Here is a 57,671-nt window from a genome sequence, read left to right as displayed (position 1 = left end):
CCGCGAGCCGCACGGTATAGTTTTCGCCTGCCGTGCCGGCGTTCTTCATCGACGCCGGGTCGAAGAGCACCGCAGAAACGGGCGCTTCTGATTCGGAGGATATTCCGGCGGCCGTGCGGGCCGTTCCGGGCGCCGTCGGTCTCTCGTCGCTTCCGTCGCCCTTGAGGTAGTAGCAGTTTTCGGCCTTAGCGCCGATCATGCCGGAACAAATGCCGGTTTTTGCCTTTTCCGCGAGTCCGACGCAGTTAAGGAACGTGGACGTAGCCGCCTGCGACGCATAGCCTACGAACCCGCCTGAGTAGCTCCAGCCGGTTTCCGCGGTGTAGCGTCCGTACGACACGCAGTTGCTGATGACTCCGCCGTCGGCGACGCCGGATATTCCGCCTGCGTAAGAACGCGCCGGGCTGGTCGAACCCTCCGCCGTGACGTCTCCGGAGACGACGCAGTTGTCGATCGTCCCGGTGTTCCATGTGACGAGGACGGCGGCGCCCTGTGCCTTGTTGCCTTTTACGACGCCCTCCGCATAAAGGTTTCTGACGCTTCCGTCAGGCGCGAGATAACCGAAGAGCGCCGGGCATTCGGACTGCATATCGCTTTCACCGCCGGCATTTGACACCTTAGTTACAAGAAGTCCCTTGACGCTGTGTCCCCTGCCGTCGAAATCTCCGGCGAAGCCGTAGTTGTTCGCGTTGCTCATAAACCAGCCGATCGGGAGCCATTCCCTGTTCTGCAGGTCTATATCCGCGTCAAGGACGAAGAATTTGCCCTCAAATGTGGACTCCCTGTCTTTTACAAGCTTCGCGAGCCCTGCCAGATGTTCCGCGGTCTCAATCACATACGGGTCGTCTTGGGTTCCGGACGCCGCATCTTCGCCGTCATACCACGACGTGTCGGCAAAATTCGCCCATCGCGGTTCCTTTGTGATTGCGGCGAAAGCGCTTATGATTCCGCCGAGCGAGTCCTGATTGTACTGCTTCCATGTGCCGCCGTCGTAACGCCAGAGGTCGTAGCCGATGCCGCACCAAAGGGCTTTTGTCTCGGCGTCGTAGAGCAGAGACGATTTCCACCCCGTATCCCCCGTAAACTCCTTGACGACCTTGCCTAAATTTCCTGAGGCGAGAGCGCTCTCGGTAGTCTCGTAAATACGGACGCTGTACCCGGGTTTATACGCATCCTCCGACGACCATCTCGCAGCCTGTACGTACACCTTGTCGCCGGCGACTACGACGGCCTTAAACATATGCTTGAAAGTGGAATCCTTATCGTTCATCGCCTGGGCGGTCACCGGCCGGGTTACCGACATATCGTCGAGGTTCACGATTTCTATGCTTGATTCGGGATTCCAGTTCGTATCAAACTGCTGCACGCCGCCGAGCGTCGCTACGTACAGCTTATTGCCGGAAAGCGTATACGCGCCTTCCGAGCCGCCGTCGAGATTTTTGCCGTGCATCTCGACCGTTTGTTCGGCGTTGAGCTCAGAGTCGAACCTGACGAGCTTATTTGCCGAATAAGCGCCGCCGGCCCATACGTTGCCTGACGATACTGAGAAAATCGCGTACAGCTTGCCGTTATAAGCGACGAGGGCTTCGCCGTGAGTGTCTTTTCCAGATTCCGTATATTTGTATGTCTTGTCCTCCTTATAGCCGCCGTCCGCAGCGGATATCCTGTTCACGGAATAATTGTCGTAGGCTATGCCGTAAAGATAATTCCCCAAAGAAACGATCCTGCGGATATTTGCAAGCGACGTGGTCACTTCCGTAGGAGATGACCATGCGGATGAGCTGCCCCAATTTGCGTCATCCGGGCTGTATATATCGACGACGTCGCCCGCTCCTCCCATCGTATACAGAGAAACCGCTATCTTGGATTCTCCGCTTCCGTTCACAAACTGGTATATGCCCTGTCCGGCGTTTCCGCCCATATTGCTTACCAGCGGACTGACAGGCGAGCCGTCTCCCTGTATTATCCCGAGCGCCGTGTTTGAGTAGCTCTGATCCTGTCTCGTATAAAGCAGATCCGCCGACGCGGCGGAAACAAGGCAGAACGCCGTGAGCAGCGTAAATATAAATGCCGTGTAAATCCTGCGCTTCATCTTTCATCATCCTTTCCTAACATGGCAAATAGTCCGGCTGTTTACAAAAAACCTCGCGTTGACGGCAAAAAAAACATTACGCCCGACGACCACCACCCTGCAAAACCGTGGTGAAACGGTTAGAACGTCCAGATCAGAGTCGCGTAGAAGGTGCGCCCCTGAATCGGATACCAGAGCGTCCTCTCCGGGCCGTTTCCGGTCGCGAAAAGCAGCACGTCCGACCCTGCGTCGAACAGATCGTCGACTCCGGCTACAAGCTTTAGAGTATCGGTTATCTGATATTTGAAACCGAGGCCGAATGTAGTCAGGTCGTCCCACCCGACTTCGCCCCGCATGTCGTAATAATTCTCTCCTATATGCCGCAGCTCGGCGAATATCGTTCCTCTGTCTTCTTTCAGTATCTTTCTGCCGACGCGCAGAAGCGCCTCCCACTTCGGACGGTTCGGCAGAGGCGAGTCATACATGTAGCCAGGGGTTTTGTTCTTCGCCTCCATGTATGTCGCCGACAAATAAGCGTCCCATCTGCCGTGCTTCACCGTCGCTTCCAGCTCGAGGCCGGAGACTTCCGCTTCGCCGATGTTCCTGTACTGCGCGTAGCGCGGATTGGTCATGATGTAGTCGATAAGATTTTCGGACTTCCTGTAAAAATAGGTCAGTTCGGCCGTGACGTCGGCCTCGGCGACATTGCCCTTCCACGCGACTGATACGTCGTACTGACGGCCCTCTTCCCACTCAAGACTTTCGCTGGCGACGACGAACGCCCCGTCGCCATAGAGTTCGTACATATTGGGAGCCCTGTTGTACGTCCCGCCGGTCAGCTTGACCGTCCAGCCGTTCGGAAGCCGCTTCGTCAGAGCGGCCCCCCACGAAAATTTGCTTTCTCCCTCGGCGGAATTCCATCTGACGATAGGAGTGAGCCAGAAGTCGCCGCTTTTATTAAGGCTGACGGTATCCTGCAGCTGTCCGTTCCATGTATCGCGCGTATGGCGTTCTCTTCCGCCGAGAGCGACGACGTCGCCTTTCGTATGAAGCTCTTCGTTATAATAATTCCAGAGGAATTCAAGCATATGGCGCTCGCCGAGCGGAAGCGCCCCGTCAAAAGCCGCGCCGAAGCGGCGCGTCTCATATTTATTGTGCTGGTCGCCCCAGCCGCCGAGCATGTTTTCCGGGTCGTCGTATTCTTTGGTTTGATACAGGTATTCGAAACGTACTCCATAGCTGAGATCGCCGAGCTCGCCTCTCCTTGAAACGACGGCGTTCCACTGGTCTACGACCTGACGCGCGCCTGGCGGGCTGTTCGGCTTATCCGCCCCGGGCGCGGCGTACGGCAGCTCTCTGTCGCTGCGTTTCCATCCGCCTTCCACAGTCCAGTCGTCGTCGCTCCACTTGACCAGAACGTCTGAATTCTTATACCCGTTATTCCGCCTATCGGCTTTGTAATCGTCGGTCGGCGTATACGGCGTATTGTTGTCGTTCCAATAGTCGAAATCGCCGTCGCTGCGCTCATAATTCGCTGAGGCCAGCATGGCGCCGCCTCCAAGCGGCATATTGTAAGTGAAGCCGCCGCGGAAGCGCCCGTATGAACCTATCCCTGCGCTGAGAGATCCGCCCGCTTCTTCAGGCTTCAAAGTAACGATATTGATGACGCCGCCCATCGAAGCGCCGCCGAACCTCGCGGGGATATATCCTCTGTAGACCTCTATTTTCTCTACGTTTTCTACAGGTATGGCGGAAAGGTCTACGGCTGCTTCGCTGCCTAAATTCATCAGCACGCCGTCAACGTACACGGAAACCTGAGACGATGTACTCCCGCGGACCGAAGCGGTGGTATAAGCCCCGCGTCCTTTCAGTTCTATCACATGAAGCCCGGGAACCTGCTTAAGCAATTCGGGAAGATTTTTTTGTTCGCCCTTCATTTCCTGAGGACGTATAACGGTAACCGACCCGGGCGACAGCATAAGCTTATCGTCCTCGACGGCGCTTCCGCTGATTTCTTCTTTCGGCAGATCGATAGTCTTTTCGGACGCGTGCGCTTTAATTACAAAAAGTTTATATTCTAATGGGGGAGATGCTGTCAGCAACATCATCATTGTGGTTACTAACAGAATATGCGAAACCTTCAACTTCAAAACGGCGACCTCCTGTACCGTAAATTTTAAGCGGGAGAACGCAAGGCGCTTCCCGCTCGTCAATTCACGCAAAGCCGCCGTTATGCGCCCTCTGCGCATTGAAGCCTCAAACGCTCCGCGGCAGGTCTCCCGGCTCTCGTTCATCCTACTCCCGCGCCTTCTCGCAAAAAACGCAATGGCGAATGCGGTTTCGTCCCGATTACGGTGGCAGGGGCCGCTTCGGCTTTTTACCGAATTCCCTACTCCGCGGACGCTATATAAAATTCCTATCTCCAAAGGAAACAGGCACGCAACGCTGCAAACTGGCATTTGACAGCAGCCGCGCCGGCTCTCAGTCTATCGCCTTTTTATCTTTTGTCAAGTAAGCGGGCAGGCCCCGCAGGGCGACAGCATTTACTCTTCTCCCTGCTTTAATTCAATACGTAAATCCAGTCATACTGAGTTTGATAGGATGCTTAGATACTTTAATCGTGGCAAACGACCGTATTTAATGACACCTAATTACCGCGTCGGAGCGCGACATAATTAACTAGCAGTTCCCTTACATTTCTTTGGCAAGTTAACAGCATGTTATAAAAGTTAAAAAAAAGTAAATGCTGTCGCCCTGCGCGTAAAGCACGCAGGGCAAAAATATCCGCTCTTTTACCGATAAAGAGCGGAATGATAAATTGGTAAATTACCCAGTTACTTCAGTTTCCCGTAGACTTCGTCGGATACCGGCTCGAGCCATGTCGCGGGACCAAGCTCGGGGTGTACTTCTATCGCAATGTGCGAAAACCACGAATCGGGGGCCGCGCCGTGCCAGTGCTTGACTTCGGCGGGGATTTCAACCACGTCGCCGGGTTTCAGCTCGCGCGCTTCGCCGTCCCATTCCTGGTAGTAGCCGCGCCCCGCGGTGACGAGCAGTATCTGCCCGCCGCGGTGGGTGTGCCAGTTGTTGCGGCAGCCGGGCGCGAAGGTCACGTTCGCTATCGGGCACGCGCCTTCGGTCAGCATTTTGAGCCAGACCTCGCCGCTGAAGTTTTTGTTGTCGAATCTCTCCCCCGCAGGGAATATAAGGCTTTCTTTGAAATCAGCCATTGCCATGCGCCTCTTATCTGTAGGATTTTTTGTATATCTCCGCGCAGTCTTCTATCGGGAGTTCCACGCGGCCGCCGACGAAGAGCCAGCACATGGAATCCATCGCGTTCTTCGCCATTTTCTCAAATTCGTAGGGAGCGGTGACGCAGCCGGACATTTTGAGGCCGTCCGCTCCGCATTCGCGCTGAAGGTCCGCGAGCGCCGTGATGAAGTCTTCGGGCTTAGAGGCCTCTTCCGCGCCCATCGCCTTCGCCGCCGTCCATTTATAAAACTCTCTCCTTTCGGGCCGATAAGTCTCGTAAACCTTTCGCTGTATTAAAAGATAGCACTTGAAGCCGGCTCTAAGTCAATCTCGCCGGAAGACAAGGCAAATCCCCGCGCGAGGCGGGGATCAGCGGATTTACGCGGAAGGGATGTCGCCGCACAGCACCAGCACGGCCTCCGATTCTCCTTCGTTTTCCCATCGGTGCGGCACGAATCCGTCGAAATAGAGCGAATCGCCCGCGCCCATCTCGCAGCTCTCGCAGTCGCCGTAATAAAAACTGACGCGCCCCGTCACGACGTAGAAGAAGGTGTCGCCAGGCGCGAGCTGCTTAGGACAGAGCTTAGAGCCGCGCGGCATGACGGCCTCGACCGGCTGCATCCTGGCGCTGCGCCGCATCGTGAGGAACCGCAGCGTAACGTCTCCGCCCTCGCCCGTCATAACGACGAAGCCGCCGCCGCTGCGCACGGGTGAAAGAGGCTCGCGCCCCTCGGAGCTCGTCAAAGCGGAGACCGCGACGCCGTAGACTGCGGCGAGCCTGCGCAGGCTGTCGATGCTCGGCTCCGACTTCCCGGTCTCCAGCTTCGAGAGCTGGGCGACGGACAAATCGACGCGCTTCGACAACGCTTCAAGCGTCCATCCGCGTTCCTTCCGGTATCGTCTTATAGTTTCCGAGAAACTCATGGCGTCGCCCCGCTTTCGTCATGAAATGTGAAAAATATAAGCCTGTTCTATGCGTGTAAATTACCTACCGCAAGTATAGCCTCGCCGCTAGTGTCAGTCAATAACAAGCGTTTTTTTATGATTACGATATTAAAAAATATAATTTTATATTTAATACATAAACAGGAATACGCCGCGAAAGCCGAACGGGACGGCGCGAAACGAAAGCGCGGAGGGGCGCGCTACGCGGCGAACCCAGCGCCGAGGGCAAAGCCGGACGAATCGCCGCGGCTTCGCGCGCGTCCGGCATCAGGCAAAAGAGGCTGCCGATTATGGTCAATATACATCAAAACATAAACACTCTTTTTAACGCCTCAACACGCCGGAATAGGGACGGGACGAGGGCTTTTGCAGCGCGTTAAGCCTCATATATAAATTTACGCCGCCCCTCAGACCTCATGTGCCAGGACAAAGCGCCGCGGCTGACGGCTTATGCGCGGCCTCCGTCATGCGCCGCGCCTATGCCGCTTCGGTACGCCTCGGCCTCGGCGTTCGGGACGGAGTGGGGGCGACGTTCCACAAGGCTCAGGATGCTTGCGTTATCGGCGGATTTTTTTGAAAAGTAAAAACGCTGCGCGGCGGCGCACCGGAGGCCGCGCATAAAAAAACGCGCCCCGGCCCCCCGGGACGCGTCCGCCTCACTCGTCACGCCGCTAATCGTTCGGCTCTGCCCGCGCGCCGCAACGCCGCGCGCCGCCGGCTCAGCTCCGCTTACGCGATGCAGCCGGAAATCGTGACGTAGTGGCAGAGCGAGCCGCCCATCACGAAAAGATGGAACAGCTCGTGAGGGCCGAACCATCGAAATTTCAGGCGCGGGCGTTCGAGCGCGAAGATCACGGCACCCGCCGTGTAGAGCAGGCCGCCAGCGACGAGCCACGCCATTTCGGCGGCGGACATCGCGCGCCACAGCGGAACGATGAAAAAGGCCGCAAGCCACCCCATGGCGAGATAGACGGCGCATGAGACCCACACCGGCGCGCGCATCCAGAAAATCTTGATGACGAACCCGGCGGCCGCCGCGCCCCAGACCAGAGCAAGCATCACGCACCCCGCCGGCCGGCCCAGCCGCAGCACGCAGACAGGCGTATAAGTCCCGGCGATGAGCAGGAATATCGCCATGTGGTCGAGCCTCTGCATAAAAGAGGCGGCGCGCGCGTGGACGGCGCAGCACCAATGGTAGAGCGAGCTCGTGCAGTAAAGCAGGACCATGCTCGCGCCGAAGACGAGCACCGATACGAAGGCCGCAGTCCCTTCCTCCCGGCTCCACGCGACGTACGCGAGCCTCGCCAGTCCCGCCGCGGCGAGCAGTGCGCCCGCGAGGTGCGTAGCCGAACTTGTTATTTCACGTTTATCTTTTGGCATTTCCGAAGCAAAACCTTACCTTTCATATTAAATACCCCTATTATACCCCGATGCGAACCGCGAAAACCGAAAAACGCAAAAAATCGGCAAAACCGCACAGCGGCGGCAAAGCTCAAAGCGCAGCCAACGCCGCCGCTCTTGACGCAGGGGCTGGCGAATTGGGGCGCGTGAAGCAGAAGCCGCTGGATTCCACGTCGGAGCGCGGAATGACGGGATAAGCGGCGGCTCCTCTGCTGATTATTATGAGGTGATCCTGTTGGCGGTGCCGCGGGGGCGCTTATGTTTTACTGCGCTGCGTCGGTTTTTCGCAGTTAAATGGCGATAACGGCGCGAATGTGGTATCATTCAACGTAAATTTTATGTAACGATTTGGAAGGACGGTGGGAATGGATGACGTGATCATGCGGCGGCAAAATGCACGGGATGCATTGCGCGGGCGCCGGCGTCGTCTTTTCGCGCCGTCCATCTTTTCTTTAGGGCGCGCTCCGCTTCAATAACCTTTCCCATGCCATAGTCACGCCGCGCGCGCGGTCTGCCGCGCGCCGTTTACGTTTGCCGCGCTGCGGCTTTTCGCCGCGCGAAATATATATCTTAAAAGGAGTGCTGTTGTTATGAGAATGAAGAGGTTTCTTCTCGGGGCGCTGATATGCCTGTTCGCCGCCTCGGCCTGCGCCGCGGCTCCGCTCGACGCTTTCAAGGGTCAGAAGGGGAAGATCGACATCGCCGGAGGCACGGCGCACATCCCCGTGATGCAGGAGGCGGCCAAGCGCATCATGTCCGTCAATCCCGACATCCGCATCACCGTCGCGGGCGGCGGCTCCGGCGTCGGCGTGAAGCAGGTCGGCGAGGGGCTCGTCGAGATAGGCAACACCGGACGCCCGCTTAAGGCCGAAGAGGTGGAGAAGTACGGGCTTAAGACGTTCCCGTTCGCCATCGACGGAGTAGCGGTCGTCGTGCATCCGTCGAACAAGGTCGAAGAGCTGACTTTCGCGCAGGTCGCGGACATCTACGCCGGCAAGATAACGAACTGGAAAGAGGTCGGCGGCGAGGACGCGCAGATCAATCTCTATATCCGCGAGGACGGCAGCGGCACGCGCGAGGTCTTCACCGATAAGGCCATCAAGGGCGGCGACGTGGCTGCTTCGGCCAACGTCGTCAATTCCAACGGCGCTATGAAGACCGCCGTCGCGAAGGACAAGAACGCCATCGGCTACGTCGGCATCGGCCACATAGACGAGTCCGTGAAGGCCCCGAAGCTCGAGGGCATGACGGCGACGCAGGAGAACGCAGCGAACGGAAGCTACACCGTCGTCCGCGACCTCTTCATGAACACGAAGGGCGACCCGCAGGGGCTGACCGCGCTCTTCATCGACTACATCTATTCGCCTGAGGGCGCGGAGATAATCAGCGCCGCGGGCTATATCCCCATTCCGAGGAAGTAACGAAATTTCAGCGGGGCGCCGGTTTTCCGGCGCTTCGCGCTTTTCGCGCGCCATGACTGCAGATAGAAAAGCTCCTTTTTTGCTCCGCGCTTCCGCGGCTTATGTGACGGCGCTTCTGGCGTCGGTCTTCGTCTTTATTATTTTCTGTGCCGCCGAGGGCTTCTATATGAGCGGCGGCGAGCTGTTCAGCTCCGTCTGGAAGCCCGAGGCGCATCGTTTCGGCATTCTGCCTATGATCGCGGCGACGGCTGCGCTTTCGCTTTCGGCGCTCGCGCTGGGCTGGCTGGTGTCGTTCGGCTGCGTCTGCTATATCCACGGCTTCGGCGGAAAACGCAGCGGGGCGCTGCTTTTATCGCTGCTCCGCATGATGACCGCCGTACCCACCGTCGTCTACGGCTTCGCATCGGTGTTCCTGCTAGTCCCGTTCATCCGCGACGGTTTCGGCGGCTCGGGTCTCTCGTGGATGACGGCCACTTTTATCTTAGCTCTGCTGATTACGCCCACTATGGTGCTGACCATGGACGGCGCGGTGGAGCAGGCCGCGCGCGAAAGCAGGCTGGCGGCGGCCTCGCTCGGACTTTCGCGCGCGGAGCATCTGGCCTTCGTCGTGCTGCCGTCGTGCCGCGAGTGGCTTTGGGGCGCGGCGCTGCTCGGCTTCGGGCGCGCGGCGGGGGATACGATGATCCCGACGATGCTCGCCGGCAACGCCGTGCAGTATCCCGTCTCGCCGCTCGCGGCTATACGCACGCTGACGGCGCACATCGGCCTGGTGCTTTCGTCGGACGTCGGCGGCACGGCCTATTATTCGCTTTTCGCAGCGGGGGGCATCCTGCTCGCGCTCAGCACAGGCGCGAACCTTATATTCCGCACGCTGCGCGGGAGGAAGCGCCGTGAAGGCTAAGCTCACGCTTCTCCGCGTCCTCGCGTTCTTCGGGGCGGCCTACGTCGCCGGATGCTGCGGGGCGCTGATATTTTTCATCGCGGAGAAGGGCTTCCCCGTGCTCGGACCGCAGCTTTTCTTCGGCGACACGAAGCCGCTCGACGCTATTCTCGGCCTGCGTCCCGTCTGGGATGGCATCTGGCCCGCTTTCGCAGGGACGCTCTGCCTCGTCGCGCTGACTATGCTGATGGCGGCGCTGCCCGGGATATGCTTCGGCCTTTACCTCGCGCGGTTCGCGCGCGGTAAGCTTAAAGAGCGGCTGTCGCTAGCGGTGGATATGCTCGCGAGCGTGCCGTCGATAGTGATGGGGCTTTTCGGCTTCGTGCTCATACTGGTTCTGCGGCATACCTTCGCGCCCGGGGCGACGACCTGCATATTCCTCGCCGCCTTCTGCATGGCGCTGCTGGTCATGCCGTCGCTGGTCGTGACTACGCGCTCGTCGGTCGAGAGCCTGCCGCCTAATCTTTATTTTACCGGCGCCTCGCTGGGTTTGTCCGAGGGACAGATACTGCGCCGCCTGCTCGTTCCCGCCGCAGCACGCGGCATTTTGGGCGGCGTGATGCTCGCGATGGGGCGCGCGGCGGAGGACACGGCGGTCATCATGCTGACCGGCGTCGTGGTCAATTCAGGAATGCCGGCGGGGCTCGGCGCGAAGTTCGAGGCCCTGCCTTTTCTCATATACTACACGGCGGCGCAGTACATGGACGAGAACGAGCTGCTTTGCGGCTTCGGCGCGGCGCTCGTGCTGCTCCTGCTCTCCGCGCTGCTGATGGGCGCGGCGTGGCTCTGTCAGAGGGGCATGGAACGCCGCTGGAGGGGTGTCAAATAAATGAACGCTGCTAAAAACTGCGCCGAAGTGGAAGGGCTGCGCGTCTCATTCAACGGATCCGAAGTGCTCCACGGCATAACGGCGAAATTTCCGCGCCGCGGGATAACGGTGCTGATGGGCCGCTCCGGCTCCGGCAAGACGACGCTGCTGCGCTCGCTGAACAGGCTCAACGAATGCTTCGACGGCTACGAAGGAAGCGGAAGCGCGAAACTGCTCATAAACGGCGAAATGACCGACATATACGGGGACGGCTCGCCCGAGCCCTCGCAGATACGCCGGCGCGCCGGCATGGTCTTCCAGATTCCGAACCCGCTGCCGCTCTCGCTCAAAAAAAATATAACGCTGCCGCTCGAGCTGACGCTCGGCCTCGGAAAGCGCGAGGCGGCGGAGCGCATGGAACGCAGCCTGCGCCGCGCCGGGCTCTGGGACGAGGTGAAAGACCGCCTCAACGACGCCGCGTCGAGCTTCTCCGGCGGCCAGCAGCAAAGAATGTGCCTCGCGCGCACGCTCGCGCTCGAGCCGGACATCCTTCTGCTCGACGAGCCGACGGCCTCGCTCGACCGCCGCTCCGCCGAAACGATAGAAACGCTGCTGCAAGAGCTTGAAAAAACCATCCCGATAATAATGGTCTCCCACAGCCTCGCGCAGGCCGCGAAGCTGGCCGCGCGCTTCGTCATAATGAGCGACGGGCAGATAACGAAAACCCTGACGCACGAAGAACTGCCGGAAAACGAAAGCCCGGAAACGTTCCTGGAAGGGCTGCTGTAAAAGCGAAAAAATCACAGCAAAGGGAAGGGCGCGCCCCTTACCTTTGTTTTTTGTCCGCGCCGCGCAAACGGCAAAATTTTGTAATAACAATATAAAAATTAAAAATTTTTGCCGTCTGCATATATAATAGCCATAAAGGACGAAAAGGGGGGCGCGCGGCGTGAAATATATGACGGCCGCCGAAGCTGCGGCGAAATGGGGAATCTCCGAACGCAGCGTGCGCAATTACTGCTCGCTCGGGCGCGTCGCTGGGGCCGTCCGCTGCGGCGCGGCGTGGAAACTGCCGGAGGACGCTGAAAAGCCTCAGCGCGCGAACGGAAGCGCCGCGCGGCAAATCGGCCTGCTTGAAACGCTGAAACGCGAGAAGAAAGCCGGGATCTCCGGCGGCATATATCACAAGGTGCAGATAGAGCTGACCTACAGCTCCAACCACATCGAAGGCGGAAGTTTGTCGCACGAGCAGACGCGGTACATCTTCGAGACGAACACGCTCGAGACGGATGGCGGCCCGGTGCGCGCAGACGACGTGATAGAGACGGCGAACCACTTCCGCTGCATCGACGCGGTAATCGAGCAGGCGCGCCGTCCGCTCAGCGAGGCGCTGATAAAACGGCTCCACCTCATACTGAAAAGCGGAACCTCGGAGAGCCGCCGCGGCCTATTCGCCGCCGGCGAATACAAGAAGCTGCCGAACGACGCAGGCGGCGTGGAGACGGCCCCGCCGGAGGAGACTGCGGAGCGCGTGAAGCGGCTGCTCGCCGGGTACGAAGGCGCGCGCGGCGCTAAGACGCTCGACTGCCTGCTCGACTTCCACTATCGTTTTGAACGTATCCACCCGTTTCAGGACGGGAACGGCAGAGTCGGGAGGCTGATACTCTTCAAGGAATGTCTGCGCCACGGCGCCGTCCCATTCATCATCGACGACGGCCTGCGGATGTACTACTACCGCGGCTTAAGCAAATGGGAACATGAGCGCGGCCGGCTTCGCGACACCTGCCTGACCGCGCAGGACAGATTCAAAACCTACTTGGATTATTTCAGGATACCGTATTAAAGACAAAAGGCGCGGATTTCAGCGCCGCGCCTTCAGATTTGTGGTTTTTCACTGCCTCGCGGACTTTTTCAGCAGCCGCGTCAGCGCTATGCCGCGCAGCTCTTTTTTGAAACGGCGCAGGACTTCGAGCGAGAGCAGAGCCGCGAGCAGCGCCGTGCCGGCGAAGTTGAGCCAGAGGCCGGTGAGGCCGAGCGGGCGGAGCAGGAATATCAGCAGCACTGGGAATATGAACGCGGTCGAGAGCGATATCGCGGTCGCCCCGGCGGGGCGTTCGACGGCGAGCATATAACTCTGTGTCGCAAAGGAGAACCAACGCAGGAGATACGTCGCGCTGAACAGCCGCATAGCCCAGACAGCCATTTCCATAAATGCGGGGCTCGCGTCTGCGATGAAGATAGACGCTATCCGCGCCGGGAACAGGAATATGATCGCGGCCGACGCGAGAGAGACCGCCGCGCTCGAGCCGAAGCAGTATTTTTCAATCGACTTCACGCGCCCGTAGCGCCCCGCACCCCAGTTGTAGCCGACTGCGGGCTGCAGCGCGTCGCAGAGGCCGTAGCAGAGCGCGAGCACGAGATACTCTATCGTCATAAGAATGCCGTAGACGGACACCGCGTCCGGCCCGCCGAGACGTATCAGCAGCATATTCATCATTATCGACGTTACTCGCCCGGCGATGTTGTTGAGGAAGTTCGGCGCGCCTGCGGCGATTATGCGCCGCGTCATCGAGAGGCTGAAGCGCGGGCGGCGGAAGCGGAGCTGCGCCCTGCCGAAGAAGAAAGGAGTGAATGCTATCAGCGCGCTTATCATCATACCGAGGCAGGTCGCAAGAGACGCGCCCCATATCCCGAAGCCGAAGACGCCTAAGAACAGGAACTCCAGCGCGCAGCTCAGCGCCGACATGAAGATATTCAGCGCCATGCTGCCGCGCACATAGCCGCAGACCCGCAGATAGTTGTCAACCGCAAAGATTATCGTCGTAAGCGGCGAACAGATCGCGTAAACGCGCAGGTATTCCACCGCGAGGCGCGCCAGCTCGCCCTCGGCGCCCATAAGCTCCGCTATGAGCGGGGCTGCGAAAAAAAGCGCCGCGCCGACGGCGGCCCCCGCGGCGACTATCATCGCGCAGGCGCATGAAAAAATGTTGTTCGCCTGCTCGTCGTCGCCGCGCCCGAGGCTTATCGATATAGGCACGGCGGAGCCGACGCCTATGAGGTCGGCGAGCGCGAAATTTATCACCACAAACGAAAATATAAAGCTCTGCGCCGCGAAGGCCGTAGAGCCGAGGAAACGCCCGACGAGCACTCCGTCGACGCAGGCGTACAGAGACGAGGCGAGCATACTGACGGCGCCAGGCAGCGCGACCGCGAGAAACAGCCGCGACGGCCGCGTCTTGGTGAAGAAATTATGTATATCCGTCCTCACCGCGGCCTCTCCTTTCCGGAGCGCTCCGCCAGACGCTCCACCTCCGCGCCGTAGCAGTCCGCGAAATATTCCAGCGCGGAGATAAACTCCGCGGAAAAGCGTTCGACCGTCTTAGCGAGCGCCGCCTCTTCCGCCATGTGGACGCCGCGCATGACTTCGTCCGCGAAGCGGCGGCCCTCGTCAGTGAGCCGTATCGTCTTTTCGCGCCCCTCCGCGGGAAGCAGCTCCGCGCGTCCCGAGGCGACGAGCTCCCTGACGTTCGTGTTCACAGTGGTCTTAGGTATCAGCCAGTCGCCGCAGACCTGCTTCTGCGTGTGCGGTGCGCCGTCGTCGAGCGCGTAGAGAAGGTCGAGCATATTTTCGTTTATGCCGAGCTTCTTCGCGCACTTGTAATAAGCTCCGTCCATTTTGACGGCCGCCATTCCAAGCCGGCGCACCAAATCGTATCCGTCAGCCATAACGTCATCCTCCTTAGTACGAATTCGTACCTCGCGCAGAACTATAGTACGGATTCGTACCACAGTCAAGGGGCCGGCAAAAAGTTCTGCAAAAACACGGAGAGCAGGAGAAGCGGCGGCTTGCAGTAAAAATATTCAGCCTTCCGCCGCGCCCGCCGCTCGGCGCATTGGATACGGGCGGCGGTAAACGGCGGCAATATACTAACTGAAACAAAATTTAAGCGCCGGCGAAAAACGGCCCTCGGGACGGCGCGCCGCCGGCTTGCAGCCTAAGAAGCAACTTAACGGAATACGCGGCGCCGCCCGCGACTTCGCGCATGAAACCGGCTCGCGGCCCGTCCCCCGCCGCGCGGTGTTGATACCGCCGCCTTTTCACAATATAATTCATAGCGGCGCTTTCTATCGGAAGCGCATGCAAAGAACATGAAGCACGGCCCGCGCGGACGGACGCTGCGGGCGGAATAAATCGTTAAAAGGAGCATACGATGAAACAGATAATATTGACCGGCGACCGTCCTACGGGCCGCCTCCACGTGGGACATTATGTAGGCTCGCTCAAAGGACGCGTGGCGCTCCAGAACTCCGGCAGATTCGACGAGATATACATAATGATAGCGGACGCGCAGGCGCTCACCGACAACGCCGAGCATCCCGAAAAAGTGCGCAGCAACATCCTCCAGGTCGCGCTCGACTACCTTGCCTGCGGTATAGACCCGGCGAAATCCACGATATTCATACAGTCGATGATTCCGCAGCTCACGGAGCTGACCTTCTACTACATGAACCTCGTCACGGTCTCGCGCGTGCAGCGCAACCCGACGGTCAAGGCCGAGATACAGATGCGCAACTTCGAAGCCAGCATCCCCGTCGGCTTCTTCTGCTACCCGATAAGCCAAGCGGCTGACATCACGGCCTTCCGCGCGACCATCGTCCCGGTCGGCGAGGACCAGGCCCCGATGCTCGAGCAGTGCCGCGAGATAGTCCACAAATTCAACGCCGTCTACGGCGAGACGCTGACAGAGCCGGAGATAATGCTCCCCGACAACCGGGCCTGCCTGCGCCTGCCTGGCACCGACGGCAAGGCTAAGATGAGCAAGTCGCTCGGCAACTGCATCTATCTTTCGGAAGAGCCGGAGGAGATACGCCAGAAGGTCATGTCGATGTACACCGACCCGCTGCACATCCGCGCGCAGGACCCGGGGCACATCGAGGACAACCCCGTGTTCATCTACCTGGACGCCTTCTGCCGCCCTGAATATTTCGAGCAGTTCCTGCCCGAGTACGCGAACCTCGACGAGCTCAAGGCGCATTACCAGCGCGGCGGCCTCGGCGACGTGAAGGTGAAGAAGTTCCTCAACAACGTCATGCAGGAAGAGCTGCGCCCGATACGCGAGCGCCGCAAAGAGTGGGAAAAGCGTCTGCCCGAGGTCTGCGAGATACTGCGCAAGGGAAGCGAGGTCGCGGAGCGCAAAGCCGCCGAGACTATGGCCGACGTGCGCCGCGCGATGAAGATAGACTACTTCGAGGACGGGAACCTGCTGAAGTAAGACGCGCGGAAAATCCCGCGAGGCGCTGAAAAAACACGATACACAAGAAACAGAGACACCCATAATAAAAGGAGTCTTTGTTTCTTGTGTGCAAAATTGTATTTATAATATTTATTTCAAGCTATTTCCCAATTTCATAATTGTTAATGCCAACCTGGCTGCACATGGTACCATAGAATCGATTTCTAGGTACTCCTCCGGAGAACACATCATACCACCACATGGCCCAAGCCCGTCAATTGTTGGTGTTCCAATGGCCGAAACAAAATTTCCATCACTTACACCTCCGGGCTGAACTTGCAAAAACGGAATATTTAATTCTGTACTAGCTTCTTTAACTATCTGTAATAATCTCTCTGAACCTGGCACACGTGTTAATGGCGGCCTGTTAAATGTTAGTTGATATTCAACGGAAACTCCATCTATTTCAGAGAATGAAAGTCTCTCTTTTATTGTATCATTTATTCTTTGCCATTCTTCTATTGTATAAAATCTAATATCAGCGTGTGCTTCTGCATAATCTGGAACGACAATACGGTTTTCTCCTCCAGAAATTGTCGTTACTGTAACAGTTGTACCCTTTTCAAAATCATTTAAACTTTGAAGCGTAACTATTTTATTAGCAAGTTCCACAATGGCATTGCGCCCAACCTGTGGTTCATTACCTGCATGCGCGGCGCGGCCACGTGTAACTATCTTAAGATAAGCATTTCCCTTACGCTGGGTTACAACCGCTTTGCCAGGCCTAGATCCTTCTGTAACAAGCGCCCAATCTGCGATCCTCCCTTCTCGTTCAATAATTGGTATAACAGCCTCACTGCCTTTTTCTTCATCTCCGCTTAGGAATACGGTAATAGTTGGCAGATTAGATATTCTAAGTTCTTTTAAAGCTTTTAACGCATATATGCAACCCACCAAACATGCTTTCATATCTAGCACGCCATTGCCTTTTGCTATATTTCCGTTAATGGTAAAAGGCTTGATATAGTCCGTACCCTCAGGGAATACGGAATCAATATGGCATATTAACAATACTTTTATATTATTACCTGTTTTTCTTGCTATAACGCTATTGCCGACTTTTACATTACGTAATATCTCAATATTAAACCCAATCTTCTCAAATTCCTGTGCTAAAAAATTACCAGCTTCGTCTACCCCAGGTTTATAGTCTGAACTAGTATTTCTATTTACTAAATTAGCCAACATATCTAACATTTCTGGTAATTTATTTTGGAGGTATGTTTCAATTTTATCTGCATACATATTTTATTTCCTCCGTTTGTTCTGCAGTGCTTTTTCCTGATCTAACGTCATGACGCCAAAGCCAGTCATTGCACAGATAAATGCCATTGTTACTGATGCAAAGCCAAAGAAGCAATATGGAAGATAATCTAAAGTCGCTACACCTAAGACCCCTGAACAATATGCTCCAGCTGCAGACCAAGGAATAAGAGCAACAACGCATGTACCGCAATCTTCTAATGTTCTTGACAGATTACGCGCGGCAAACCCCATTTTTTTGTATGTATCAGCGAATAATTCACCTGGGATCATGATAGTAAGAAAATCACTGCCTGTCGCAATTGCCATTAGTATTGTCGAAGCCATTGTCGACGTGATGAGACCTCGCCGCCCTTTAACAAATTCCTGCAGTTTCGTCAGTATAACGTCTAAGCACCCAGCTTTAGAAATTATTCCTGCAAATGAAAAAGCACATAATACTAACAGAATTGTTTCCATCATTGACATCATACCGCCACGATTTATAAGCCCTTGTACCTCAGGAACTAATATCCCTACATCTATACCTTTATCTACTATCATATCACTTGTGAATCCACCAACGATTCCGGAAAAAACATGAACCAAAGAAAAACCTTGGTAAAAATAAGCAAGTAGACAAGCTACAAAACTTGAAAGCATCATAACAGGAATCGTTGGCTTCTGTGTGACAGATCCCGCTATTATGATAACAACAGGAAGTAATACAAAAATATTAAAGTTAAAAATCATATCTAAATTATTTTTCATTGCTGTGATCGTCGCACTTGTCGTTTGCTGATCTACAGTGATTCCTAGCCCCATAAAATAATACACAACTAATGCGAACAATGTCGCAGGTACGGTCGTATAGAACATATGTCTAATATGATCAAACAGTTGCGCACCTGCTGCTAATGGAGCAAGATTCGTTGTATCAGAGAGAGGCGACATCTTATCCCCAAAATATGACCCACCAACTATAGAAGCGGCTGCAACTGGGAGCGGGATCTGAAGACTTTCTGCTATAACAATCAGAACAACTCCAATTGTTGCGACAGAACCCCATGAAGTACCTGTTGAGGTAGAAAGAATCATACATGCGATAAAAGCTGTAACATAAAAATACCTAGGCGAAACAATTTCAATTCCATAATATATTAACATTGGAATAGTCCCTGATAACATCCAAGAACCTACGACAGCTCCAACTACAACTAATATTAGTATTGCAGGCAACGCTTTCGCTATTTTTTCGGACACGCCATTTATCATATCATCCCAATTCAGACCAACTTTATAGGCTATAACAGAAGCGACTGCTGCCGAAATTAATAACAACGGATTTATATCTAATCCATATATTCCCCGCCCTACTAATAACAAAACAAACATTACCAACAATGGTGTGATGGCTTCAGATAAAGTCGGCCTACGCAATTTCTTTGACGCTTTTACCGCATTGTTCTCCATTACGTATTCCCCTTTCTAAAATTGTGTGTATCTCAATGCTATAATATTACACATTAGGCTTCAAGAAAAAATTATTAACACTGTGCTATTACAGTTATTGAGAAGGTGTAACATATATTGAAAAAGCATGAATGTATTTCGGCACATATTTTGGAAAACATACAAAGCGGCAATATGTTGCCTAATGAAAAATTGCCGTCGTTACGGGAAATGGCGAACATATTTCAAGTAAGTATTGGAACAGTGCAGTCTGCATACGATTCTCTAGAGCACGATAACTTTATTTATTCAATTCCCAAAAAAGGATATTTTGTGCTCGGCGTCAATGAAAGATTTAAAGCGGTTTCGCCGCTTATCGATTTCTTTTCTGGCTCACTTGATACACGTAATATTCCTATACATGATATTCAGCAATGTATGTTGAAGGCAATAAATCTGTACACCACGCAAGCATATAGATACACCGCTCCGCAAGGACATAAAGACTTATTAAAGATAATGAAAACACATCTTGAAGGGTACCAAGTTTATACTGATACGGACAACATTGTGATGGTTTCCGGGTCACAACAAGCGCTTGATATTTTATGCCGCATGCCATTTCCTAACGGTAAAGATAAGGTCCTTGTTGAACAGCCTACATACTATGGGGTACTAAAAAGTCTTGAAGTCAATAACACTCCTAGAGAGGGTATCAAACGTGGTTTTGAAGGTTTATCGCTGCAGGAATTAGACAGAATCTTTCATTATGATAATATTAAATTTTTTTATACCATTCCAAGATTCCATAACCCCACAGGCCAATCTTATACAATTGAAGAAAAACAAGCAATAGTAAAGTTGGCAAAAAAATATAACGTATACATTGTTGAAGATGATATTGCTGCTGATTTTGACACGTCTAATAAACGATGCCCTTTGCACTATTATGATATACATGATCACGTAATTTATATAAAAAGTTTTTCAAAAATTGTGCAACCCGGACTGCGAATAGCTGCTATTGTACTTCCCCAACTTTTGTTGAATACATTTATAGATTTTCATAGATGGACAGACACACAATGTGCAACTCTTTCACAAAGTACTTTAGCAATCTATCTAAGCAGCGGAATGTTTAAAAAGAACACTAAAATGATAAGGGATATATATGTTAAACGCATGGCAAAATTGCAAGAAATTGCTGATACATTAAATGATAATGATATAGAATGGAGTATACCAGATTCTGGATTTTACGCCTGTATGAAAATAAATAAAGAAATTCAGTTCGATCAAATTCAGCTAGAATTATTGAAAAATAGAATTTGTCTAATGGACACACGAATGTTTTTCTTAAACGAATTTAAGAACAATAATTACTTACGTATTAGCATAAGCAAAGCAAATGAAGATGAGATAGCACTAGGAATTAATAAACTCGTAAAAATCATTAAAAATCATCTTTTTGATGAATCAATAGACGCTCCAAAATATAAAGAGCACTTCGATTTAGACTGGATTTATTAATGCCGACCACCACAAGCGACATAAGCAAGCAACAGGAACTTTCAATGAAGCAGATCACAGGACGGAAGTCATGTGTTCATCCACAGTGACTAAAAGAAGCTTAGAGAACGATTGATGGATGTTTAAACGAGCAAACACATATAAATCAAAAAATGGCTCCCATTAGGAATACAGGAGCCATTTCGATCTATGGCCATTTAGAGTTTACGGTAACGCCGAGCATTTGTAGATATTAACTTAGCATAAAGTACTGGTCAGCTCATATCTCGATATGCAAAAAAACATTCGCGCGCGGCTACTTCGCCTTCTTCACGAGATTGTTCAGCGCTTTGACGAGGCCCTGGATCTTTTTGTTGTTCGCGGGCTTTTTCAGCGCCGCCTGCGCGGACATGTCGCGCCCCCAGTAGGCTTTGTTCGCGTCGCGGTTCTGGTTTATCACGCAGCCGTCTATAGAGACTCCGGCGAAGAGGCCCTTCGACATCGAGTAGCTGTATATAGAGGCCTGCGCGCGGCCGTCTGTCGCCGCCGATGTGTCGCGGCCGACGGGGCCGGCGGCTATCGCGACGTCGGCTCCGAGCTTGAAGCTGTTGCCGCCGGTGAACGCGTGGAGGCCGTCGTTGTTCGTAATGACGAGCACGAGGCCCACCGACTGTACGCCGATCTGGAATCCTATCGAAGCGCCGTTGATGCCCATGAACGCCGGGCCGCTCCACGTGCCGTTTTTATTGCGCAGCAGTACGAGCCCTTCGCCCGTCTGCCCGCCGAGGCCGAGGCCCGCTTTCGTCACTTTCGGGAATATCGCGACGCCCTTGCCGGACTTTATGACATTCGCCAGCGCATCCGCGTCCTCTTCTATCGCCATCTTGTTGATAAGGTCGGTCGCGAGCCGTATGCGCCGTTCGTGCGCCGCCTCCTTCGCGGAAGCCGCGCCGCAGGCGAAGAGCGCGAGCGCGACGGCGGCGAGAACCACGGCGAGCCTTCTGTTTATCTTCATTGCTATTCCCCCTCAATGTCATGATTTTGACGTATATACATTTTATATCATCGCGCGCATAAAAACCAATAAAAGCAATATAATGTAGAGGATAATTTTTACAAGGAGATGGCGTTATGGAAAAGATTTTCGCGCCGTGGCGCGCGGACTATATTCTCTCAAATTCAGACGAAGAAAAGATAGAAGGCTGCATTTTCTGCGAGTTCCCGAAGCGGAACGAGGACGAGAAGCGCATGATAATCGAGCGCGGCGCTCACTGCTTCGTGATTATGAACGCCTACCCGTACAACCCCGGGCATCTGATGGTCGTGCCTTACCGCCACACATGCGATGTGACTTCGCTTTCGGCGGAGGAACTCGCGGAGATGACGGCGCTCATGCAGAAGTGCGTGCGCGCCCTGACAAAGCTGATGAATCCGCACGGCTTCAACATCGGCATGAATCTCGGCAAGGTCGCCGGCGCGGGCATCGACCAGCACCTGCACATGCACATAGTGCCGCGCTGGAACGGCGACACGAATTTCATGCCGGTCATAGGCGAGGTGCGCGTGCTCTCCGAGTCGCTCGCCTCGACCTACAAGCGGCTCAAGGCGATATGGCCGGAGATAAAGTAACCACGTTCCGCGCGCCGCGCACGGACTGCGACGCGGAGTTCACGGAGAAGCGCTCGCGCTTCATCGGCTCCGTGCGCACAGTGCTCTCGGCGGAAGAGGCGGCTGAGATTATAAAAAAATTCCCCGAGCTCTACCCGAAGGCCAACCATCACTGCTGGGCCTACAGGATAGGGACGGGGACGCCGCTCGAGCACTGCTCCGACGCGGGCGAGCCCTCCGGCACGGCGGGCCGCCCGATACTCGGCGTGATAAAGCGCTGCGAGCTGACGAACACGCTCATAGTCGTGACGCGCTACTTCGGCGGCATAAAGCTCGGCGTGCGCGGCCTCATCGACGCGTACAAGGCCGCCGCGGAGCTCGCCGTCGAACAGGCCGGAGCCGTCGAGATGGAGTTCCATAACGCGCTGCTGCTGCGCTGCGGCTATGATTATTCAAAAACTCTCGACACGACGCTGCGCAAGTGGGGCTTCACGGAAGACCGCATAAAGACCGAATACGGCGAGGACGTAGCCGTGCGTCTCGAAGTCCCGGCCTCCATGCGCGAGACGATGGAGGCTCCGCTCGAGGAGATGCGCGCGCGTTCATTCCTGACGGCGCTCGAATGGGACGATACGCCGCTCGTGCGCGAGAAATGGAGATAGGCCGGGCGGCGCGGTGAACGGACCGCCGCGCCGCGGAATTTTGCAAGATTTCACATAAAAGCTGAAAATTTCAGCGCCTCGCGGGTTTTACATGATTTTCACAAAACGCCCGCGGGGCGCTGTATCATGCGTAAAAGCGAACGCGGCGCGGCTTCGGCGGCGGACTTTTCAAAAGCCGCCGGACGTTCCGCGCAGGGTACGGCGCTCCGCGCCGGCATATTCCGCGCGCGGAAGCCCGATGTTTCGCACGCGCCGTCCGCGCGCAAAGCCGCCGGCGAGAATCCGAATTTTTCAGCGCCTCGCTGAATCTACGCCGCTTTCCGTCCTTCGCCGGCGCGCGCCTTATATCGCGCCGCGCCGCGGATTTCCGCGACTTTTTGCAGATTTTCATACGCGTCTCCGCGCTCTGGATTTTCCGAAATTTCCCGACATGCCCCCGAGGCATGAAGATATGTTCAATAATAAGCATTGGCTCTTTTCGCTCCGAGGAATTATATTGTTTTATGAAAAAAGTCAGAGGCTTAAGCCCTCGCGAAATTTTACTGATATTGCGATAAACGGAGGCAAAAGACATGCTTGGAAATTTCACCTACTGCAACCCGACAAAGCTCTATTTCGGAGAGGACGCCCTCAAGGGGCTGAACGAGGAACTGCCTAAGTACGGCAAAAACGTACAGCTCGTCTACGGCGGCGGCTCGATCAAGAAAAACGGAATCTACGACGAAGTCACGGCGATCCTCAAAGCCAACGGCAAGAACATAATCGAGGACGGCGGCGTCATGCCGAACCCGACCGTCGAAAAGCTGTACGAGGGCGTGAAGATAGCGCGCGATAACAAGACCGACCTCATCCTCGCCGTCGGAGGCGGCTCGTGCTGCGACTACGCGAAGGCCGTCGCGGTCTCCGTCAACTGCGGCGAAGACCCGTGGGAGAAATATTACATCCGCTTCGAAGAACCGAGCTGCGAAGTCCTGCCCGTCGCCTGCGTGCTGACGATGGCGGGGACCGGCTCGGAGATGAACGGCGGCTCTGTCATCACGAACCACGAGAAAAAGCTCAAGATAGGCCACGTCTTCGGCGAGAACGTGATGCCGAAGTTCTCGATACTGAATCCGCGCTTCACACTCAGCCTGCCGAAACGTCAGATGGTCTCCGGCATATACGACATTTTCAACCACATCTGCGAGCAGTACTTCTCCGGCGACGACGACAACACGAGCGACTACATCAGCGAAGGGCTGATGAGGTCGCTGATACACAGCTCGCGCAAGGCGAACGCGAACCCCGGGGACTACGAGGCGCGCTCCAACATCATGTGGACGGCGACGTGGGCGCTGAATACGCTCGTCGCGAAGGGCAAGACGACCGACTGGATGGTACACATGCTCGGACAGGCGGTCGGCGCGTACACGGACGCGACGCACGGCATGACGCTCGCCGCGGTCTCGCTGCCTTACTACCGCCACATCATGCCTTACGGACTGGCGAAGTTCAAGCGTTTCGCGATCGAAGTATGGGGCGTGGACGCGGCCGGAAAGACGGACGAGCAGACCGCGCTCGAAGGACTCGCGGCTATGGAGTCGTGGATGAAGGAGCTCGGCCTCGCGATGAACATTTCCGAGCTCGGCGCGACGCCCGACATGGTCGAAGGTCTCGCCGACTCGACGCTCGTGCTCAAGGGCGGCTACAAGGTCCTGGAGCGCGACGAAATAGTCGAGATATTCAAAGAGAGCCTGTAAGCGCGCAAATTCCCGCGGCGGCGCGCGGAAGCAACGACGCTCCGCCGCGCCGGCGTTTCGGGTATAATTATGTAAAAGAACGAGAAGGCGCGGGCCGCGCCGCAAATTCGGGCGAAAGGGGAGCCGCCGCATGATGAAGACTGTTTTAAGGATGATTCCCGTCATTATAGCGGCGGCCTTTATTTTTTCGGCGCCTCGCTGCGTTTTCGCCGCCGGCGGAAGCGAATGGCCGCTTGAGATCGTCAACGAAAGCGGATACGAAATAACGTCGCTGCGCATATCGCAGACCGGCATGGAAAAATGGTCCGGCAACTTCGCAGCGCCGCCGGTCGCCGCGGGCGGCTCCGCATCTTTCGACATAGGGCGCGGCTCGATACTCGGCCTCTGCGACGTGAAGATAACGGCGGGAGGACGCGAGACCGTCTGGCGCAGGCTCCCGATCCTCGAAATATTTTCTATCACAGTTGACCAAAAACTGGAACCGCACTACGAACGCATAAAGCTCGGCGCATGATAGCGCCCTTCCGGCGCGGCGCGCCGGAACGTACAGGATACACGGGAGGCGCAACGCATGAAACAGCGCGGCTGCGTAAGCCGCGCGCTGTTGGCTCGTGCCGCCCTTCGGCAAATTTCAATAAAGACAAAACGTGGGGTAAAAAAAATCTGCCGTTAAGGAGGAAGACGACGCGATGAAGTACAGGACTTTCGGAAAAACGGGCGAAAAGGTTTCCGTACTCGGCTACGGGACGATGAGGCTTCCCATAATAGGGGACGACTACGGGAAGGTGGACGAGGCTGAGGCGATGAAGCTCGTGCGCCGCGCGGTGGACGGCGGCGTGAATTACATCGACACGAGCTGGCCATATCACGGCCTCGACCAGAACAAGGGCGGAGCGAGCGAGCCGTTCGTCGGCAAGGCGCTGAAAGAGATAGGACGCGACAAGGTCTTCGTCGCGACGAAGCTCCCGATATGGGCGGTAGAGAAGACCGAAGACATGGATATGTTCCTCGACAGGCAGCTCGAGCGCCTCGGGACGGACTACGTGGACTTCTATCTCGTCCACAACATCATGAAATGCACGTGGGGCAACGTCGTCAATCTCGGCCTACACGATTTCCTCGACAGGATATTGAAGAGCGGCAAGGTGCGCTACGTCGGCTTTTCGTTCCACGATACTCCGGAACTTTTCCGCGAGGTGCTGGATTTTTACGATTTCTCGTTCTGCCAGCACATCTGCAACTATCACGACATAAACTTCCAGGCCGGAATGGCCGGCATCCGCGCGGCGGCGAACCGCGGCATGGGCTTCGTCGCGATGGAGCCGCTCATGGGCGGAATGCTCGCGAACCAGCTTCCGCGCGAGACCATGGACATCCTCGACGCGACGGGCGTCCGCCGCAGCGCCGCGGCATGGGCGCTGCGCTGGGTCTGGGACCAGCCCGAGGTGAGCCTGCTGCTCTCCGGCATGAACTCGATGGAGCAGGTGGAGGAGAACCTGCGTCTCGCCGACGAATCGGACGAGCCGCTTTCTGCGGAAGAGCTCGAGGCTTTGGACAAAGTGCGCGCCCTGCTCAAATCGAAGGGCGGGATACCGTGCACGGAGTGCGGCAAGTGTTCGTGCCCGAAGGGCGTGTTCATCCCGGCCTGCTTCTCGCTGTACAACGGCAACCACGCGTTCGACGTCATCCACATCAGCATGATGAACTACGGCATGGCGCTGAAAGGCATGGGCAACGAGGCGGCGCTCTGCGACGGCTGCGGCGCGTGCGCTGGACAGTGCCCGCAGGGGCTCGACATCCCGGCGCAGCTGCGCAAGGTGGCGCGCTACTTCGAGCACGTTCAGGGCGGATGGTAAGACGGCGGGACGCCCGCGCCGTCTGATTACGGTGAATTAACTAAAACGGCGGGCATTTATATCGTTCCGGCAATCTTACCCCGGAAACGTCCTGTCCGGGAGATTCCCCGTCCCTGACGCCGAGGCTGAATGAAGCGGTACGGCCGCGACGGATGCCGTCTGGTAAGGAACGGGGCCCCGCAGGACATGCCCCGGCTGCGGGCGCAGAAAATCCGCGGGGCGGCGTATATTTGTATGAAGGTCAATCGGGTATAAAACTCCGGCGCTCCGTCATCCGTCCCCGGTTTCCCTGGCGCGCACATAAGAACTCCGCCCGCCGGGCGCTTTAAGGCCGCGCGGGCTTCCGAAGTATGGGCGGCCTCGCGCGGCTGCTTTCGTTTTTTCAGCGCCTCGCTGCGTTTCCCGCATCAGTCTCTTTGAAAATGTAAGACCGCCGCTACGCGCCGCAGCCCGTGCAGCCGCCGCATTTTTCGGTACGCACGCCGGGACAGGCCGCCGGCTTCGGCGCGGGCTTCGCGTGGCGGCAGCCGCCGCCTTCGGTCATCATTTCGTAGACCGGGACGTATATTTTCAATAAGGCCCCGACGTTCTCGCGGCAGCCGCAGGCGGATATGTTCCGCCCGGCGCACTCGCCGCCGCAGAGCGGTACGCTTTTTTCCACATCTTCGACGCTGCGCGCGCCTTCCGTTATCGCGTTCAGCACCATGTTCTTCGTCGCGCCCGTGACGGCGCAGACGGGAGCGTCCGCTTTCGCGTCGCGCCAGAGCCCTTCGAGGTCTATCATCAGCTTTCTCCCCTTTTCGTTCTTCGTGTTCCGCGACATATTTTATCCCAAACCGGCGCCCACGCGGAAGCCTCGGCGAGCGCTCCGCCACGGCCTGAAAAAACCGACGCGGCTGCCTCCGTACGGAGGCGCCGCGCCGGTTCCGCGCCTAGCATAGGTAGATGGATCAGTTGCAGCACTCAGAGTATACGGCCGCAGGCGCGCGGCGCTACGCGCTTTCCGGCCCGAGGTAGTCTTCCGTTATCGCGACGAAGACGGCGCTTCCCTTCCAGAGAACGTCTTCGTCTATCATAAATTTCGGATTGTGGTGCGGCGTGTCGCTGTGCTTCGCCGGGTCGGCCGAGCTCAGGAACATGAAGGCGCCCGGCTTTTCCGCGAGATAGTACGCGAAGTCTTCGCCGCCCATGTTCGGCGCGTCCTGCGTCGTGACGACGTGTTCCGCGCCGAGCACTTTCGCCGCGGCCTCAGCCGCGAGCGCCGCCATCACAGGGTCGTTGACGACCGGCGGCGCGCCCCAGTCCATGAGGAAGTCCACGCTTCCGCGGAAAGCGGCGGCTATGCCTTTGGATATTTCTTCGATGCGCTTCGCGAGCTGCCGGCGCACCGGCTCTTCGACGGCGCGGATAGTCCCCTCTATCTTTACCTCGGAGGGTATGATGTTATAGGCGAAGCCGCCGTTTATCATTCCCACCGTGAGGACGGCGGGCTTCGTTCCCGCTATCTCGCGCGTTGTTATCTCCTGGAGCGACAGGACTATATTGCAGGCGATGCTGATGGGGTCCACGCCTTTTTCGGGAGTCGAACCGTGGCAGCCGTTTCCCTTGACGGTTATCGCGAAGCGGTCGAAGGAAGCCATGCAGCAGCCGGGCACGACGGAGAGAGTCCCCGACGGCAGCGACGGGCCGAGTATCGAGCCGATGTGCAGCCCGAACACCGCGTCCACTCCGTCCATGACGCCCTCTTTTATCGCTATCTGGGAACCTTTCGAGATTTCTTCCGCCGTCTGGAATACGAACCTCACGTTCCCGCGCAGCTCGTCCTTGTGCTCGTTCAGCACCTTCAGCGCGCCGATGAGCATGGCCGCGTGCGAGTCGTGGCCGCAGGCGTGCATCTTCCCGTCGTGCTTCGAGGCGAAGGGCAGCCCCGTATCCTCTTTTACCGGCAGGGCGTCTATGTCCGCGCGCAGCAGTATGGTCTTCCCCGGCGCGCCGCCTTTTATCTCCCCGATAATCCCCGAGTCGCCTTCGTTCTTTTTATACGTCAGGCCGAGTTTGTCGAGCTCCGCGCATATGAATGCCCGCGTCTCCGGCAGGTCGAAGCCGGTCTCCGGTATCTCGTGCAGCCCTCTTCTTATCCTGACTATGTAATCCTGTAATTTTTCGCATTCACGCCACATCGTAACGGCCTCCTTAATTTTTTCCGCTTTACGTTTACGCGGCCTTTTGTTCGCGCGTGTAGAAGAATCTCGCCACGCCCAGGCTTCCGAATACGGACAGCACTATGAGCAGCCACGCGGGCGCTCCCACGGTGAGCCGTACCGCGAGCGGCAGGCCGAGCGCGAACACCGCCACTTTCGGGTATTTTATGGCGAAGTTGCCGAAGGTGCCGCCGAATATCGCCGCGGCGGCGTATTTCGTCAGCGCGTCCACGATGAATTCAGGCAGAGCCGCGACGACCGCCGCGCCTACGACCGCCGCCATCGTCGTGAAGGCGAGGTTCGTTATTATCGAGCCGCATATCGCCATCGTGGAAGAGACCTCGGCCTGTATCGTGCCGGGCCTGCTGCCGGTCGTCTCGAGCGCGAGGGCCGCGACCGGCACGCGCATATTGCCTATGTTGCCGGAGAGGAAGCTCAGATAAGTCCCCGACATCCCGAGCGCCGCGTAGTAAGAGACCGGCTCGACGAAGTACATCGGCGCGAAGGAAAGCGCGACCATGCTCCAAGCCAGCAGCACCACGTCGAGCGCGGGCCAGCAGTCGTAGGTGAAGCAGAGCCACAGCACGGGGATGAAGGCCGTCGCAGCCGCGAGCAGGTTGGTCGGCGCGCCTATCCTGACGCAGTTCCTTTTCCATTCGTTCATAATATTTTCCATAACGCGGCGCTCCCTTCTACTTTCCAGCCATCGTGTCGAAGAACACGGCGCAGGCCATTCCCGCGATCATCGCTATGCCGAGCGAGTATTCCATCAGCCTCGGGCACTTCGGCACGACGCACCTGACGAGGAACACCATGCTGAGCGCGCCGCATATCGAGGCCACGGCGCTGCCGCCGCCTTTGATTATCTCGTTGTTGTTGAGATAGCCGAATATTCCGAGAGAGCAGGCCCCGGAGAGGACTATCAGCCATTTCGTGTCTCCGCCGCTCATCTTGTCGCGCAGCTTCTCGAGGCTCGGCGTAAAGAGCCCCGTGAAGACGAGCCACCCCGCGCCGTTCAAAGCCATCGCGAACCACGAGACCGCCATAGCCGTCAGGCCGTAGCCGGGGCCGCCGAGCTCGACGCCCGAGGCCTGCGCTCCGTAGGTGGCGGCGGTCAGCTCCGTCGGGGCCGCGCCGATTATCGAAAGGCGCAGCCACGCCATCGGCCCGCCTATCGCCGCCATAAGGCCGACCATCACTATAAATACGCCCATCGCGGGCCCAATCGCCGATATGAGGCCGATTCTGAACGACGTCTTCGCGACGCTCGGATCGAGCTTCGCCTCAGCCGCGGTCTTTTTCGCCATCCTCATGTAGAGGACCGCCTGAAGAACCGTAATAATTATCGTCACCGAACACAATATCCACGCCATGCCGGAGTTGGCTATCTTGAGATAATCCTGCATAACCACACAACACGTCCTTCCGCTGATGTAGCGCGGCGGCCCGGGGCGCCCTTCCCGCCGGACGGGTTAAATTATAGGGGCGGGCCCGGCTCGTGAAATTATCGGGCGCGGACATCGCTGCGCGCATGTTTTTGTACCGCGCGTACAGAGCGCGGCGGGCCGGAGGCGGCGGCGGGCCGCGAAGCCGCGCATTCGTCGCTTTAGTACAAACGGCGGGCGGAATTTATGTACCCGGAGGACAAATCGCAAAGGCCGCAGCTTTCCGCAGCCCCGCAAAGCAGCGCATGGTATAATAAAAAGCCTGACGGATTTGTACCGCGGAGACAAACATACGGCGCCTGCGGCGGCGGACTGGGAGAGATGCCTGTGAGCGAAAATTTCGTGACTGTCGAAGATATGCTGGGAATGCCCTCATTGTCGGGCGTGAGGATGATCGCGGGCAAAAGCGGCGCGCGGCGCAGGGTCTCGTCCGTGACGGTGTTAGACACGCCTGACGGAGCCGCGTGGCTGCGCGGCGAGGAGTTCGTGCTCACGACGGCCTACGGCGTGAAGGACGACGAGCGTAAGATGACGGAGCTTATATACCAGCTTCACAAGAAAAACGCCGCGGGGCTCGGCGTGAAGTCCGGGCGCTTCATCGGCGAGCTGCCGAAGGAGGCGGTCGCGGCCGCGGACCTTCTCGGCTTCCCGATACTCTCAGTCCCTGAGAAATTCGCCTTCCGCGACATAATAAACCCGGTGATCGCGGCGATAGTGGACAGGCAGTCCGCCAGGCTCATCTACTCCGACAAGATACACAACGAATTCCTGCGCCTCGCGGTCAACGGCAACGACGCGGGCGACGTGCTCTCCGCGCTGCGGTCGCTCATAGGGCGCAGCGCCGTGTTCGTGGACATGTACTTCCGCCGGGTCTGCTGCTCCGACGGCTCCGGGGACATCTGCGCGCGCTTCGCCGGGATGGACTTCGACCGCATCACGCCGGAACTGCTCTCCCACTACCTATGCCACAAGGTCTCCAACAGCGTCGAAAACTTCGGCTACATCGTGCTCGACAGGGACGGCGAGGGCTGCCGCGACGACGGCGTGGTGCGCACGGCGCTCGAATACGCGGCGATGGTGCTGACTCTGCGTATGATGGACCGCATATCAAGCCAGCGCATCGAGGACAAATACCGCGACGTATTCCTCGAAGACCTGCTGACCAACAACGTCAAAACCGAAAGCGAGATACACAACCGCGCGCGCCTTTACGGCTGGGACCTGCGCAACGGCGGCTTCGTCGCCGTCGTCGATATCAACAACATAAAAAAATGCTACGTCACGGGCTACGACCTCGAACGCGACGGCGAACTTCAGGAGGCGTCGCGCAGCATCTTCGACGTATCGGTAAGCCGTATGCTCGCCGTCTTTCCCAACGCGAAGTGCTACAGACAGAGCGACCTCGCGGTATTCATCATATCGCCCGACAAATACGACCAGAGCAGGACTTACGCGCAGCTCGAAGGCGTCTTCGGCGAAATACGCCGCGCGATAGCGGGAAAGATGATCTTCACCGTGACTATGGGCGTCGGAGAATATTTCCCGAACATCCGCGACATACACAAAAGCTACACTCAGGCGCGCACGTCGATAAACCTCGGCTACCAGACGGAGCAGTTCGACTGCATCCTCTTCTACAGCCGCATGGGGATATACAGGCTCCTCTCCGCCATATCGGGGACGAAGGAGGCCGGCGAGTTCATCGCGCGTTACGTGAAGCCGCTCGCCGACTACGACGCGAAATACAACGCCGCCCTGACGGAGACGCTCGAAGCCGTGATAAAAAGCGGCTGGAACCTCAAAAAGGCGAGCGGGCTGCTGTTCATACACTATAACTCCGTCAAATACCGCTTCGCGAAGATATGCGAGCTGCTCGACGCCGACCTCCACAACAACGAAGAGCGGCTCGCCGTCGATATAGCGCTCAAGCTCCACATGATGAACGCCAACAGCTGGCAGTAAAACGGCTGGAAAAGCCGCGAGGCGCCGGGAAAACAGCCCTCCGGCAATCAGCGCGGAGGCCTGGCGTCACACACGCGGCGCTGACGGCAAGGCGGGCCGCGTCGAACGGCGCGCGGGGGGAAATTTCCCATACGCCGTGACGGGCAGGGAGAAAAATATAGTGAATTAACTAAAACAGCAAACCTTTGCGTCATTCCGGCAGTCTTCCGCCCGGCCCGCCCCTGAGATGTTCCGTCCGGGCCCACGACGCCGAGGCGAAGCGGCGCAGCCGCGATGGATGCCGCTGAGTATGGGGCGGCGGCCCCACCGGGCGCAGAAGATTTGCGTAGCGGCACATATTTGTATGAACAGTTAATCGAGTATAAAACGTCGGGGCCCTGCGCCCGGGGGAGGACTTTTTCATGATAAGGATAGAAACGGAGCGGCTCGTGATGCGCGAGCTGACGGAAGACGATTTCGCGGAGGCGCGCCGGATTCTCGGCGACGCGGAAGTAATGTACGCCTGGGAACACGGCTTCTCGGACGAAGAGACGCGCGCGTGGATAGCCGAAAACATAGCGAGGTACCGGCGCGACGGCATGAGCTTCCTCGCCGCCGTGGAGAAGAAAAGCGGCAGGCTCGCGGGCTTCGTCGGCCCGCTCGTCGAAAACGTGGAAGGCGAGCCGCGCCCGGGCGTCGCCTACATACTCGGCAAGGAGTTCTGGAAAAAAGGCTACGCGGCGGAAGGGGCCGCGGCCGCGATAGACTATATTTTCGCGCGCACGGACGCCGGCGAGGCCATAGCCGAGATACGCCCGGAAAACAACGCCTCGCGGCGCGTGGCTGAGAGGCTTGGCATGAAGGAACGCGGCCGTTTGGTGAAAATATACAAAGGGAAGGAAATGCCGCACCTAATATACTCGATAACGAGAGAAGAACACGAAGCGGAGAAAGAAAAATAAGAAACCCCGCCGGCGCGCATGACAGGCGGCATCTCGCAGAGGCGCGGCGCGAACACAGCCCGGAAAGCTCCGCCCGGCGTCCTGCGGCACGCTCCGGCGCGGCGCAATATCCCGAAGCGGCGTCTGCGCGCCGGGCGGCGGCGCAGTCCGAACGAAAGCGCGCCGTTCCGCGCGCTGAGCAGGGCGGGGAGCGCGACCGTCTAGTCCGTCCGTTCCGCGCTCAGGAAGGCCCGGTAGTCTTCCGCAAGGTCTTCCAGCGTGACGCTTTCGAGGCTCCGGCGAAGGTCGTCCCTTATCCTTCCGTACGAACGTTCGAGAACGGAGCGGATATTCCTGCCGACGGGGCAGCGGCGCGACGGAGACGGGTGGACGCCTATGAGCTTCTCGAGGAAATCCGGCTCGACCGCGCGCCAGACGCGGTACAGCGTCACGGCACGCGGCGGCAGAAGCAGCGCCGCCCCGCCGGTTCCCGCCTTCACCGATATCACGCCGTCCTTTTTCAGCGCGCCGAGTATATTCCTGACGGTGACGGCGCTGACGCCGGAGGAGCGCGACAGGAGCGAGCTGGTGACCTTGTGGCTCCCGCCGTATTCGCAGATGAAGACGAGGCAGTGGAGCGCTATAGAACATTTTGTGCTTATGTACATATCATACGCCTTTCTTTCCCACACGCGCAGATTGGTTAAATTATAATGTCGCAGTGTTCGAATGTAAACGTTGACATCGCGGCAAGGCGCAATATAATTAAGCTGTAAAATTAAATTTTACAACGTGTGGAGGGAAATAAAAATGAGAGTCGTAAGTATAGTTTTCAGCCCGACGGGAGGAACGCGGCGCGGCGCGGACATTTTGACGAAGGCGCTCGGCGGCGCGGCGGAGGAGATAGACCTTACCAAGGCCGGCGCGGATTATTTTGCGGCGGGGCTGGGCACGGACGACGTGGCCGTTATAGCCGTCCCGTCGTTCGGCGGACGCGTCCCCGCGGTCGCGGCGGAGCGCCTCGGCGAGATAAAGGGCGGCGGCGCGCGCTGCGTTCTGGTATGCGTCTACGGCAACAGGGCCTACGAGGACACGCTCGCCGAGATGCAGGACATAGCCGAAAAAAGCGGATTCCGCGTAATCGCCGCAGCGGCCGCGATAGCCGAGCATTCGATAGCGCGCCAGTACGGCGCGGGAAGGCCGGACGCGGAGGACAAAAAAGAGCTCGAAGGCTTCGTGCGCAGAATAGCGGAGAAGATAGAAAAAGGCTGCGAATCGGCTCCCGCCGTGCCCGGCAGCCGCCCGTACAAGCCTCTTCCGGCGGCGAAGCTCGTCCCGCAGGCCGGCGAAAAATGCGTGAAATGCGGCCTCTGCGCGCGGAACTGCCCGGTCGGCGCGATAGACTTAAAAGACCCGGCGAACGTAGACGGCGAAAAGTGCATCGGCTGTATGCGCTGCGTCTCGATATGCCCGAAAAAAGCCCGCGACATAGCCCCCGCCATGAGGGAGGCCGTCGCGAACATGCTCAAAGAGCCGTGCGCGTCGAGGAAGGAAAACGAGCTGTTCATCTAGCCCGCGGTTTCCTCCGACGGCGCTCCGCCTGAATCACAAAGCCCCGCGCGTTTCCGTGCGCGGGGTCTTGCGTATAAGCCGCCGCGCCAGTAAATGGGATTTGTCAATCTTCTCGTATTGTACCGTGTTTAGACACAATTTCTACCAGTTTCACTTGATTTTGAGCGGACGTTCAAGCGTCTGTAAACTGTCGCAGCATGCGGACGGCGGCGGAAAACGGCTCGTGCCCGGCGCGGCTTAGCAGAAGCGGCGGCGAAGCGCCGCGCGTCTTTGAATCGGCGCGCGGCGCGGTGTTTTCGGAAATTCAAAAATCGCGTATTTGTTTCCCTATTTCGTGTTATAGGTCACCTTGTAGGAAAATTCTTTCGCGCTCAGGTAGTTCAGCGCCTTGCCGTCCACTTCCGCGTACGGGTACATGAAATAGTTCAGCTCGCCGGCGGCCTGGGCGGGGGCGAAGGCCACGCCGCGCGCTCCGCGCTCGAGTATCACGCGGCTGCCGTCCGCGCCGAGCCAGAAGAAATCTATCCATTTGCCGGCGTCCTTGAGCTCGATATTTTCCGTGAGCATCGCTTTTCGCACGTCGGCGGGGTCGGCCGTCGCCCATCCGCAGCCGGGGACGCAGAACTGCGCCCAGCAGTGATAGCCGCCGCTCATGTCAGCGCCGTCTTTCGTGTCCATGCGGATGCCGCAGACGTCTATCGCGGGAACTCCCGCGGCGCGCAGCAGCGATTCGGAGTTTAAGCGAAGATTCCCTAAAAAGCGGCGAGGCGCTGAAAAACGCCCCGCCACGGAATTTTTTAGATGTCGTCCCCGGCGCAGTAGATCGGCACCTTGTCTATTATCTTGAAGCCGTAGTTGATGTAGAACGGAAGTCCGGCCTCCGTCGCGAGCAGGACGAGCGGCTTTTTCTCCGGCAGAGCCGCGGTCACGCCGTCCATCAGCTTCGCGGCCAGCCCGCGCCTGCGGCGCTCCGGCACGGTGGCGAAGTAGTAGAGGCCGTAAGCGTCGTCCGTCTCGTGGATGAGCGCGGTAGAGACGAAGCGGCCTTCTTCCTCGAGGGCGAAAGCGCGGTTTTTCGGATGTTTCGCGAGATATTTCCCGAAGGGCACGTAAGCTTCGGCGGCCTCTCCGGCCTCGCCCCCGAAGGCGAACCACGCCGCCTCCGCCCAGCGTGCGGAATTTTCGCCGGTTACGCGGACGGCCTCGCGCGCGTCCTTCCCGCGCCCGGCTTCGAGCGGCAGATACATCGAGGTGTATATCCTGCGGCGCTCGATGCCGCGTTCCTCGAGCGCGCGCGCCACGGCCTGCGGCGTCCGCGGCAGCCACGGAGTGACGAACCCCGCGCCGCGCCCGGCGAAGAAGCCGGCGGCTGCCTCTACGTCCTCGCGCCCGGCCCCCTCGGCGAGCAGCGCGTAATTCTCTCCGGCGTGCGGCTGTCCGCTAGCCGCGGCGAGAGACGGCGCGGTCAGGCGCAGTATACCGCCGCCCGGCGCTCCGCCCAGCATCTCGGCGAAAGAAAAGAAATTTTTGTCGAAAATTCCGGCAAAATCCATTGAATATCTCCCCTTAAATATATTGTCCGAACAGGCCGCGCCTCCTTCCGAAGCCGCGCGGCCCGGCACCGTCGTACCGCCGCCAGAAAGAGTTCCGCGTATGCGCGCGTTTTGCTGGGAACATCATGAAACGCCTCTTTCCAGGTAAGTTTATTATAATATTTACGTCGCCAGCGTGAACGCTTTTTTATAAAAATACAGGCAATTTATGAAAGAAGAGTGTAAAAAAATGAAGAACAAAGAGAGAAAAAATAAAAAAATGACTGAGGGCGAGGGCTTCACGCTCGCAAGCGGCTCTCCGCTCGGCCTCTCGATAGGCGCTCTGCTCGGAGTTTCCGGCAAAACAGCGGAAAGCGCGCCGGACGAAGCGCAAGCCGAGGCGTCAGCCTCCGCGCCCCGGACTCCGCCTTCCGCCGCGGAGAAATCCCCACACACCCAAACGACGCCCGGCGGGCCGGAGCGGCCGAAAATTTCCAAAGTCGCGCTCCAGCGCCAGCGCGCGGGACGCGGAGGAAAAACCGTGACGCTCGTCATACTTCCGCAGGACTACAGAGGCGACAGGGCCGCCCTCGCTAAAGAGCTGCGCAAAGCCCTCGGCTGCGGCTCGGCCATAGAAGACGGGAAAATCGTCCTTCAGGGCGACATAGCAGACCGTGCCGAAGCGTGGTTCGCCAAAAAGGGCGTCTCGAAGATCACTAAAAGCGCTTGAAAAAGAGAAAAATAGCTTTAATTTATACTGACTAATATAAACGGCGCCAAGGCCGGCATTTCGTAACAGCGAGCGCGGCGCCGGCGGCGCGCTTCGCGGCTGCGCAGCGCCGTTAAGACGAAGCCGCGGATTTCGCAATTTCGCGCCGCGCCGGGCGGAGCGCACAGCCGGTCGCGCATGGAGAAGATTTTTTGATATTTTCGGCTTGCGGCGGCGCTACGTCGGACGCCTAAACGACGGACAGCGTCGTTCAGGCAACACTCAGGAATCTTCGCGGACGCTGTAAACGGTGCGGACAAAGAAGTATAAAAAAGAGCCGGAGCGGAACAGTGAAGATTCCGCCCCCGGCTCCGCCGCTTTCCGTGTAGTCGAACTCGTTCTCCTACGCCTTCACCGCCGCGGGGGCTGCGGCGCGCTTCGCGCAGAGGGCGAAGACGGCCACCGAGGCGATGACGCCCGGGATTATCGGGTGCAGCGCGCCGAGCATTCCCGGAGCGCTGAGGCCCGTCGCCGCGGCCGACGTCGGAGCGTAGGCGAGAAGGTACCAGCCTATCGCGCCGGCGAAGCCGCCTACAGAACTCGCTATGACTCCGGCAGCGCCGGTCCTCGGGCCGAAGGCGAGCAGCGCAAGGTAGGGAACCATTATCGCGCAGGCTATGAGAGTCCAGCTCGTAGTGTGGATCATCGCGATTATCGCGCCGCTCTTGAGCGTGAAGTAGCCGCTCGCCGCCGTGCAGAGAAGCACCGTCAGCCGCCACGACCAGCCCTTCAACTCGCGTTTGAACACGTCGCGCCCGAGGCTGCCGCTCGCGATGTGGAGCAGCGCCGAGGCCGTCGAAAGCGCCGCGGAGACGATGGCGAGGGCGAACATCTGCTGGCCGAAGGCCGGAAGCAGGCGGTTGACGAGAGTCGGGAGGACTATGTCGGGGTTCGTGATGCCGTCTCCGAGCATGACGCGCGAGACAGCGCTCGCGAAGTACGCTCCGCCGACGACGACCGACAGCGCGAGCACCGCGAGAGGCGCGGCGCGCCTCGTCTCGTCCACGCTGCGCAGCGCGAAGTGGCGCTGGATGAGCTGCGGCTGCGCCCAGATGCCTATCGAAGTCACCACGGCGAGGAAAATGACGTTAAGGCCGCCGGCCCCCTCGGAAAGCGCCGTAAAGCCCCTGTTCGCGCCCTCCGTAGGCGGCAGCGCCGCGAGCTTCGCGAGCCCTTCCACCGGGCCGCCGACCTCGCGCATCACCGCAACGAGCAGCGCGCCGACGCCGACTATCATCACGAGCCCCTGAAAAGCCTCGGTGTAGAGAACGCCGCGCAGCCCGCCGAAAATAACCGAAAGGCCGACTATCGCGACGAGGACGACCAGCGCCGTCTCCATCGAGACCGGCAGGACGCCCGCGACCATGAAGGCCGCGCCCTTGAAGACCGCAGAGCCGTAGACGACGAGCAGCACGGCCGAGATCGCGCCGATGAAAGTCTGGAGCGCCGGAGCGTTGTAGGCCTTCGCGAGAAGCTCCGCCGGCGTGCGCGCGTTCAGCTTGCGCTGCCACAGCCGCGTCGGCCACGCGAGGAACCTGTAGACGAACCACGCAGCGAACCAGACGTTGCCCGCAGCGACGAGCAGCATCTGCAGGCCGTACATATAGCAGAGCCCGCCGAAGCCGACCAGCGCGACCGCGGAAATATAAGTCGCGACATAGGCGAGGGCCTGCACGACGACTCCGACGCGACCGGGAAGCAGCGCGTCGTGGCTGCTTGAGTACTTCGCGATAAAGACGAGAAGAACGGCGTAGGCCGCCCAAAGTGCGAGAAAAGCCATTACCTCACCGCCCTCCTTACGATCGAAGCGACGGACCAGACCGTGCTCCAGACGAGCGACGCCCCTGCGCACAACACCCACAAATCCATTCCAAACATACAGCATTCTCCTTTCATAACTTTGCCAGAGTTTTATTTTCCACGCGGCGCAAAAAAAGACCGCCTGCCCCGGAGGGCGGCGGTCCTTTGAAGCTGCTCGCAAGTATTGCTCTATGCGCTCTTTACTTCGAAGAAAACACCGGAAGCCCCGAGGCGTGACGCGCGGGGATAAGCGTAAGAGTAATAAAAATAGCGCTCAAACTCAAAAACTCTCATCGCCCAGGCCTCCTTTTCCTTCGAAAATCTTTATCACTTTTTGTAACTAAAGCGGATAATACTACGAGCCGCGCGCGCTGTCAAGCGCCGGATTTTGCGAAACCAGCGCGAAAATTAAACCGGCCATGTGCAAAATGCATGCAGCGGCGCTTATTCGCTTTCTGTCTCCTTTACGCCGTCGCGGCGGAAAAGGCCGATAAACCCCTGGGAAAACAAATCGGCCGCCGGCGCAATCTGTCCGAGTTTTACGAAAGCGGCGATAGTGTTTTTCAAGTGCGCCTCCGCTGCGAGCTCGGCGCCTCTGACGTCGCGCGCCTCGATCAATCTGTAAAGCTCCGCGTGCTCCCTATAAGAGATAGAGCGTCCGCCAGCGTCCTTCGGGTCGGTGTTTATCCTCATCACGGACACCCCCTGCTCCATAACGGCGCATACGCTCTCATATATGCGCGACATATAAGCGTTCTTCGTAGCTTCTACTATGATTATATGAAACGCCGTGTTCCAGTACGCGCCCTCCCTGTTTGCAGTCTCCGACTCTTCGCTGGAGAGCTCTTTCATTTTTTCTAGACACTCGCGCATTTTCGTCAACGCTTTCTCGCTGCGCCGCGCCGCGGCTATGCCGGCCGCCGGCGGCTCAATTATCTGGCGCACTTCCATCGCGCGCGAAAGTGTGTCAGCCGGCCAGCTCCTGACCGCCTGAAGCATTTTCTGCGCGTCGCTTTCTTCCGCGGAAGAAAGAAAAAACCCCTGACGGTCCCTGATATCGAGAACCCCCATGGCTTCAAGCGCTATTAGCCCCTCGCGCAGCACCGGCCTCGTTTCGCCGAGAATCTCAGCCAGCTTTCGCTCCGGCATGAGTTTGTCGCCGGTGACAATTTCACCGCTCTGAATCTTTTCAAGTAGTTTTTCAATCAACTGTTTTCGCTTTTTGTTCATTCCGAAGATCTCCGTTTGGTTGACTGTAAAATCGGCATGTTGCACCCTTAATACTGTAGCATACTTATATGTATATTTCATAAAAAATATAACCGATAATTAAAATTGATCTATAATTTAGTATTTTATATTTACTTTATGTTAGGTTTTATACGAATACCTAAGATATATATATCGTTAAAAATACTTATATGTACAAGAGAACAGCAATTGACGGATTAGAAAACAAAACGTTATAATAACAGAGTGAAAAATTGATTATTCATGGTAGACCAAAAAATATTCAAAGCGGTGTTTTTATAAGACATCGTAAGGTGTCTTATTGTTAAAATTTTTGCCTTATGTATTAAAAAGTGCCGCCGCACGTTACGCAGAAATTTATAATGCGGTTTATGCGCTACGCCGAACACGTTTCGATGGAATTTTCGGCGTATGTAAAGATTTTTATAGAAAGGAGGCGCGCATAAAAGCTTCTGTGATGACCCCTGTCATCTACGGTTAAAGCTTGCAACAAAATTACGGAGGTGCAGATATGAAATTTATGTTCAACGGCAAACCGTTCTCCGGCGTTATTTCGGCGGTCGTCACTCCGTTCGACGGAAACAACACGGTAGACGAAGCGAAAATGAAATCGCTGGTGGATTGGCAGATTGAGAGCGGAATCAGCGGGATACTCGTCCTGGGCGGCAGCGGTGAATACGTTTCGCTCACGATGAATGAGCGCGTCCGCGCCGTCAGGGCGGCTGCCGGCGCCGCGGCAGGCCGAGTGCCTGTAGTCGCTGGGGTGCTTGAGCCTGGAATAGGCGATTCAGTGGAAGCGGCGAACTTATTCCGCGAGGCGGGCGCTGACGTCCCGCTCGTACTCACGCCCTATTACGTAACGCCCTCGCAGGACGGAATTTATGATTTCTTCAAAAAGTTCGACGAAGGTTTTAACAGTCCTTTTTTAGTTTATAACATCCCATATAAGAACCACACCGACATAAAACCGTCAACCTTCGCCCGTCTCGCCGGGGACGTTCCGAACTGCTGCGGCATCAAGGAATGTTCTCCGGCTTTCGCCAGCTGCGTCGAACTCGTCCACAGCGTAGGAAACGTATGTACGGTCATGAGCGGCGAAGACTTGATGATGTGCGGGCACGTTCTGTTCGGCGCGGAAGCGGCGGTCATAGCTTCGGCCAACCTGATACCGGCGGCCTGGGTCAAGGCGTTTGAAGACGCGAAGGCGAAGAATGTCGAGGCTGTCGCCGCTTTCCAGAAGAAATATTATCCTCTTTTCAACTTGCTGTTCGCTGAAACAAATCCGGCACCGATGAAGTACGCGATGAGGAAAATCGGCGTCGACGCAGGCGAAGTAAGCACGCCTCTAAAGCCCTGCTCGGCGGGGCTGCGCTCCGAACTGGACAAAATAATCGGCGCGCTCGGCGTCAGGAAATAATTTCTGCATACAATCAATCACACAAGAGGAGATGAAATTTATGGGTAAAGCAGCCAAAGCAAAACGGATCCCGTCGTACGGGGAAGCCTATTTCTGCGTCGTTCTTGTTTTCGGCATAGTCATCGGAGCCATGGTTCTCGGCATACCGGTGCAGGCTACGATGCTTTTCGCCGCCATCATTGCGGCGGCTTTCGCTTACAACCTCGGTTATACGTGGGTTGAGCTGGAGAAAGCCATCTCGGCGAAGCTGGGACATCTGGCTCCGACGGTCTGCATTCTCTGGCTGATCGGCCTTTATCTCGGCGCGAATATGTTCAGCGGCACGCTTCCTCTGCTGGTAAAATACGGCTTTGAAATTATCAGCCCGAAATTCTTATATGTCAGCGCTCTGCTGGTCTGCTCCGCGCTTTCCGTGCTGACCGGATCTTCCTGGACCTCCGTCGCCACGGGCGGCATCGCCTGCATGACGATAGGCCGCATACTTGAGTGCAACGACGCGATCATGGCTGCGGCGATAATCTCCGGAGCGATCTTCGGAGATAAGATTTCCCCGATGTCCGAAACGACAAACCTCGCCCCAGCCTGCGTCGGAAACGACCTGTGGAGCCACGTCTACTCGCAGCTGTACACGACGATGCCGGCGTGGCTGATCGCAATCATCTTTTATACGGTCCTCGGCCTTCATTCCGGCGGCCTCGCCGAAGCCCCGGATTCCGCCGTCGCCGTAATCGCTCAGCTTGACGAAATATACAACCTGACCCCGGTGCTCCTCCTTCCGGTCGTCGTACTGCTCGTGCTGGCCGTGATGCAGAAGCCGCCGATCCCTTCGCTTATTATATCCAGCGCCCTCGCCGTTATCTGCGGAGTCGTCTTCCAGGGGCCCGCGTTTACGATGAAGGTCGGCACGATCGCCGCGATAAGCGGCTTCAAAGTTACGACCGTCGCCCCGCAGGGAATGGACATATTATATGAAGTCTCATATCTGCTCAACCGCGGAGGCATGATCTCGATGGCGAACACGGTCATGATCTGCTACACCGGCTTCTCTCTCACCGCAATCATGATTCGCTGCGGCATACTAGACAAGGCAGTCGAGCCGCTCATGAATTTCGCCAACACGCGCGTCAAAGCAGTCTTCACCGCTGAAATAGCAATATTCGTCGTTCACGCAGTCGCGGGCATTTCCTACCTCAGCTCAGTCTTCGTCGGCGCGGCATGGAAAAAGTGCTACGTTAAGAACAAGCTCGGCCTTCCCGCCCTTTCACGTACTCTTGAAGATGTCGGAACGACGGTCTCCTGCCTCTTCCCGTGGGGACAGTCCGGAGCCTTCTACATGGCTACTCTCGGCGTATCGATCTACGGAGCCGGCGGCTATTTCAAGTATCTGACCCTCAGCTATATGTGCCCGGTCATCGCGCTCCTGCTGGCGGCGTTCAACATCGGCATGTTCAACCTCTCCGACGAGGAGCAGGCGAAACTTATGGCCGAGATAGAATCGGAAGAAGGAAGCGTCGAATCTATGGCGGAACTTGAAGCCGAGGGCAAAGCCGGCTAAGTTCTGAAATTCGCGCGCGGCCGGCCGCGCGGCAATGTTTGTCAAAAAGAGGGGAAAGGCCGGCCTTTCTCCTCAATATGCTTATCTCGTAAAAAGAGGTTTGAATATGATACGGATACGTCAGAAATTTGATTCCCGCAGGATAGAGGACATTCGCTCCGTCGTCCGCGGACAGTTCGAGCGCCAGGAAATCGGCCGGTTCGTGCATTCTGGAGACCGCGTCGCGGTAGGGTGCGGCAGCCGCGGGATACGCAATTTGGCCGAAATCGTAAAAACCGCGGCAGACTGCCTGACGGAGCGCGGCGCGAAGCCATTCATCGTCCCCGCTATGGGAAGCCACGGCGGCGCGACGCCGGAAGGACAGCGCGAAACTCTCGCATCGTACGGTATAACGGAAGAAGCCATAGGGATTCCCATAGACGATTCCATGGAAACGGAGCTTCTCGGAGAAAGCGAAACCGGCATTCCCGTCTATTTTTCAAAAGCCGCGCTCGAAGCCGACTGGGTGCTCCCCGTCAACCGCGTCAAGCTGCATACTGACTTTTCCGGCCCTATAGAGAGCGGACTTGTGAAGATGATGTGCGTCGGCTTCGGCAAGGCGAAAGGGGCCAACACGCTGCACATGTACGGCACGGCGGACTTCGCCCGCATTATTCCAGAGGCGGGGCGAAAAGTCCTTTCCTGCGTGGATATGCGCTTCGGCCTCGCGATAGTCGAAAACGCTTACGACGATACGGCCCTGATCGAAGCCGTGCCGGGCGGCGAACTTTTTTCGCGCGAGCCTGAACTGCTTAAAGAATCAAAACGGCTCTTCCCTCGCATCCCGTTTGAAACCGTCGACGTGCTGATAGTTGAAAATTTCGGAAAAGACATAAGCGGCGCCGGAATGGACCCGAATATAACTGGGCGCAGCAGCGCAGGCCCAATGAAAAACTTTACAGGGCCGAAGATACAGCGCATAGTAGTCTGCGATTTGACCGAAGCCAGCCACGGCAACGGAATCGCGGTCAACACCGCCGATTTCATCACGCGCCGTTTTTTTGAAAAACTGGATCTCAAGGCGATGTACGCCAACGGCTTTGCCTGCTGCAACCCGACGGCCTGCCAAATACCTGTGATAATGGAAACCGAGGAAGAGGCCGTGGAAGCGGCTGTGAAAACGTGCCGTTTCATAGACATGGAACGCCCGCGCATCGTCCGCCTTCGCAGCACCCTCGCACTGGACGAATTTGAAATCAGCGAGGCGCTTCTGGACGAGGCGAAGGCGCAGCCGAATATAGAGATCTTATAGAAGTCCGCGCTTGACGCGGAATCCAGTGTCCCTAAATTCCAATACATTACGGTATTTAAAGACGCTGGATGCCGCGTCGGAGCGCGGCATGACGAGATATGATGTGTTTCGTTTATATGATTGACTATACAATATAGTTTTGCCGCATGCGCGCGGGATAATTGAACACGCCGCGGCGCGTCCGTTTTGAAACTGACTGACACGCCGTCCGGTAAAAAACGGCGCGGAGCCGCCGCGCCCCGCGCCGTTTTATGCCGTGCGGCTAATCCAAATCGGCCAGATTGTCTTCGCCGTCGAATTTCATTTCCGACGGGCCTTCGAGTATTTCAAGGCTGGCGTTCGCGCTTATTTCCGGCAGATAATTCTCCGACGCCCATATATGGTCGAGTTCGAGCGTGTTGTGTATTCTGACGATGCGGACGTCCTTTATATCTGCCTTGCCGCACGCGGACGCGGCGGCGTAAATAGTGTCGAGGTCATTGTTCATGACCATCGGGATCTTTGCCATACACAGAGGAGACGAAAGGCTGTTCGTATACGTCGCGCCGAGATCCAGCTCTTGCGCGAACTTCCTGCAAATGAAATCCGCTATGCCGAGCCCCGCGGCGTTGCCGTGGCTCATCTCCGTGAGGCGCAGAACGGCGATTTTGTTCGGATGCGGATAACCTGGGGCCTTCATCTCAGGCGCGAAGAGGAAACGGCCCGTAATGTTCGGATCCATGCCCGCCCCACTGATCTCCTTCCCGTACTGATCGACGACCAGAGTGTCTATGTCTTCGAATGCTATCCTTGGCATCGCAGCCGCCGCCTCTTTCAGCAGATCGCGCTCACGCGTCAAAATATCCTGCGGCGTCACCGCCTCGACGCGCTTCGTCTGATGATATGCATTGTCTATCATCGCCATTGCGAAAAGTACGTTCGTCTTTTCGATAAAAATTTTCGCCGAGCTCTGAAGACGTTCGCTCATCCCTTTCAATCCGCCGGTTTTATGGAAAGAGACGGCCCCACGGTGCTTGCCGAGGCCGACTATCATCATCTTGCACAAGCCGCTCTCTATCGGGCCGCGGAAATCCGTATGCGGCTTCACGCGTCCGCATACGACGATGTAATCCGCGCCGTAAGCGTTGGCGTCGCAGTTGATCTCTACGCCTTCCGGGGAATATCCCAGGACGGCAGTATCCATAGTCGCGAGAATCGGCATCTCCAGCGTCTCCTCAGTCATACCAAGCGATGCCAGCGTCTCCTTCTGGCCTTCCGCCGTACCTCCGCCGTGGCTTCCCATCGCTGGAACCACGAAGGGCTCTGCACCCCTGGCCCGCAGCTCGCGTCCTATCGCGCGGCAGCATTCCATAAAATTCGGAATACCGCGGCTGCCGGCCGTGACTGCTACGCGCTTCCCATTCAAATCGGGCAGAGACAGCCTGCCCATCTCTTCTCGTACGGCTCCGTCGATGTCGGTTATATGGCCGTCAGGGAATTTCTGCCTTATTTTTATCATTCTTGGAAATCCGCTGAAATTCGTCTTTATCAGCTTGTACGGGACAGGACGGTCAAAAAACATTGCATTCAACCCTTTCTTTAATATCTCGCTGGCTATCTGGAGCGGCCTGCAAATTTTTGTTCAAAAAGATTCGACGACGGCACGATGCGCCCGATTTGTATGAGCGCGTTTATCGTGTGCTGCAAATGCTGTTCCGAGCACAGCCCGGCGCCGTAGACGTCTTTATCTCTGATCCTGTTGTATATCTCCACATGTTCGCGATACGCCACGAAGCGCCCGCCTTCCGCCGACGGCGGCGTATTGATGCGCATCATCGACATTCCCTGCTCTATCGCTGTGATGACACTTTCATAAATGCGCGACAGATATGCGTTGTCGGTGGCGTCTATGATTATGGTATGGAGCGCGGTGTTCCAGTAAGCGCCTTTATCAGCGGCTTCCTGCCCCTCCTGTTCCGACAGCTCCTCCATGTGCTGCAGACAGGCGCGCATTTTTTCAAGATCCTTTTCGCTGCGCCGGTACGCCGCTATTCCGGTGGCGATGGGTTCGATTATCTGGCGCACCTCCATAGCCCGCGAGAGAATATCAGCCGGCCATCCATGTACCTTCTGAAGCATCGTTCTCGCTTTGTTTTCCTCGTGCGAAGAAAGAAAAATGCCTTGCCTGTCCCTTATGTCTACTACTCCCATAGCGTCCAGCGCTATAAGCCCTTCGCGAAGAACCGGCCGCGTCTCGCCTATCACCTCCGCGAGCTGTCTTTCGGGAAGCAGTTTGTTCTTGTTGACGACGTTCCCGTTTTGTATCTCTCTCAGTAATTTCTCAATGACCTGCTTACGCTTTTCATTCACTAAGAATTACCCCCAACTGTTTGATTTTTTATTATATTCTGACCATGCGCTTATACTTTACCACATAAAAACACTTACGAAGGCCGACGGCGTCTGAATTTTGCAGCTTCATCCAACCGACAATGGAATACTGAAATTCACCTACCACAGCGTGATATTCCCAAACACCGTAAAAATATGCCTTCAAAAAGAGTATTGAGTTTACATACATAGAGCGACATTAAATAATTGCTTAATTATCACATATTCATAAACTATAAAAAAATTCTTTTGGTCGATCAAGGCATACCTTGCGTTTCTTTTCAAAGGGCATTATAATACCAGCTAACGAATTTTTCTAGTATGCCATGGTAGACCAGCAACGATTTTTTAGGAGGATGTTGTCGTGAAACAATCGTTCAACGTCATTATCATCGGAGGCGGCGTAGTGGGTAACGCGATCGCACGTGAGCTTTCCCGCTTTCAGATGACGGTGGCGGTCTTAGAAAAAGAGCCCGACGTCGGCATGGAAACCAGCTGCCGCAACAGCGGGGTTCTGCACTCCGGGATTCATTACAAGGCAGGTACCCTGCGCGCTAAATTGGCGGTTAAGGGCAATTCTATGATGGACAAACTCTGTGCAGAGCTGAAAGTAAAAATTAAGAGGATAGGCAAGCTGACCACCGCCCTTGACGAAGACGAACTGCCTGGAATCAAGCGGCTGATGGATCAGGGGACGGCAAACGGGGTTCCAGGGCTTGAGGTGCTCGACAACGCGGCCATGAGGAAAATCCAGCCCGGCGTCGAAGGGATAGCCGCCGTATGGAGCCCGACGAGCGCGATAATTTCTCCTTACGGCCTTACGATAGCGCTCGCGGAGAACGCCCACGCGAACGGCGTGAAATATTTCCTCAGACATAAAGTTTCGTCGATAACGAAAGAGGCCGACGGAAGTTTCACCGTAATGACCGAAAACGGCGCGTCGTTCTCGGCGCAGGTCGTCGTCAACGCCTCCGGGCTTTCCAGCGGAATAATAAGCGGAATGGCTGGCGTGAATGAAGGCAACCACGGCGACAGCCTCAAGATATGGCCCTGCCGCGGCGAATACTACGTGCTTGACAAACGGCTCGACGGGACAATAAAGACCCTCATCTATCCCGTTCCCGGGGCAAAGGACGCCGGGCTCGGCATACACCTCACACCGACCGTGGACGGGAACATACTCATCGGGCCGAGCGCCAACTACATCCCCGTCGAGACCCCCGAAGATTATAAAGTCACAGCCCCTGTGCTCGAAGATCTCAGAAGAGAAGGGCAGAAGCTGCTGCCGGAGCTTAAGATGAGCGACTTCATCCGCAACTTTGCGGGCAACCGTCCGAAGCGCACGCCGCCGGAGGAAGGCGGCAACGGCGATTTCATCATAGAAGAGGCGGACGGACTGCCCGGCTTCGTAAACATCGTCGGCATCGAGAGCCCAGGGCTGACGAGCGCCCCCGCCATAGCGGAGATGGTGCGCGACATCGCAGCGAGGCATTTCGACCTTGTGGAGAAAAAAAATTTCGTCGCGGAACGTCCGGGATTCGCCGGCCATTTCTGCGACCTCCCAAAAGAAGAACAGGAGCGTCTCGTCAAAGAAAATCCCGAATACGGCGAGATAATCTGCCGCTGTGAAAAAATCACGAAGAAAGAGATACGCGACGCGATAGAGAACCCGCTCGGCGCGCGCAGCCTGGTCAGCATCAAATACCGCGCGAGAAACGGAATGGGACGCTGCCAAGCCGGTTTCTGCACCCCGAGGATAGTCCGTATGCTGCGCGACGAATACGGTTTCAAGCCGGACGATTATATTTTCAGAGAAGCCGGCTCCAATCTCTTTACCGGCAACGTAAGGGAAGGAGCGGATAAGTAATGATACGCGAAAAACACGACCTCGTCATCATCGGAGGCGGCCCGGCCGGACTCGCCGCCGCCGTCGCGGCCAAAGAGGCCGGATGCAGCGACATCGTCCTCGTCGAAAGAGACAGGATACTCGGCGGTATCCTGAACCAGTGCATACACGACGGCTTCGGGCTTCACGCCTTCAAAGAAGCGCTCTCCGGCCCGGAGTACGCCGACCGTTTTATCAAAAAAGTGCGCGAACTTCAGATTCCAGTGATGGAAAAGACGATAGTACTCGACCTTTCCAAAGACAAGGTGCTCCGCGTCAGCCGCGAAGGGGAGATAAAAGAGATAGAGGCTAAGGCCGTCGTACTAGCGATGGGCTGCCGCGAACGCACGCGCGGCGCGCTCTCGATTCCGGGACACCGCCCCGCGGGAGTCTACACGGCGGGAACCGTACAGAACCTCGTCAACCTTGAGAACATCATGCCCGGCAAGCACGTCGTCATACTCGGATCGGGCGACATCGGCCTCATCATGGCGCGCAGAATGACGCTCGAAGGCGCGAAAGTCGAAGCCGTCTTCGAAGTTCTGCCGTACTCCAGCGGCCTCCAGCGCAACATCCGCCAGTGCCTCGACGACTACGGCATTCCGCTCTACCTGTCGATGACCGTCGTAGACATCTACGGCCCCAAAGGGCGCGTCGAAGGCGTAACCGTAGCCAAGGTGGACGAAAAGCGCCGCCCCATAGCCGGTACCGAGCGCTTCGTACCATGCGACACTCTGCTGCTCTCCGTCGGCCTCATCCCAGAAAACGAGCTGACGCGCGAGGCAGAAGTAGCGATCGACAACATTACGCAGGGCGCCGACGTAGACGACAGCTGCATGACGAAAATCCCCGGCGTCTTTGCCTGCGGCAACGTACTGCACGTCCACGACCTCGTCGACTTCGTGTCTATGGAGGCGGAGCGCGCGGGCAGAAACGCGGCCCGTTACGTCGCCGGGGAGCTTTCCGAAGACGGCGCTGAAATCGCAGTCAGGCCGGGAGAGGGCGTGCGCTACGTCGTGCCGCAGAGGATAAAGCACGGCGACAACGTATCACTCGCCTTCCGAGTGACGGCTCCCTCGCGCGACAAGGTCATTGAAGTGCGCGACGGCGACCGCGTGCTGAAAACGAGAAAAGAGACGCGGCTCCATCCCGCCGAGATGGTGTGGGTCGACATGGGGAAGATGGACATAAGCGGCATCAGCTCACTGGAGGTGCGCGTAAGATGATCGAAAAAGAATTTATCTGCGTCGTATGCCCTAACGGCTGTTCCATAAAGACACAGTACGAAGAGGGCAACCCGCCGAAACTAATATCCGCAGAGGGTATGCGCTGCCCGCGCGGCAAAACATGGATCCAGCAGGAAATCGAGAACCCGATGCGCACCTTCTCCACCAGCGTCCTCGTTGACGGCGGAGATTTTCTTGAAGCGAGCGTGCGCCTAACAAAGCCCGTGCCGCTCGCGAAAGTGTTCGACATAATGGCCGAAATAAAAAAAATCAAACTCCAGGCCCCGCTCTCAATAGGAGACGTCGTAATGAAGAATCCCGCCGGGACGGAGACTGAAGTCATAGTTACAAGAAACGTGCCGTTAAAGGCGAAATAAACAAAGGAGGACCTTGTTATTATGAGCAAGAGGGATTATGTTGTGAAGTACGACGATCTTTACAAGATCGCGAAAGAGATGTTCATGGGTCTCGGCTACTCCGACGAACAGGCGTCGACCGTCACGGAATGCCTCGTCGAAGCCGACGCACGTCATAAACACTCCCACGGCGTCGCCGCGATGATGACCTACGTCAGCCACCTCCGCGCAGGAAATCTGCATCTCGACGCCCCGGCCCCCACTACTGTCTTCGAAACGCCTCTTTCGCTCGTACTCGACGGACATTCCGGCGTCGGTTACTGCATCGCCGACTACGCAGTAAAAAAGACTATAGAAAAGGCGAAGAAAACCGGCGTCTGCATCACAACCGTCCGCCAGGCCAACCACTACGGTTTTGCGGCACATTGGAGCGAGATGATGGCGAAAGAAGGGCTCATCGGCATCTCCATGACGAACACAGTGCGCTGCGTGTGCCCGACCCGAAGCGCTGAACGCAACCTCGGGACAAACCCGATAACCGTCGCCTTCCCGACCGCCGGCGATGAGCCGATGTTCAACCTCGACATGGCGACCTGCGTAATGGCACACGGAAAGCTCGTCCGCAGCCAGGTATTCGCGGAGAGCGGAGTGATCCCGCGCGAAGTCATCATCGACGGCAACGGCAACGTAGTCACCGACTTCAAAGAGGCTCTTGAGATCCTCCACCACGGCGACGACAGAAGCGAGTGCCCGGATCCGCACACCGGAGGACTCGTCCCCCTCGGCGGGACGACAGAAATACTGAGCGGACACAAGGGCTACGGCCTAGCCATGCTCGTCGAGCTCCTAACCGGAGGGCTTGCCGGCGGCACGCCGAGCAAATTCATCCCGCTCGCGCACGAAGGCATCTGCTTCTTCTTTATGGCCATTGATCCCGCGATGTTCGGCGACGCTCAGCATGTCAAAGAACACATTAAATACATCATCAACGAATACAGAAAGACGGCCGCACTCGACCCAGAGCTTCCTGTCATCATGCCTGGCGACAAGTCCCGCGCCGCACGCGCCAAAGCTCTCAAAGACGGCATCGAGCTCAGCCCGGAAATAGTAGATATCCTCAGAGAAGTCGCGAAACTTACGAATAAAGAAAAAGAACTTGAGGCCGTAGTGCATCACGAATAAAAGATAACATCTCTTTTACCGTCCTGCACAGACTTGCGGGACGGTAAAAAGAAGAAGGAAGCCGGTGATAGCGGCAGAAATCTTTAAAACAAAAAAGCCTGGAAAAGAATTCATTACTTTTTGTGTGGAAGACAATGGGATTTTAAGAAAAACTATTGGGAGGTTGCTTATATGAAAAAATTATCCGCTCTGTTGTTCGCCCTGTGCATAATTGTCACCGCGGTAGGTTCAGCTTCCGCGAAGGAAGAGTTCCGCATCAAGTTCGGCTACAGCGCTTCCGATAAAGAATCGAACATCATCACCTTCTACGACACGTTTGAAAAATACGTCGAAGAGGCCTCGGGCGGACGCATCTCCGTCGACGTCTACGCGAACGCCCAGCTCGGCGGCGAGCGCCAGATGCTTGAAGGTATGACGCTCGGCACGATAGAGATGGCTATGCTCTCTCCCGGTATCGCGGCGAACATCGCGCCGAAGTTTCAGGTCATCGACCTCCCCTATCTTTTCGATACAAAAGAAGCCGCCTATAAGGCTCTCGACGGCGAACTCGGCAAAGTTCTCAACGACGAAATACTGCCGAAGGGCGTCCGCCTTCTCTGCTTCCCGGAGAACGGATTCCGCGAGATCACCACTAACACGGCTCCCGTAAAGAGCCCCGCCGACCTTAAAGGTATGAAGATACGCGTCCAGCCGATACCGGCCCACCTCGCCCTCTTCAAAGCCTTCGGAGCCAACCCGACGCCCGTCGACTTCGGCGAACTTTACACAGCGCTTCTCCAGAAGACGGTCGACGCCCAGGAAAACTCCATCACGCTCATATACAGCTCCAAGCTTTATGAAGTCCAGAAGTACATCTCGATGACCAACCACGTCTACGCCCCGTCGGCCGTGTTCATGAGCGAAGCCTTCTTCCAGCGCCTCCCCGAAGACCTCCAGAAGATCGTCCTCGACGGAGCGGCGAAATTCCGCGACGCTTCCCGCGCCAACCAGCAGAAGGAGGGCGAGCGCCTGCTGAAAGAAATGGTCGAGAAGGACGGCATCGAAGTCTACTATCCGACCGAAGAAGAGATGAAGCAGTTCAAAGAAGCCGCGCAGCCGGTATACGCCGAGATGGAACCAGTCCTCGGCAAGGAACTTATCGACCTGGCCCGCAGCGCGAACAACTAGAACAAATTAAATCGTAACTAAACAGGAGGAGGCTTCTGCGGCGGCATCCGCCTCCTCCTGATTCTACCGCTTTCAGATAAAACTGAGAAAGAGGCGAAAAAATGGTCAAATTTCTTAATAATTTAGAAGAGAAATTCCTCGTATTGAATTTACTCATCTCGTCGCTCCTAGTATTTATGAACGTCGTTCTCAGATACTGCTTCCATGCTTCCCTGTCGTGGGTCGACGAGGCGGCGCGCTATATGTTCATCTGGCTTATCTGGATCGGGGCGGACTACACGCTCGCGAACAGAAAACATCTCCGCATCGACATCTTGTCTTCGAAACTTACGGGCAAACCCCGCGTCGCTCTCGAGGTCTTCGTCCTTACGCTCTGGTGCGGCTTCAGCATCTTCCTCGGCATCCAGGGGATCAAGCTCGTCAGCGTCGTCGTCAAGACAGGACAGCTTTCGACCGCTATGCAGATAAGCATGGGATGGGCCTACCTCTGCATCCCTCTTGCGGGTATTTTCATGGCGATACGCCTTGTTTTTGAAATCATCGGTATTCTGCGCACCGGCGAGATAGTCAAGCCGGAACTCAGCGAAGAAGAGATGATGATAGAAGAAGCCAAGAAAGGAGTATCGATGTAATGGATATAGCAATACTGTTTGGTACGCTTTTCGTCCTTCTGGCGCTTTCCGTACCTATTGGAATATCTCTTGGTATCGCCACCGCGGTCACCATCTTCTCGTGCAGCCACCTTCCGCTCGTCCTGATAGCGCAGAACGCCTTCACGGGAATGGACTCCTTCCCGATGCTCGCCATACCGTTCTTCATGCTCTCAGGATCACTGATGACCTACGGCGGCATCTCGCGCAGAATAGTCGACATGGCGGAATGCTTCGTCGGATTTATCACAGGCGGTCTCGCGATGGTTACGATAGTCGCATGCATGTTCTTCGGCGCCATTTCCGGCTCAGCGGCCGCAACGGTCTCCGCCATCGGTTCTTTCATGGTTCCGATGATGGTCGAGAAGAAATACAAGCCTGACTTCGCCGCCGCGGTCATTTCCTCCGCCGGTACGATAGGATGCATCATCCCGCCCAGCATTCCGTTCGTCGTCTACGGAGTTCTCACCGGAACTTCCGTCAGCGACCTGTTTATCGCGGGAATCATCCCCGGCATAGTCATCGGTATCGCGCTAATGATAGTCTCCTACTTCATCAGTAAGAAAGAGGGCTATCCCCGCATGTCGAGCATCCCGACCTTCAAGCATGTCTGCAAGACTTTCGCCGGTTCCATCTGGGCGCTCTTCGTTCCCGTCATAATACTCGGCGGCATCTACGGAGGCATCTTCACGCCGACGGAATCCGCGGTCGTCGCGACTGTCTACGCGCTCATCGTCGGTAAGTTCGTCTACAAAGAGCTAAACTACGAGAGAACTCTCTCCGCTTTCAAGGACGCCGTCCTCGTCATCGGCGCGACGCTCTTCATGGTAGGCCTAGCCACTTCGTTCGCGTCGTACCTCGCGATGGAAAGAATCCCGATCCGCGTAGGCTCCTTCATCCTCGGCTACGCGCACAGCAAATTCCTTGTTCTGCTCTTCATGAACATCGTGTTCCTCATCATCGGATGCTTCGTCGACAACATCTCATCGACGATAATCCTTACGCCGATATTCCTTCCGATAGTCAAGGAACTCGGAATGGATCCGATACAGTTCGGTATGATGATCTCCATCGCGCTCGCCATCGGATTCTCGACTCCGCCTTACGGATGCAACCTGTTCATATCGGCGACTATATCCAAACAAAGCGTCGGAGCGATAGCGAAGAAGCTCGTGCCGTTCATCATAGCGATGATCATATGCCTCCAACTCTTCACCTACATCCCGTGGTTCTCGCTCGCGCTTCTCTAGTCGGCAGACAAGACAAAGCAACTGTTAAATCCATATAAGTAATAAGGAGTGTGCTTAAAATGGAAAAGGTAAGAGGTATCTACACAGCTCTCTGCACGCCCGTAATCGACGGCAAAGTCAACGCCGCGGCTATGGACAAACTCGTCAACTACGTAATCGACAACGGAACGACTGGACTCGTCGCGCTCGGCGGAACCGGCGAGTATTGCGCCCTTACCAACGAGCAGCGCATCGACGCCGTTAAGATGACCATCGACGCCAACAAGGGCCGCGTCCCTGTGGTAGCCGGAATCATCGGCCCGGGCCTTCCCGAAGCCATAGAGATGGGAAACAAATGCAAAGAACTCGGCGCCGACGCAATCATGGTAGTGACTCCGTACTACGTCGTCGCCAACCAGCAGGGTATCTACGACTACTATCAGCAGGTTATGAAGAACGTAGACCTTCCGATGGTGCTTTACAATATACCCTACCGCACCGGAGTCAATATGCTTCCAGAAACGGTCGAGCACCTTCTTGACAACGACGAGCGCCATCAGATCGTCGCGATGAAGGAATGCTGCCCGAACATGGGACAGGTCCTCGAACTTCTCTCGAAGGTCCGCGAGCGCACCTCCGTCCTAACCGGCGAAGAGTTCCTCTTCTATCAGGAAATCTCCTGCGGCGCGCAGGGCGGCATCCTCGCCACGTCCAACCTGCTACCTAAGCTCTGGGCCGACCTTTTCGATCTCATCCAGGCCGGCGAGCTCAAGAAGGCTTCCGAAATCGTCATAAAGGCTACCCCGGTACTGCGCCTGATATTCGCGGAGTCCAACCCCGGACCGCTCAAAGAAGCCATGAAGATGATCGGTATAGACTGCGGCGACCCGCTTCTCCCGCTCGAGAAGCCCGCGAAGCATATCGTCGAAGCTCTTGAAGTAGAGCTGAAGAAACTTCTTGATTGGTACAAGTAATCACTGTATATAGGAGAGACCATATCCTAAACATGGACAAACCGTCAATAAAGTAGAAATTACGCAAGTACTGACGTAAAAAGGTTCCGTTGTGTTATAACGGAACCTTTTTCTATTTTTTGTGCCAATATTATGCAGTATATACAGCAAAAAGAGGTTTACATAAATACATCGATAAACGCCAGCGGCAATACAAATAAATTTGTAAAACAATATCGCCTCTAGGCTGAAGTATCTACTCCGGCTTACGAACCGGCCTTTGGATCATATACACGCGAGATCGGCAGTTCGCAGGATACTGCCGCAAGTTAAATCATTGCTTCGTCTTTATATTATGCGTCTTTTTTTATCAAAGCCGCGTACCTTCTCCACAACCCCGTCCTGTGGTAGGCCCAGTCGAGCGCGAACATAAGGAACCAGCTTGAGACGTAGAGGTACCAGACGCCGGAGGGGGTGGGCCATATCGAGAGGAAGGGGGATATGGCGGCGACGCGGTAGGCGAACTGGGTTATGATTGAGACGACGAGCGGGAAGACCGTGTCGCCCGCGCCGCGGAAGAAGGCCTGCCAGACCGTCGCGAGGCTGTAGAATATGAAAGCCGGGGCTATTATGTCGGTGCAGCGTTTCGCTTCGAACAGCGCGGCCTCGTCGGATGAGAATATCGCGAGTATCGGCCCGGAGAGGAAAAAGAGCACGAGCCAGAAGGCGAGCGAGACCGCGGCTCCCATTATGAAGCCGTTTTTGAGCCCCTGCTTCACGCGGCCGTCCTTTCCAGCGCCGATGTTCTGCCCGACGAAGGTCATGACGGCGGTCGATATTCCCGTGAGAGGGATGAGCATGACGCCCTCGATTCGCGACTCTATCGCGCGTCCCGCTATTGCCGCGACGCCGAATTCGTTGATCGCCTTCTGGAGCACCATCATCGATATCACCATGAGCGAGTTTTGCAGCCCCGTGGGCACTCCGACCCTGACTATGAGCGCGAGCATTTTCACGCTGAAGCCGAAGCCGCGCAGCCGCAGCGATATCACGCTGTCGGAGCGTCCGAGGTAGACGAGGCAGCCGGCGAGCGAGACGGCCTGCGCTATCACCGTCGCGAGCGCCAGGCCGCCGGTACCCATGCCGAGCACAGGCACGAAAAGCAGGTCAAGCGCGACGTTGAGCGCAGCGGCCGCCCCGAGCAGCGCGAGCGGCGTGCGCGAGTTGCCGACGGCGTTCAGCAGCGCGGCCAGTATCGTGTAGCCGAGCGACGGTATCGAGCCGGCGAAGATTATCCGAAGATATACGGCGGACTCCTCGATTATGTTCTCCGGCGTGGATATGAGCCGCAGCGCCGGAACGGCGAAGACTATGCCGAGCACTGTGCATATCAGCCCGCCCGCGGCGAGCAGCACGACGCACGTGTCTACGGCGCTTTTGATGCGCTCGCGTTCGCCGGAGCCGTAGAGCTGCGAAATGATTATCGAAGCTCCGTGTCCGAGGCCGAGGAACATTATAGTCATAAGGAATATTACGTAGAAGCAGTTCGAGACGGCGGCGAGCGCGCCGCTGCCGAGGAACCGCCCAGCGATGACTGCGTCCGCCATGCTGTAGGCCTGCTGGAGCAGTCCGCCGGCTGTGACGGGAATCGCGAATGAAAGCATCTGGCGGAAGGAGTCGCCCTCCGTCATGTTTATTTCTTTAGAGGCCATGTCCGCACCTTTTTCGTCGTTATATTTTGCGCCCGCGCCAGAGGCGCGGCAAAGTCACGTTATTATAACGGCGTACGCGCCGCGGTGTAAACGCGGCGAGGTCGGACAAAATGAACCGAAAAGGTACAAAGCGGGAGGAGGACGGCGCGCGTCTTCCTCCCGTGCTGCTTCATCGTTTTTCGCTAGAAGTAAAGTTCGTACTCCTGAGGCGTCGGGGCGTTGTAGACGTATTCGGCTTCGGCGCGTTTCGCCTTCGTCCAGAGTTCGATAAGCTTCGGCGGGAAGGCCGGCGCCAGATATTCATTGTCCTTCTCGAGGCCGTAGAGGACGGCGCTCAGGCTCAGAGGGAAGATCAGCTCGTCTTTAGCGTCGCGGCTCTCGTAGCCGAGCGCAACTGGGTCCAGCCCCTTCAGGACGCCGTCGGCCCCCGCGAGCACCATAGCGGCGAGGAAGTAATAGAGGTTGCACGACGCGTCGCCGGTGCGGTACTCGACGCGCGTCTCGTCTTTCTTCACGTAGCCCGGTATGCGCACGGCCGCCGCGCGAGAGCCCTTAGCGAAAGTGGCGGAGATTGGGGCCTCGTAGCCCGGCACGAGGCGGCGGTAGCTGTTCGTGCTCGGACAGGCGAAGGCGAGCAGGCTTCCCGTGAGGCTGTGGCTCAGCATACCGGCCGTGTAGGCGAGCCCTTCCTTCGAGAGATTGTACAGGACGCCGCCGGGGAATATCGACTTCCCGTCCTTTTCCAGAAACTGATGGACGTGCATTCCGTTGCCTGGCATCCTGTAAAGCGGCTTCGGCATGAAGGTGACGCAGAGCCCCCACTCGGAGGCGGCCTGACGTATTATCCACTTGGCGAGAGAGACCATGTCCGCCGCGCGCTCCATATCCATGAAGTCCAGCTCTATCTCGAGCTGCGAGACCGCGACCTCGTGGTGGTGGTACTTCACCGGGATGCCGACAGCTTCCATCAGCCGCACCGTTTCGTTGCGGAAGTCCGTGTAGCGGTCATCCGGCGTCATACGATGG

At 56.7% G+C, this 57,671-nt stretch carries 51 protein-coding genes, 1 pseudogene and 1 riboswitch (2 of these 53 cut by a window edge); of the genes and pseudogenes, 28 read left to right on the top strand and 24 right to left on the bottom strand.

Translation table 11 applies throughout. The annotated features are described in order from the left end of the window. The 6 genes from B5F39_RS08235 to B5F39_RS08210 all read right to left on the bottom strand — a co-directional run. Positions 1-2,092 carry the 5' portion of a hypothetical protein gene (locus B5F39_RS08235; RefSeq protein ID WP_087365850.1) on the bottom strand. Its footprint begins 419 nt before the window's first position, so only the first 2,092 of its 2,511 coding nucleotides appear in the window; the start codon lies at positions 2,090-2,092; its stop codon lies off the left edge, out of view. Between the two features lie 119 nt (positions 2,093-2,211). Further along, positions 2,212-4,176: a TonB-dependent receptor gene (locus tag B5F39_RS08230; RefSeq protein WP_239391196.1), complete on the bottom strand. Its 1,965-nt coding sequence runs from the start codon at positions 4,174-4,176 to the stop codon at positions 2,212-2,214. A gap of 146 nt (positions 4,177-4,322) precedes the next feature. Next, positions 4,323-4,494: riboswitch (cobalamin riboswitch) on the bottom strand. 411 nt (positions 4,495-4,905) lie between these two features. Further along, entirely contained in the window at positions 4,906-5,301 is a 396-nt protein-coding gene (locus B5F39_RS08225; protein WP_204245078.1) for a cupin domain-containing protein, read from the bottom strand. 13 nt (positions 5,302-5,314) lie between these two features. Further along, positions 5,315-5,545: a hypothetical protein gene (locus tag B5F39_RS08220; protein ID WP_087365842.1), complete on the bottom strand. Its 231-nt coding sequence runs from the start codon at positions 5,543-5,545 to the stop codon at positions 5,315-5,317. Positions 5,546-5,701: 156 nt separating this feature from the next. Beyond that, positions 5,702-6,247, bottom strand: coding sequence for an XRE family transcriptional regulator (locus tag B5F39_RS08215; protein ID WP_087365840.1), 546 nt, complete (start codon positions 6,245-6,247; stop codon positions 5,702-5,704). 750 nt (positions 6,248-6,997) lie between these two features. Next, complete coding sequence (locus B5F39_RS08210; RefSeq protein ID WP_087365837.1) at positions 6,998-7,648, bottom strand: hemolysin III family protein; 651 nt, start codon at positions 7,646-7,648, stop codon at positions 6,998-7,000. Between the two features lie 611 nt (positions 7,649-8,259). Here B5F39_RS08210 and B5F39_RS08205 point away from each other — a divergent pair. The 6 genes and pseudogenes from B5F39_RS08205 (at position 8,260) to B5F39_RS08185 (ending at position 12,681) form a co-directional block, all read left to right on the top strand. Further along, positions 8,260-9,090 (top strand): phosphate ABC transporter substrate-binding protein, encoded by an 831-nt coding sequence (locus B5F39_RS08205; RefSeq protein ID WP_204245077.1) that lies wholly within the window; start codon positions 8,260-8,262, stop codon positions 9,088-9,090. A gap of 52 nt (positions 9,091-9,142) precedes the next feature. Continuing rightward, the gene (locus tag B5F39_RS08200) at positions 9,143-9,991 is read left to right on the top strand and encodes an ABC transporter permease subunit (RefSeq protein ID WP_087365834.1); all 849 of its coding nucleotides are present in this window, start codon (positions 9,143-9,145) and stop codon (positions 9,989-9,991) included. Beyond that, positions 9,981-10,859, top strand: a complete 879-nt coding sequence (locus B5F39_RS08195) for an ABC transporter permease subunit (RefSeq protein ID WP_087365831.1) — start codon at positions 9,981-9,983, stop codon at positions 10,857-10,859. Before B5F39_RS08200 ends, B5F39_RS08195 begins: the two co-directional genes overlap by 11 nt. After that, positions 10,860-11,627, top strand: coding sequence for a phosphate ABC transporter ATP-binding protein (locus B5F39_RS08190; RefSeq protein ID WP_087365827.1), 768 nt, complete (start codon positions 10,860-10,862; stop codon positions 11,625-11,627). A gap of 160 nt (positions 11,628-11,787) precedes the next feature. Beyond that, positions 11,788-11,931: pseudogene (locus tag B5F39_RS14715) on the top strand (helix-turn-helix domain-containing protein); the annotation flags it as partial. Positions 11,932-12,027: 96 nt separating this feature from the next. Further along, positions 12,028-12,681, top strand: a complete 654-nt coding sequence (locus tag B5F39_RS08185) for a Fic family protein (protein WP_343217577.1) — start codon at positions 12,028-12,030, stop codon at positions 12,679-12,681. A 48-nt stretch (positions 12,682-12,729) separates the two neighbouring features. Here B5F39_RS08185 and B5F39_RS08180 read toward each other — a convergent pair whose 3' ends face one another. Beyond that, positions 12,730-14,106 carry an MATE family efflux transporter gene (locus B5F39_RS08180; protein ID WP_204245076.1) on the bottom strand — a complete coding sequence of 459 codons (1,377 nt, stop codon included), beginning with the start codon at positions 14,104-14,106 and terminating at the stop codon, positions 12,730-12,732. After that, the gene (locus tag B5F39_RS08175) at positions 14,103-14,564 is read right to left on the bottom strand and encodes a MarR family winged helix-turn-helix transcriptional regulator (RefSeq protein WP_087365822.1); all 462 of its coding nucleotides are present in this window, start codon (positions 14,562-14,564) and stop codon (positions 14,103-14,105) included. The genes B5F39_RS08180 and B5F39_RS08175 overlap by 4 nt, the downstream gene beginning before the upstream one ends. Before the next feature lie 485 nt (positions 14,565-15,049). Here B5F39_RS08175 and trpS point away from each other — a divergent pair, with 485 nt between their 5' ends. Beyond that, positions 15,050-16,111, top strand: a complete 1,062-nt coding sequence (trpS, locus tag B5F39_RS08170; RefSeq protein WP_087365819.1) for a tryptophan--tRNA ligase — start codon at positions 15,050-15,052, stop codon at positions 16,109-16,111. Positions 16,112-16,222: 111 nt separating this feature from the next. Here the strand turns inward: trpS and B5F39_RS08165 are convergent, their stop codons facing one another. Together B5F39_RS08165 and nhaC are read right to left on the bottom strand one after the other, a co-directional pair. Continuing rightward, positions 16,223-17,377 (bottom strand): M20 family metallopeptidase, encoded by a 1,155-nt coding sequence (locus B5F39_RS08165; protein ID WP_087365816.1) that lies wholly within the window; start codon positions 17,375-17,377, stop codon positions 16,223-16,225. Positions 17,378-17,380: 3 nt separating this feature from the next. Next, complete coding sequence (nhaC, locus tag B5F39_RS08160; protein WP_087365813.1) at positions 17,381-18,847, bottom strand: Na+/H+ antiporter NhaC; 1,467 nt, start codon at positions 18,845-18,847, stop codon at positions 17,381-17,383. 117 nt (positions 18,848-18,964) lie between these two features. Here nhaC and B5F39_RS08155 point away from each other — a divergent pair, with 117 nt between their 5' ends. Next, on the top strand, positions 18,965-20,356 hold the full coding sequence (locus B5F39_RS08155; protein ID WP_204245075.1) for a PLP-dependent aminotransferase family protein: 1,392 nt from the start codon (positions 18,965-18,967) through the stop codon (positions 20,354-20,356). A gap of 295 nt (positions 20,357-20,651) precedes the next feature. On the opposite strand, the gene B5F39_RS08150 is transcribed toward B5F39_RS08155, so the two are convergent. Then, a complete protein-coding gene (locus tag B5F39_RS08150; protein WP_087365810.1) occupies positions 20,652-21,350 on the bottom strand; it encodes a lipid-binding SYLF domain-containing protein in 699 nt (232 codons plus the stop codon). A 116-nt stretch (positions 21,351-21,466) separates the two neighbouring features. Here B5F39_RS08150 and B5F39_RS08145 point away from each other — a divergent pair, with 116 nt between their 5' ends. The 5 genes from B5F39_RS08145 to B5F39_RS08120 all read left to right on the top strand — a co-directional run bounded on the left by B5F39_RS08145 (position 21,467) and on the right by B5F39_RS08120 (position 26,200). After that, on the top strand, positions 21,467-21,964 hold the full coding sequence (locus tag B5F39_RS08145) for an HIT domain-containing protein (protein ID WP_087365807.1): 498 nt from the start codon (positions 21,467-21,469) through the stop codon (positions 21,962-21,964). After that, a complete protein-coding gene (locus B5F39_RS08140; RefSeq protein WP_087365804.1) occupies positions 21,946-22,605 on the top strand; it encodes a YigZ family protein in 660 nt (219 codons plus the stop codon). Before B5F39_RS08145 ends, B5F39_RS08140 begins: the two co-directional genes overlap by 19 nt. A 572-nt stretch (positions 22,606-23,177) precedes the next feature. After that, positions 23,178-24,344: an iron-containing alcohol dehydrogenase gene (locus B5F39_RS08130; protein ID WP_087365798.1), complete on the top strand. Its 1,167-nt coding sequence runs from the start codon at positions 23,178-23,180 to the stop codon at positions 24,342-24,344. A 130-nt stretch (positions 24,345-24,474) separates the two neighbouring features. Further along, positions 24,475-24,858 carry a hypothetical protein gene (locus B5F39_RS08125; RefSeq protein ID WP_087365795.1) on the top strand — a complete coding sequence of 128 codons (384 nt, stop codon included), beginning with the start codon at positions 24,475-24,477 and terminating at the stop codon, positions 24,856-24,858. Between the two features lie 175 nt (positions 24,859-25,033). After that, positions 25,034-26,200 carry an aldo/keto reductase gene (locus B5F39_RS08120; RefSeq protein WP_087365792.1) on the top strand — a complete coding sequence of 389 codons (1,167 nt, stop codon included), beginning with the start codon at positions 25,034-25,036 and terminating at the stop codon, positions 26,198-26,200. Positions 26,201-26,636: 436 nt separating this feature from the next. Here the strand turns inward: B5F39_RS08120 and B5F39_RS08115 are convergent, their stop codons facing one another. The 4 genes from B5F39_RS08115 to B5F39_RS08100 form a co-directional block, all read right to left on the bottom strand. Then, on the bottom strand, positions 26,637-27,023 hold the full coding sequence (locus B5F39_RS08115; protein WP_087365789.1) for a hypothetical protein: 387 nt from the start codon (positions 27,021-27,023) through the stop codon (positions 26,637-26,639). A 169-nt stretch (positions 27,024-27,192) separates the two neighbouring features. Then, the gene (locus tag B5F39_RS08110) at positions 27,193-28,380 is read right to left on the bottom strand and encodes an amidohydrolase (protein WP_087365786.1); all 1,188 of its coding nucleotides are present in this window, start codon (positions 28,378-28,380) and stop codon (positions 27,193-27,195) included. Between the two features lie 34 nt (positions 28,381-28,414). After that, complete coding sequence (locus B5F39_RS08105) at positions 28,415-29,077, bottom strand: hypothetical protein (protein ID WP_087365783.1); 663 nt, start codon at positions 29,075-29,077, stop codon at positions 28,415-28,417. A 16-nt stretch (positions 29,078-29,093) separates the two neighbouring features. Then, positions 29,094-29,807, bottom strand: coding sequence for a DUF5058 family protein (locus B5F39_RS08100; RefSeq protein ID WP_087365780.1), 714 nt, complete (start codon positions 29,805-29,807; stop codon positions 29,094-29,096). Between the two features lie 366 nt (positions 29,808-30,173). On the opposite strand from B5F39_RS08100, the gene B5F39_RS08095 reads away from it, so the two are divergent. Together B5F39_RS08095 and B5F39_RS08090 are read left to right on the top strand one after the other, a co-directional pair. Beyond that, entirely contained in the window at positions 30,174-31,808 is a 1,635-nt protein-coding gene (locus tag B5F39_RS08095; RefSeq protein ID WP_158095990.1) for a PucR family transcriptional regulator, read from the top strand. Between the two features lie 401 nt (positions 31,809-32,209). Next, entirely contained in the window at positions 32,210-32,749 is a 540-nt protein-coding gene (locus B5F39_RS08090; RefSeq protein ID WP_087365774.1) for a GNAT family N-acetyltransferase, read from the top strand. A gap of 200 nt (positions 32,750-32,949) precedes the next feature. On the opposite strand, the gene B5F39_RS08080 is transcribed toward B5F39_RS08090, so the two are convergent. Continuing rightward, a complete protein-coding gene (locus tag B5F39_RS08080; protein ID WP_087365769.1) occupies positions 32,950-33,396 on the bottom strand; it encodes an Rrf2 family transcriptional regulator in 447 nt (148 codons plus the stop codon). Between the two features lie 142 nt (positions 33,397-33,538). On the opposite strand from B5F39_RS08080, the gene B5F39_RS08075 reads away from it, so the two are divergent. Then, positions 33,539-34,300, top strand: coding sequence for an EFR1 family ferrodoxin (locus B5F39_RS08075; RefSeq protein WP_087365766.1), 762 nt, complete (start codon positions 33,539-33,541; stop codon positions 34,298-34,300). Positions 34,301-34,627: 327 nt separating this feature from the next. On the opposite strand, the gene B5F39_RS14255 is transcribed toward B5F39_RS08075, so the two are convergent. Next, positions 34,628-35,089, bottom strand: a complete 462-nt coding sequence (locus B5F39_RS14255) for a transglutaminase family protein (RefSeq protein WP_158095989.1) — start codon at positions 35,087-35,089, stop codon at positions 34,628-34,630. A gap of 8 nt (positions 35,090-35,097) precedes the next feature. Beyond that, positions 35,098-35,853: a GNAT family N-acetyltransferase gene (locus tag B5F39_RS08065; RefSeq protein ID WP_143330695.1), complete on the bottom strand. Its 756-nt coding sequence runs from the start codon at positions 35,851-35,853 to the stop codon at positions 35,098-35,100. A 229-nt stretch (positions 35,854-36,082) separates the two neighbouring features. Between B5F39_RS08065 and B5F39_RS08060 the strand changes: the two genes are divergently transcribed. Beyond that, positions 36,083-36,562, top strand: a complete 480-nt coding sequence (locus B5F39_RS08060; protein ID WP_158095988.1) for a translation initiation factor — start codon at positions 36,083-36,085, stop codon at positions 36,560-36,562. A gap of 382 nt (positions 36,563-36,944) precedes the next feature. Here B5F39_RS08060 and B5F39_RS08055 read toward each other — a convergent pair whose 3' ends face one another. Together B5F39_RS08055 and B5F39_RS08050 are read right to left on the bottom strand one after the other, a co-directional pair. Then, positions 36,945-38,381: a transporter gene (locus B5F39_RS08055; protein ID WP_087365756.1), complete on the bottom strand. Its 1,437-nt coding sequence runs from the start codon at positions 38,379-38,381 to the stop codon at positions 36,945-36,947. A gap of 464 nt (positions 38,382-38,845) precedes the next feature. After that, entirely contained in the window at positions 38,846-39,631 is a 786-nt protein-coding gene (locus B5F39_RS08050) for an FCD domain-containing protein (RefSeq protein WP_087365753.1), read from the bottom strand. Positions 39,632-40,163: 532 nt separating this feature from the next. Here B5F39_RS08050 and dapA (B5F39_RS08045) point away from each other — a divergent pair. The 3 genes from dapA (B5F39_RS08045) (at position 40,164) to B5F39_RS08035 (ending at position 43,915) form a co-directional block, all read left to right on the top strand. Further along, on the top strand, positions 40,164-41,069 hold the full coding sequence (gene dapA, locus B5F39_RS08045; protein ID WP_087365749.1) for a 4-hydroxy-tetrahydrodipicolinate synthase: 906 nt from the start codon (positions 40,164-40,166) through the stop codon (positions 41,067-41,069). Between the two features lie 40 nt (positions 41,070-41,109). Continuing rightward, on the top strand, positions 41,110-42,624 hold the full coding sequence (locus tag B5F39_RS08040) for a Na+/H+ antiporter NhaC family protein (protein ID WP_158095987.1): 1,515 nt from the start codon (positions 41,110-41,112) through the stop codon (positions 42,622-42,624). Positions 42,625-42,730: 106 nt separating this feature from the next. Then, positions 42,731-43,915: a DUF362 domain-containing protein gene (locus B5F39_RS08035; RefSeq protein WP_087365743.1), complete on the top strand. Its 1,185-nt coding sequence runs from the start codon at positions 42,731-42,733 to the stop codon at positions 43,913-43,915. Between the two features lie 262 nt (positions 43,916-44,177). On the opposite strand, the gene B5F39_RS08030 is transcribed toward B5F39_RS08035, so the two are convergent. Both B5F39_RS08030 and B5F39_RS08025 read right to left on the bottom strand, forming a co-directional pair. Then, a complete protein-coding gene (locus tag B5F39_RS08030; RefSeq protein ID WP_143330693.1) occupies positions 44,178-45,413 on the bottom strand; it encodes a hypothetical protein in 1,236 nt (411 codons plus the stop codon). Between the two features lie 95 nt (positions 45,414-45,508). Then, positions 45,509-46,264, bottom strand: coding sequence for an FCD domain-containing protein (locus B5F39_RS08025; RefSeq protein ID WP_087365737.1), 756 nt, complete (start codon positions 46,262-46,264; stop codon positions 45,509-45,511). A gap of 385 nt (positions 46,265-46,649) precedes the next feature. Here B5F39_RS08025 and B5F39_RS08020 point away from each other — a divergent pair, with 385 nt between their 5' ends. From B5F39_RS08020 to dapA (B5F39_RS07985), 8 genes are all read left to right on the top strand, one after another. Beyond that, the gene (locus tag B5F39_RS08020) at positions 46,650-48,152 is read left to right on the top strand and encodes an NAD(P)/FAD-dependent oxidoreductase (RefSeq protein ID WP_087365733.1); all 1,503 of its coding nucleotides are present in this window, start codon (positions 46,650-46,652) and stop codon (positions 48,150-48,152) included. Next, entirely contained in the window at positions 48,152-49,396 is a 1,245-nt protein-coding gene (locus B5F39_RS08015; RefSeq protein ID WP_087365730.1) for an FAD-dependent oxidoreductase, read from the top strand. The genes B5F39_RS08020 and B5F39_RS08015 overlap by 1 nt, the downstream gene beginning before the upstream one ends. Continuing rightward, entirely contained in the window at positions 49,393-49,773 is a 381-nt protein-coding gene (locus tag B5F39_RS08010; RefSeq protein WP_087365727.1) for a DUF1667 domain-containing protein, read from the top strand. The genes B5F39_RS08015 and B5F39_RS08010 overlap by 4 nt, the downstream gene beginning before the upstream one ends. A gap of 21 nt (positions 49,774-49,794) precedes the next feature. Further along, positions 49,795-50,934, top strand: a complete 1,140-nt coding sequence (locus B5F39_RS08005) for an Ldh family oxidoreductase (protein WP_087365724.1) — start codon at positions 49,795-49,797, stop codon at positions 50,932-50,934. Between the two features lie 171 nt (positions 50,935-51,105). Beyond that, on the top strand, positions 51,106-52,101 hold the full coding sequence (locus B5F39_RS08000; RefSeq protein ID WP_087365720.1) for a DctP family TRAP transporter solute-binding subunit: 996 nt from the start codon (positions 51,106-51,108) through the stop codon (positions 52,099-52,101). Between the two features lie 101 nt (positions 52,102-52,202). Further along, positions 52,203-52,733 (top strand): TRAP transporter small permease, encoded by a 531-nt coding sequence (locus B5F39_RS07995; RefSeq protein WP_087365717.1) that lies wholly within the window; start codon positions 52,203-52,205, stop codon positions 52,731-52,733. Beyond that, positions 52,733-54,001: a TRAP transporter large permease gene (locus B5F39_RS07990; protein WP_087365716.1), complete on the top strand. Its 1,269-nt coding sequence runs from the start codon at positions 52,733-52,735 to the stop codon at positions 53,999-54,001. The genes B5F39_RS07995 and B5F39_RS07990 overlap by 1 nt, the downstream gene beginning before the upstream one ends. Before the next feature lie 59 nt (positions 54,002-54,060). After that, on the top strand, positions 54,061-54,954 hold the full coding sequence (gene dapA / locus B5F39_RS07985; protein ID WP_087365713.1) for a 4-hydroxy-tetrahydrodipicolinate synthase: 894 nt from the start codon (positions 54,061-54,063) through the stop codon (positions 54,952-54,954). A gap of 332 nt (positions 54,955-55,286) precedes the next feature. Here dapA (B5F39_RS07985) and B5F39_RS07980 read toward each other — a convergent pair whose 3' ends face one another. Both B5F39_RS07980 and B5F39_RS07975 read right to left on the bottom strand, forming a co-directional pair. Further along, complete coding sequence (locus B5F39_RS07980) at positions 55,287-56,645, bottom strand: MATE family efflux transporter (RefSeq protein ID WP_087365711.1); 1,359 nt, start codon at positions 56,643-56,645, stop codon at positions 55,287-55,289. A gap of 182 nt (positions 56,646-56,827) precedes the next feature. Then, positions 56,828-57,671, bottom strand: the 3' portion of a protein-coding gene (locus B5F39_RS07975) for a glutamine synthetase beta-grasp domain-containing protein (RefSeq protein ID WP_087365708.1). It continues 509 nt past the right edge of the window; the window shows 844 of its 1,353 coding nt (coding positions 510-1,353); its start codon lies beyond the right edge, outside the window; its stop codon occupies positions 56,828-56,830.

Source organism: Cloacibacillus sp. An23, from assembly GCF_002159945.1.
Classification (GTDB): domain Bacteria; phylum Synergistota; class Synergistia; order Synergistales; family Synergistaceae; genus Caccocola.
This window is presented reverse-complemented; position numbering and strand designations above follow the sequence as displayed.

What these genes read in the sequence shown, in the direction of transcription:
- B5F39_RS08145 (WP_087365807.1), top strand. Translation starts at nt 21,467, where the DNA reads ATGGAAAAGATTTTCGCGCCGTGGCGCGCGGACTATATTCTCTCAAAT.
- B5F39_RS08030 (WP_143330693.1), bottom strand. Translation starts at nt 45,413, where the DNA reads ATGATAAAAATAAGGCAGAAATTCCCTGACGGCCATATAACCGACATC.
- B5F39_RS08075 (WP_087365766.1), top strand. Translation starts at nt 33,539, where the DNA reads ATGAGAGTCGTAAGTATAGTTTTCAGCCCGACGGGAGGAACGCGGCGC.
- nhaC (WP_087365813.1), bottom strand. Translation starts at nt 18,847, where the DNA reads ATGGAGAACAATGCGGTAAAAGCGTCAAAGAAATTGCGTAGGCCGACT.
- B5F39_RS08230 (WP_239391196.1), bottom strand. Translation starts at nt 4,176, where the DNA reads ATGTTGCTGACAGCATCTCCCCCATTAGAATATAAACTTTTTGTAATT.
- B5F39_RS08105 (WP_087365783.1), bottom strand. Translation starts at nt 29,077, where the DNA reads ATGGAAAATATTATGAACGAATGGAAAAGGAACTGCGTCAGGATAGGC.
- B5F39_RS08210 (WP_087365837.1), bottom strand. Translation starts at nt 7,648, where the DNA reads ATGCCAAAAGATAAACGTGAAATAACAAGTTCGGCTACGCACCTCGCG.
- B5F39_RS08225 (WP_204245078.1), bottom strand. Translation starts at nt 5,301, where the DNA reads ATGGCTGATTTCAAAGAAAGCCTTATATTCCCTGCGGGGGAGAGATTC.
- trpS (WP_087365819.1), top strand. Translation starts at nt 15,050, where the DNA reads ATGAAACAGATAATATTGACCGGCGACCGTCCTACGGGCCGCCTCCAC.
- B5F39_RS08050 (WP_087365753.1), bottom strand. Translation starts at nt 39,631, where the DNA reads ATGAACAAAAAGCGAAAACAGTTGATTGAAAAACTACTTGAAAAGATT.
- B5F39_RS08125 (WP_087365795.1), top strand. Translation starts at nt 24,475, where the DNA reads ATGATGAAGACTGTTTTAAGGATGATTCCCGTCATTATAGCGGCGGCC.
- B5F39_RS08190 (WP_087365827.1), top strand. Translation starts at nt 10,860, where the DNA reads ATGAACGCTGCTAAAAACTGCGCCGAAGTGGAAGGGCTGCGCGTCTCA.
- B5F39_RS08205 (WP_204245077.1), top strand. Translation starts at nt 8,260, where the DNA reads ATGAGAATGAAGAGGTTTCTTCTCGGGGCGCTGATATGCCTGTTCGCC.
- B5F39_RS08040 (WP_158095987.1), top strand. Translation starts at nt 41,110, where the DNA reads ATGGGTAAAGCAGCCAAAGCAAAACGGATCCCGTCGTACGGGGAAGCC.
- B5F39_RS08065 (WP_143330695.1), bottom strand. Translation starts at nt 35,853, where the DNA reads ATGGATTTTGCCGGAATTTTCGACAAAAATTTCTTTTCTTTCGCCGAG.
- B5F39_RS08060 (WP_158095988.1), top strand. Translation starts at nt 36,083, where the DNA reads ATGAAGAACAAAGAGAGAAAAAATAAAAAAATGACTGAGGGCGAGGGC.
- B5F39_RS08140 (WP_087365804.1), top strand. Translation starts at nt 21,946, where the DNA reads ATGGCCGGAGATAAAGTAACCACGTTCCGCGCGCCGCGCACGGACTGC.
- dapA (WP_087365713.1), top strand. Translation starts at nt 54,061, where the DNA reads ATGGAAAAGGTAAGAGGTATCTACACAGCTCTCTGCACGCCCGTAATC.
- B5F39_RS07980 (WP_087365711.1), bottom strand. Translation starts at nt 56,645, where the DNA reads ATGGCCTCTAAAGAAATAAACATGACGGAGGGCGACTCCTTCCGCCAG.
- B5F39_RS08215 (WP_087365840.1), bottom strand. Translation starts at nt 6,247, where the DNA reads ATGAGTTTCTCGGAAACTATAAGACGATACCGGAAGGAACGCGGATGG.
- B5F39_RS08000 (WP_087365720.1), top strand. Translation starts at nt 51,106, where the DNA reads ATGAAAAAATTATCCGCTCTGTTGTTCGCCCTGTGCATAATTGTCACC.
- B5F39_RS08005 (WP_087365724.1), top strand. Translation starts at nt 49,795, where the DNA reads ATGAGCAAGAGGGATTATGTTGTGAAGTACGACGATCTTTACAAGATC.
- B5F39_RS08080 (WP_087365769.1), bottom strand. Translation starts at nt 33,396, where the DNA reads ATGTACATAAGCACAAAATGTTCTATAGCGCTCCACTGCCTCGTCTTC.
- B5F39_RS07995 (WP_087365717.1), top strand. Translation starts at nt 52,203, where the DNA reads ATGGTCAAATTTCTTAATAATTTAGAAGAGAAATTCCTCGTATTGAAT.
- B5F39_RS08200 (WP_087365834.1), top strand. Translation starts at nt 9,143, where the DNA reads ATGACTGCAGATAGAAAAGCTCCTTTTTTGCTCCGCGCTTCCGCGGCT.
- B5F39_RS08175 (WP_087365822.1), bottom strand. Translation starts at nt 14,564, where the DNA reads ATGGCTGACGGATACGATTTGGTGCGCCGGCTTGGAATGGCGGCCGTC.
- B5F39_RS08010 (WP_087365727.1), top strand. Translation starts at nt 49,393, where the DNA reads ATGATCGAAAAAGAATTTATCTGCGTCGTATGCCCTAACGGCTGTTCC.
- B5F39_RS08035 (WP_087365743.1), top strand. Translation starts at nt 42,731, where the DNA reads ATGATACGGATACGTCAGAAATTTGATTCCCGCAGGATAGAGGACATT.
- B5F39_RS08150 (WP_087365810.1), bottom strand. Translation starts at nt 21,350, where the DNA reads ATGAAGATAAACAGAAGGCTCGCCGTGGTTCTCGCCGCCGTCGCGCTC.
- B5F39_RS08115 (WP_087365789.1), bottom strand. Translation starts at nt 27,023, where the DNA reads ATGTCGCGGAACACGAAGAACGAAAAGGGGAGAAAGCTGATGATAGAC.
- B5F39_RS08220 (WP_087365842.1), bottom strand. Translation starts at nt 5,545, where the DNA reads ATGGGCGCGGAAGAGGCCTCTAAGCCCGAAGACTTCATCACGGCGCTC.
- B5F39_RS07990 (WP_087365716.1), top strand. Translation starts at nt 52,733, where the DNA reads ATGGATATAGCAATACTGTTTGGTACGCTTTTCGTCCTTCTGGCGCTT.
- B5F39_RS08100 (WP_087365780.1), bottom strand. Translation starts at nt 29,807, where the DNA reads ATGCAGGATTATCTCAAGATAGCCAACTCCGGCATGGCGTGGATATTG.
- B5F39_RS08090 (WP_087365774.1), top strand. Translation starts at nt 32,210, where the DNA reads ATGATAAGGATAGAAACGGAGCGGCTCGTGATGCGCGAGCTGACGGAA.
- dapA (WP_087365749.1), top strand. Translation starts at nt 40,164, where the DNA reads ATGAAATTTATGTTCAACGGCAAACCGTTCTCCGGCGTTATTTCGGCG.
- B5F39_RS08055 (WP_087365756.1), bottom strand. Translation starts at nt 38,381, where the DNA reads ATGGCTTTTCTCGCACTTTGGGCGGCCTACGCCGTTCTTCTCGTCTTT.
- B5F39_RS08120 (WP_087365792.1), top strand. Translation starts at nt 25,034, where the DNA reads ATGAAGTACAGGACTTTCGGAAAAACGGGCGAAAAGGTTTCCGTACTC.
- B5F39_RS08165 (WP_087365816.1), bottom strand. Translation starts at nt 17,377, where the DNA reads ATGTATGCAGATAAAATTGAAACATACCTCCAAAATAAATTACCAGAA.
- B5F39_RS08015 (WP_087365730.1), top strand. Translation starts at nt 48,152, where the DNA reads ATGATACGCGAAAAACACGACCTCGTCATCATCGGAGGCGGCCCGGCC.
- B5F39_RS08130 (WP_087365798.1), top strand. Translation starts at nt 23,178, where the DNA reads ATGCTTGGAAATTTCACCTACTGCAACCCGACAAAGCTCTATTTCGGA.
- B5F39_RS08110 (WP_087365786.1), bottom strand. Translation starts at nt 28,380, where the DNA reads ATGTGGCGTGAATGCGAAAAATTACAGGATTACATAGTCAGGATAAGA.